The organism is Lederbergia ruris, assembly GCF_018332955.1.
GTDB classification, from domain to species: Bacteria; Bacillota; Bacilli; order Bacillales; family Bacillaceae_C; genus Lederbergia; species Lederbergia ruris.
Window position 1 is genome coordinate 1 of sequence record NZ_BORB01000016.1, and the last position, 57,671, is coordinate 57,671.

Annotated in this window: 53 protein-coding genes, 1 rRNA gene and 1 pseudogene (1 of these 55 running past the window's edge); 16 read left to right on the forward strand and 39 right to left on the reverse strand. The window is 38.6% G+C overall.

All coding sequences use genetic code 11. The annotated features are described in order from the left end of the window. Positions 1–68, reverse strand: a 16S ribosomal RNA gene (locus KI363_RS10635); the annotation flags it as partial. 278 nt (positions 69–346) lie between these two features. Continuing rightward, a complete protein-coding gene (locus KI363_RS10640) occupies positions 347–1,213 on the reverse strand; it encodes a nucleotidyltransferase-like protein (RefSeq protein ID WP_158323283.1) in 867 nt (288 codons plus the stop codon). A 219-nt stretch (positions 1,214–1,432) separates the two neighbouring features. Between KI363_RS10640 and KI363_RS10645 the strand changes: the two genes are divergently transcribed. Then, positions 1,433–1,786: a YgzB family protein gene (locus tag KI363_RS10645; RefSeq protein WP_158323282.1), complete on the forward strand. Its 354-nt coding sequence runs from the start codon at positions 1,433–1,435 to the stop codon at positions 1,784–1,786. Positions 1,787–1,928: 142 nt separating this feature from the next. Then, positions 1,929–2,549 carry a YesL family protein gene (locus tag KI363_RS10650; RefSeq protein ID WP_158323281.1) on the forward strand — a complete coding sequence of 207 codons (621 nt, stop codon included), beginning with the start codon at positions 1,929–1,931 and terminating at the stop codon, positions 2,547–2,549. A 64-nt stretch (positions 2,550–2,613) separates the two neighbouring features. On the opposite strand, the gene perR is transcribed toward KI363_RS10650, so the two are convergent. From perR to KI363_RS10670, 4 genes and pseudogenes are all read right to left on the reverse strand, one after another. Beyond that, complete coding sequence (gene perR / locus KI363_RS10655; protein ID WP_158323280.1) at positions 2,614–3,051, reverse strand: peroxide-responsive transcriptional repressor PerR; 438 nt, start codon at positions 3,049–3,051, stop codon at positions 2,614–2,616. A gap of 96 nt (positions 3,052–3,147) precedes the next feature. After that, positions 3,148–3,693, reverse strand: coding sequence for a cob(I)yrinic acid a,c-diamide adenosyltransferase (locus tag KI363_RS10660; protein WP_158323279.1), 546 nt, complete (start codon positions 3,691–3,693; stop codon positions 3,148–3,150). Between the two features lie 196 nt (positions 3,694–3,889). After that, positions 3,890–4,363, reverse strand: a pseudogene (gene bcp, locus KI363_RS10665) (thioredoxin-dependent thiol peroxidase). A gap of 69 nt (positions 4,364–4,432) precedes the next feature. Then, positions 4,433–4,840 (reverse strand): potassium channel family protein, encoded by a 408-nt coding sequence (locus KI363_RS10670; RefSeq protein WP_158323277.1) that lies wholly within the window; start codon positions 4,838–4,840, stop codon positions 4,433–4,435. 200 nt (positions 4,841–5,040) lie between these two features. Here KI363_RS10670 and KI363_RS10675 point away from each other — a divergent pair, with 200 nt between their 5' ends. Further along, positions 5,041–6,336: a glutamate-1-semialdehyde 2,1-aminomutase gene (locus tag KI363_RS10675; protein WP_158323276.1), complete on the forward strand. Its 1,296-nt coding sequence runs from the start codon at positions 5,041–5,043 to the stop codon at positions 6,334–6,336. Between the two features lie 100 nt (positions 6,337–6,436). Beyond that, the gene (locus KI363_RS10680) at positions 6,437–7,510 is read left to right on the forward strand and encodes an FUSC family protein (RefSeq protein WP_306345168.1); all 1,074 of its coding nucleotides are present in this window, start codon (positions 6,437–6,439) and stop codon (positions 7,508–7,510) included. Between the two features lie 70 nt (positions 7,511–7,580). On the opposite strand, the gene KI363_RS10685 is transcribed toward KI363_RS10680, so the two are convergent. The 5 genes from KI363_RS10685 to mutY all read right to left on the reverse strand — a co-directional run bounded on the left by KI363_RS10685 (position 7,581) and on the right by mutY (position 12,297). Then, a complete protein-coding gene (locus tag KI363_RS10685) occupies positions 7,581–9,329 on the reverse strand; it encodes an ABC transporter ATP-binding protein (RefSeq protein ID WP_158323275.1) in 1,749 nt (582 codons plus the stop codon). Positions 9,330–9,348: 19 nt separating this feature from the next. After that, complete coding sequence (gene ntdP, locus KI363_RS10690; protein ID WP_158323274.1) at positions 9,349–9,879, reverse strand: nucleoside tri-diphosphate phosphatase; 531 nt, start codon at positions 9,877–9,879, stop codon at positions 9,349–9,351. Positions 9,880–10,050: 171 nt separating this feature from the next. Continuing rightward, the gene (locus KI363_RS10695) at positions 10,051–10,248 is read right to left on the reverse strand and encodes a gamma-type small acid-soluble spore protein (RefSeq protein ID WP_158323273.1); all 198 of its coding nucleotides are present in this window, start codon (positions 10,246–10,248) and stop codon (positions 10,051–10,053) included. 112 nt (positions 10,249–10,360) lie between these two features. After that, entirely contained in the window at positions 10,361–11,107 is a 747-nt protein-coding gene (fabL, locus tag KI363_RS10700) for an enoyl-[acyl-carrier-protein] reductase FabL (RefSeq protein ID WP_212966302.1), read from the reverse strand. A 74-nt stretch (positions 11,108–11,181) separates the two neighbouring features. Beyond that, positions 11,182–12,297: an A/G-specific adenine glycosylase gene (gene mutY / locus KI363_RS10705; protein WP_158323271.1), complete on the reverse strand. Its 1,116-nt coding sequence runs from the start codon at positions 12,295–12,297 to the stop codon at positions 11,182–11,184. A 154-nt stretch (positions 12,298–12,451) separates the two neighbouring features. Here mutY and KI363_RS10710 point away from each other — a divergent pair, with 154 nt between their 5' ends. The 3 genes from KI363_RS10710 (at position 12,452) to KI363_RS10720 (ending at position 14,064) form a co-directional block, all read left to right on the forward strand. Next, complete coding sequence (locus KI363_RS10710; RefSeq protein WP_158323270.1) at positions 12,452–13,432, forward strand: metal-dependent hydrolase; 981 nt, start codon at positions 12,452–12,454, stop codon at positions 13,430–13,432. A gap of 270 nt (positions 13,433–13,702) precedes the next feature. Beyond that, positions 13,703–13,873 (forward strand): small, acid-soluble spore protein K, encoded by a 171-nt coding sequence (locus tag KI363_RS10715; RefSeq protein WP_158323269.1) that lies wholly within the window; start codon positions 13,703–13,705, stop codon positions 13,871–13,873. A gap of 26 nt (positions 13,874–13,899) precedes the next feature. After that, complete coding sequence (locus KI363_RS10720; RefSeq protein ID WP_212966303.1) at positions 13,900–14,064, forward strand: YpzG family protein; 165 nt, start codon at positions 13,900–13,902, stop codon at positions 14,062–14,064. Positions 14,065–14,109: 45 nt separating this feature from the next. Here the strand turns inward: KI363_RS10720 and KI363_RS10725 are convergent, their stop codons facing one another. Continuing rightward, positions 14,110–14,430, reverse strand: coding sequence for a YfhH family protein (locus KI363_RS10725; protein WP_212966304.1), 321 nt, complete (start codon positions 14,428–14,430; stop codon positions 14,110–14,112). Positions 14,431–14,443: 13 nt separating this feature from the next. Further along, positions 14,444–15,235, reverse strand: a complete 792-nt coding sequence (recX, locus tag KI363_RS10730; protein WP_158323266.1) for a recombination regulator RecX — start codon at positions 15,233–15,235, stop codon at positions 14,444–14,446. Positions 15,236–15,353: 118 nt separating this feature from the next. Between recX and KI363_RS10735 the strand changes: the two genes are divergently transcribed. Beyond that, positions 15,354–15,476 carry a YfhE family protein gene (locus KI363_RS10735; RefSeq protein WP_158323265.1) on the forward strand — a complete coding sequence of 41 codons (123 nt, stop codon included), beginning with the start codon at positions 15,354–15,356 and terminating at the stop codon, positions 15,474–15,476. A gap of 39 nt (positions 15,477–15,515) precedes the next feature. Continuing rightward, positions 15,516–15,701, forward strand: coding sequence for a YfhD family protein (locus KI363_RS10740; RefSeq protein WP_158323264.1), 186 nt, complete (start codon positions 15,516–15,518; stop codon positions 15,699–15,701). A gap of 260 nt (positions 15,702–15,961) precedes the next feature. On the opposite strand, the gene KI363_RS10745 is transcribed toward KI363_RS10740, so the two are convergent. The 3 genes from KI363_RS10745 to KI363_RS10755 form a co-directional block, all read right to left on the reverse strand. Next, a complete protein-coding gene (locus tag KI363_RS10745; RefSeq protein WP_212966305.1) occupies positions 15,962–17,422 on the reverse strand; it encodes an arylsulfatase in 1,461 nt (486 codons plus the stop codon). A gap of 18 nt (positions 17,423–17,440) precedes the next feature. Then, positions 17,441–18,058 carry an NUDIX hydrolase gene (locus KI363_RS10750; protein WP_212966306.1) on the reverse strand — a complete coding sequence of 206 codons (618 nt, stop codon included), beginning with the start codon at positions 18,056–18,058 and terminating at the stop codon, positions 17,441–17,443. Positions 18,059–18,229: 171 nt separating this feature from the next. After that, a complete protein-coding gene (locus KI363_RS10755) occupies positions 18,230–18,592 on the reverse strand; it encodes a DUF488 domain-containing protein (RefSeq protein WP_158323261.1) in 363 nt (120 codons plus the stop codon). Positions 18,593–18,688: 96 nt separating this feature from the next. Between KI363_RS10755 and KI363_RS10760 the strand changes: the two genes are divergently transcribed. Next, the gene (locus KI363_RS10760) at positions 18,689–18,856 is read left to right on the forward strand and encodes a hypothetical protein (RefSeq protein WP_191967524.1); all 168 of its coding nucleotides are present in this window, start codon (positions 18,689–18,691) and stop codon (positions 18,854–18,856) included. A 49-nt stretch (positions 18,857–18,905) separates the two neighbouring features. Here KI363_RS10760 and cydC read toward each other — a convergent pair whose 3' ends face one another. Genes cydC through KI363_RS10780 form a run of 4 tightly spaced genes read right to left on the reverse strand, consistent with a single transcriptional unit; the run spans position 18,906 to position 24,784 of the window. Further along, complete coding sequence (gene cydC, locus KI363_RS10765) at positions 18,906–20,660, reverse strand: thiol reductant ABC exporter subunit CydC (protein ID WP_158323260.1); 1,755 nt, start codon at positions 20,658–20,660, stop codon at positions 18,906–18,908. After that, complete coding sequence (gene cydD / locus KI363_RS10770) at positions 20,657–22,381, reverse strand: thiol reductant ABC exporter subunit CydD (RefSeq protein ID WP_212966307.1); 1,725 nt, start codon at positions 22,379–22,381, stop codon at positions 20,657–20,659. Before cydD ends, cydC begins: the two co-directional genes overlap by 4 nt. Next, positions 22,381–23,394: a cytochrome d ubiquinol oxidase subunit II gene (gene cydB, locus KI363_RS10775; protein ID WP_158323258.1), complete on the reverse strand. Its 1,014-nt coding sequence runs from the start codon at positions 23,392–23,394 to the stop codon at positions 22,381–22,383. The genes cydD and cydB overlap by 1 nt, the downstream gene beginning before the upstream one ends. Continuing rightward, positions 23,381–24,784: a cytochrome ubiquinol oxidase subunit I gene (locus tag KI363_RS10780; protein WP_212966308.1), complete on the reverse strand. Its 1,404-nt coding sequence runs from the start codon at positions 24,782–24,784 to the stop codon at positions 23,381–23,383. The genes cydB and KI363_RS10780 overlap by 14 nt, the downstream gene beginning before the upstream one ends. 453 nt (positions 24,785–25,237) lie before the next feature. On the opposite strand from KI363_RS10780, the gene KI363_RS10785 reads away from it, so the two are divergent. Further along, positions 25,238–26,077: a hypothetical protein gene (locus KI363_RS10785; protein WP_212966309.1), complete on the forward strand. Its 840-nt coding sequence runs from the start codon at positions 25,238–25,240 to the stop codon at positions 26,075–26,077. Between the two features lie 572 nt (positions 26,078–26,649). Then, positions 26,650–27,090, forward strand: coding sequence for a hypothetical protein (locus tag KI363_RS10790; RefSeq protein WP_158323254.1), 441 nt, complete (start codon positions 26,650–26,652; stop codon positions 27,088–27,090). A 61-nt stretch (positions 27,091–27,151) separates the two neighbouring features. Here the strand turns inward: KI363_RS10790 and KI363_RS10795 are convergent, their stop codons facing one another. The 7 genes from KI363_RS10795 to KI363_RS10825 form a co-directional block, all read right to left on the reverse strand. Beyond that, entirely contained in the window at positions 27,152–28,123 is a 972-nt protein-coding gene (locus tag KI363_RS10795; protein WP_212966310.1) for an ABC transporter ATP-binding protein, read from the reverse strand. After that, the gene (locus KI363_RS10800; RefSeq protein WP_158323252.1) at positions 28,120–29,106 is read right to left on the reverse strand and encodes an ABC transporter ATP-binding protein; all 987 of its coding nucleotides are present in this window, start codon (positions 29,104–29,106) and stop codon (positions 28,120–28,122) included. The genes KI363_RS10795 and KI363_RS10800 overlap by 4 nt, the downstream gene beginning before the upstream one ends. A 5-nt stretch (positions 29,107–29,111) precedes the next feature. Beyond that, positions 29,112–30,038 (reverse strand): oligopeptide ABC transporter permease, encoded by a 927-nt coding sequence (gene opp4C / locus KI363_RS10805; RefSeq protein ID WP_158323251.1) that lies wholly within the window; start codon positions 30,036–30,038, stop codon positions 29,112–29,114. 65 nt (positions 30,039–30,103) lie between these two features. Beyond that, positions 30,104–31,060: an ABC transporter permease gene (locus KI363_RS10810; protein ID WP_158323250.1), complete on the reverse strand. Its 957-nt coding sequence runs from the start codon at positions 31,058–31,060 to the stop codon at positions 30,104–30,106. A gap of 134 nt (positions 31,061–31,194) precedes the next feature. Continuing rightward, positions 31,195–32,934, reverse strand: a complete 1,740-nt coding sequence (locus KI363_RS10815; protein ID WP_373306773.1) for an ABC transporter substrate-binding protein — start codon at positions 32,932–32,934, stop codon at positions 31,195–31,197. Positions 32,935–33,025: 91 nt separating this feature from the next. After that, on the reverse strand, positions 33,026–34,219 hold the full coding sequence (locus tag KI363_RS10820) for a M20 metallopeptidase family protein (protein WP_373306774.1): 1,194 nt from the start codon (positions 34,217–34,219) through the stop codon (positions 33,026–33,028). A 302-nt stretch (positions 34,220–34,521) separates the two neighbouring features. Then, positions 34,522–36,072, reverse strand: a complete 1,551-nt coding sequence (locus tag KI363_RS10825) for an NAD(P)H-hydrate dehydratase (protein ID WP_212966311.1) — start codon at positions 36,070–36,072, stop codon at positions 34,522–34,524. A 137-nt stretch (positions 36,073–36,209) separates the two neighbouring features. Here KI363_RS10825 and KI363_RS10830 point away from each other — a divergent pair, with 137 nt between their 5' ends. Continuing rightward, a complete protein-coding gene (locus tag KI363_RS10830; protein WP_158323246.1) occupies positions 36,210–36,431 on the forward strand; it encodes a hypothetical protein in 222 nt (73 codons plus the stop codon). Between the two features lie 162 nt (positions 36,432–36,593). On the opposite strand, the gene KI363_RS10835 is transcribed toward KI363_RS10830, so the two are convergent. The 12 genes from KI363_RS10835 to KI363_RS10890 form a co-directional block, all read right to left on the reverse strand. Beyond that, the gene (locus KI363_RS10835) at positions 36,594–37,805 is read right to left on the reverse strand and encodes an MFS transporter (protein WP_158323245.1); all 1,212 of its coding nucleotides are present in this window, start codon (positions 37,803–37,805) and stop codon (positions 36,594–36,596) included. Positions 37,806–38,160: 355 nt separating this feature from the next. Continuing rightward, entirely contained in the window at positions 38,161–39,456 is a 1,296-nt protein-coding gene (locus tag KI363_RS10840) for a hypothetical protein (RefSeq protein ID WP_212966312.1), read from the reverse strand. A gap of 15 nt (positions 39,457–39,471) precedes the next feature. After that, positions 39,472–40,128: a rhamnogalacturonan acetylesterase gene (locus KI363_RS10845; protein ID WP_212966313.1), complete on the reverse strand. Its 657-nt coding sequence runs from the start codon at positions 40,126–40,128 to the stop codon at positions 39,472–39,474. A 20-nt stretch (positions 40,129–40,148) separates the two neighbouring features. After that, entirely contained in the window at positions 40,149–40,790 is a 642-nt protein-coding gene (locus tag KI363_RS10850; protein WP_212966314.1) for a YesL family protein, read from the reverse strand. Between the two features lie 82 nt (positions 40,791–40,872). Further along, a complete protein-coding gene (locus tag KI363_RS10855) occupies positions 40,873–43,383 on the reverse strand; it encodes a glycosyl hydrolase (RefSeq protein WP_212966315.1) in 2,511 nt (836 codons plus the stop codon). A gap of 82 nt (positions 43,384–43,465) precedes the next feature. Beyond that, complete coding sequence (locus tag KI363_RS10860) at positions 43,466–45,799, reverse strand: AraC family transcriptional regulator (RefSeq protein WP_246516832.1); 2,334 nt, start codon at positions 45,797–45,799, stop codon at positions 43,466–43,468. 97 nt (positions 45,800–45,896) lie between these two features. Beyond that, positions 45,897–46,784: a carbohydrate ABC transporter permease gene (locus KI363_RS10865; RefSeq protein ID WP_246516833.1), complete on the reverse strand. Its 888-nt coding sequence runs from the start codon at positions 46,782–46,784 to the stop codon at positions 45,897–45,899. 12 nt (positions 46,785–46,796) lie between these two features. Further along, positions 46,797–47,690: an ABC transporter permease gene (locus KI363_RS10870; RefSeq protein ID WP_281414105.1), complete on the reverse strand. Its 894-nt coding sequence runs from the start codon at positions 47,688–47,690 to the stop codon at positions 46,797–46,799. Between the two features lie 152 nt (positions 47,691–47,842). Then, positions 47,843–49,369 carry an extracellular solute-binding protein gene (locus KI363_RS10875; protein ID WP_212966341.1) on the reverse strand — a complete coding sequence of 509 codons (1,527 nt, stop codon included), beginning with the start codon at positions 49,367–49,369 and terminating at the stop codon, positions 47,843–47,845. 667 nt (positions 49,370–50,036) lie between these two features. Then, positions 50,037–51,323 carry a coiled-coil domain-containing protein gene (locus KI363_RS10880; protein WP_212966316.1) on the reverse strand — a complete coding sequence of 429 codons (1,287 nt, stop codon included), beginning with the start codon at positions 51,321–51,323 and terminating at the stop codon, positions 50,037–50,039. A gap of 473 nt (positions 51,324–51,796) precedes the next feature. Then, positions 51,797–52,489 carry an OmpA family protein gene (locus KI363_RS10885; protein ID WP_212966317.1) on the reverse strand — a complete coding sequence of 231 codons (693 nt, stop codon included), beginning with the start codon at positions 52,487–52,489 and terminating at the stop codon, positions 51,797–51,799. Then, positions 52,479–54,317 carry a MotA/TolQ/ExbB proton channel family protein gene (locus tag KI363_RS10890; protein ID WP_212966318.1) on the reverse strand — a complete coding sequence of 613 codons (1,839 nt, stop codon included), beginning with the start codon at positions 54,315–54,317 and terminating at the stop codon, positions 52,479–52,481. The genes KI363_RS10885 and KI363_RS10890 overlap by 11 nt, the downstream gene beginning before the upstream one ends. A 422-nt stretch (positions 54,318–54,739) precedes the next feature. Between KI363_RS10890 and KI363_RS10895 the strand changes: the two genes are divergently transcribed. The 3 genes from KI363_RS10895 to KI363_RS10905 form a co-directional block, all read left to right on the forward strand. Further along, complete coding sequence (locus KI363_RS10895; RefSeq protein WP_158324362.1) at positions 54,740–55,636, forward strand: 3-hydroxyacyl-CoA dehydrogenase; 897 nt, start codon at positions 54,740–54,742, stop codon at positions 55,634–55,636. Between the two features lie 260 nt (positions 55,637–55,896). After that, the gene (locus tag KI363_RS10900; protein WP_158324363.1) at positions 55,897–57,141 is read left to right on the forward strand and encodes an aminopeptidase; all 1,245 of its coding nucleotides are present in this window, start codon (positions 55,897–55,899) and stop codon (positions 57,139–57,141) included. A gap of 222 nt (positions 57,142–57,363) precedes the next feature. Further along, positions 57,364–57,671, forward strand: partial view of a GNAT family N-acetyltransferase gene (locus KI363_RS10905; protein ID WP_158324364.1) — the 5' portion only. It continues 199 nt past the right edge of the window; only the first 308 of its 507 coding nucleotides appear in the window; its start codon is at positions 57,364–57,366; the stop codon falls past the right edge of the window.

A 57,671-nucleotide genomic window follows, 5' to 3' on the forward strand; every position in this document is an offset into this window, starting at 1 on the left:
CGCTCGACTTGCATGTATTAGGCACGCCGCCAGCGTTCGTCCTGAGCCAGGATCAAACTCTCATATAATGAAAGAAGTTTGTTTTCCTTCTCAATTGCTGGCAATGGTTCAAAACCATTTATCCATTTATTTATTGACGTTCGTTTCGTTCAGTTTTCAAAGATCAAATTCTTGCCGTCGCGTTGACAGCGACTTTCTAATAATACAACTTTAAACTTAGAAAGTCAAGCACTTTTTTGATTTATTTTTCATTTGCTGTCTGCTGTTTTTTTATTGTCATCAGCGACGTTTACTACTATAACAAGAATTTTATTCTTCGTCAATGATTTTTTACAAAAATATTATTTTATTTCATTTTATATTTTGTATGGAATAGTCCAGGTGTTTTCGATTCTACTTGTAAAGGCTCTATTACTTCCTTATTTACAAGGTATTCAATCATTAGATTTAAATCAGTCCCGTAATAAGTCAAGTCGGGATGAGATTTGATTTCATTCATACTCCAATCAGGCTGCATTTTTAATATTTTCTTTAAATGCTTTGTCCCAGAAGAAGTTCTAGAGTGGATCAGAAACTCACTCGCGATAAAAAGTAGCTCTAATCTTTTTTCGATCGGTTCTTCACTTGTAGTAAGTTCTTCATACAACTTATAAATTTCTGGGTCTAATTGTTTTACCTGATTCCAAACAGTGAGTTCAGGGTGCAAACCTTTTTCAATAATGGCTAAGCGTGCAAGATGATGCAGGGAGTGGATTGTATGATTAAATGCATCCATAAATTGTTCCGTTTCAAAGAAGCCTTTCGCCATCCAATATCTCCTAATTAACTTAGCGAATTCAATCCCTGTTTTTATTTCCCTTTCATATATTGGAAAATCTTTAAGTTCATTTTGAAGATTAAAAAGATAATCGTTTTTATCAAATAGAATCTTGCCAACGTGAATCCATTCCACTATTTTTCTATTGCTTCCTAGTAATAACCATTCTTTTACTTGCTGATCACTAACAATTTGCAAGGCAATTTTAACATCCTCAAATTGATAATGCTTCAAGATTGTTGGTTCTTTCTCTATGTCATAAACGATCACAAGTAAGATAATATCAAAGTTGTTTGTAATGGCAGGGATATGAGGCTTCTTATAAATTTGTAAAACCCCTAGGGAATTTTCCATGCTTGCGCGCTCTTGATATATATGTCTTAAAATATCCTCCATCCTGTTTTACCCCCTAAATAGATTGATTTAAAATATAGGTTTCGACATTTTTCTATGAATTCCTTCTAATTGAAACAAGCATAATCCAAATAAATCTAAGTACCTATAATGATTCTTTCATTTCAAAAGCATTTTTCTATTGTCTGCCATGAATGTTTAAGTAATTAACGGGACGTTCACCCTTGATTATGGTATAGTTTATTTTCAGGAGGGCTTATAATGGCAAAAAAGTATTCTAGTAAAATAAATAAGATCCGTTCTTTTGCGTTAGGTTTAATCTTTGTTGGTTTCATTATTATGTATGTAGGTATTTTCTTTAAAAACCACCCATTGGTGATGACCATTTTTATGTTGCTTGGACTACTCGCTATTGTCGCAAGTACCTTTATCTATTTTTGGATTGGAATGCTTTCAACTAAGGCAGTTCAGGTTGTTTGTCCTAATTGTGGGAAGCCAACAAAAATTTTAGGTAGAGTGGACATGTGTATGTATTGTCGTGAACCATTAACAATAGATCCTAATCTTGAAGGTGTCGAATTCGATGAAAAATACAATCGGAAAAGTAAACAATAAGTAGTGGGGGGTTTACACCCTCTTTTTCTTTATTAATAAGACTTGCTAGATTAAGAACTGCATTTTCCGAAATCTTCGTTCCAGAAATGCTATTTTCATGTTATAATGAAGAAAATCAATTTAATAGATAGTTGGTGAGACATTGAATATTTTAAACAGCAGATTATACAGCATTTTGGAAACGGTATCTTTTTTCTTCCTTTTAAACATCCTTTGGTTTATTATGTGTCTTCCAATCATTACGATTTTCCCAGCAACGGCTGCGATGTTCGGAGTGGTTCGACAATTTGTGATGAAGAAAGATTCAGCCGTCTTTGTTCCTTTTTTTCGTTTCTTCAAAGATAATTTTAAACAAAGCTTCATTTTAGGGATTATTGTTTTTGTTTTTTCCTATGTCTTCTATATTGATTTTATGCTAATCAGTACTTTAGGCAATGTGATGCAAAACCTTTTGCTGGCCTCATTATTTTTAATTGCCCTGATTGGAACGTTAACCTTTATCTATATTTTCCCGATGATCGTGCATTATAAATTAACTCTATGGGCGGCCATTAAAAATTCATTCTTCTTTTCGATAAAATATTTCCCAACTACTCTTTTATCGATTATTTTTATAGGGCTAATGGTCGTTGTCTTATCCTATATGCCGGTCACTTTTCTTATGATCTTTAGCTTTATGGCCTATGTTGTTTTCCTCATATGTTATAGCCGTTTCCATAAAGAAGGTGAACTTGCGAAGAAACACCAGTTGGCGCAGGAATAAGTAACATCAAAAATAGCAACCTATTATTCATTAGGTTGCTATTTTTGATTCATATGCGGATTTATCAATGTGTCTTTTTATCACGACAGTCGGGACAAACACCGTAAATTTCCATTCTATGTGAGCCAACTTCAAAGCCAGTGACATGTGCAGCTAATTGCTCTACATCATCTAGTCCTGGATAATGAAAATCAACAATTTTACCACAATGCTCACAAATAGCGTGGTAATGGTCAGATGTTACAAAATCAAATCTACTTGAGGCATCCCCATACGTAAGCTCCTTCACTAAGCCAGCTTCACGAAAAACACGTAAGTTATTATATACTGTTGCAACGCTCATGTTTGGGAATTTACCTTCAAGCGACTTATAAATTTCATCTGCAGTTGGGTGTGACATCGATTGAACAAGAAACTCCAAAATCGCATGACGCTGAGGAGTGATTCGAACTCCTGTTTCTTTTAATGTGTGGATTGCTTCTTTTAATTGATGTTCTGACACCGTCATGCACCTCTTTTCTAACTTAAAATTGATTATCTATTTATAATTCTTATAATTAAGTTTACTAAAAAATATTCAATACGTCAATGCATCCAATTAATCATGAAGTTTCATTTCTTCGTAACCCAATATATGATTCACATACCGAGCAGCTACAAATAATAAATCGGAAAGTCGGTTTAAATACGGAAGTACGAATTCATTTCGAAGTTCCACTGCAACCGCCAACCTTTCCGCCCTCCGTACAACGGTTCTTGCCGTATGTAAAGTAGCACCAGCGGGATGTCCTCCTGGCAAAATGAAATTTTTAAGGGGTGGTATTTTTTCTTCCCACTGATCAATCAACGTTTCCAATTCCACCACATCTTTTTCCAAGACTTTCCATGCCACTTCTTTTTCTGGTGGTGTAGATAACTCTGCACCTACATGAAAAAGCATCGTTTGGATTTTATGGAAACTTTCTCTAAGGTTATTAACTTCCTCGTTTTCCACATCATGAAGATAGCTTAGAGCCAGTCCAATCATTGAATTGGCCTCATCACATGTTCCATATGCATCAACTCGAATATCGTGCTTAGAAATTCGCGTTCCATACACTAATGATGTTGTTCCTTTGTCACCTGTCTTTGTATATATCTTCATTGTATTCCCCCACTTTACATTCATGAGTAAACTTAAAACAAAAAAGTGGGCTGAAATGAATCAGCCCGAAAAAAATCTATATGCAATGAGGAGGTATGCCCTACTTTACTTTATGCAGGGATACTCATTTAGAATGGACAACAGCCGGCTTTTTCGAAAAATAGGCCATTATTTTCACCACATATCACTTTAATATTTACGATAAGTTTGTTTGAATAAAATCTAACGCTTCTTTCACATGCCCGCTGACTTTAACTTTACGCCATTCTTTGGCAAGTTTGCCCTCTTTGTCAATAATAAATGTTGATCGCTCGATGCCCATAAATTCCTTACCGAACATTTTCTTATGTTTCCACACACCAAATTTCTCAGCTACTACGTGTTCATTATCAACAAGCAGTAAAAATGGTAATCCATGCTTATCAATGAATTTCTCATGCTTCTCAAGTGGATCTGGACTCACGCCCAAGATCACGGCATCTAACTTGGAGAAATCTTAATGATGGTCTCGAAAATCGCAGGCTTCTGTCGTACAGCCAGGGGTCATATCTTTTGGATAAAAATATAAAACAACATGTTTTTTCCCCCGAAAATCTGACAGGTTTACCATTTCCCCGTTACTCGCTTGGAGTTGAAAATCTGGTACCATTTCATTCACTGTTACAGGCATAAACAAGTCCTCCTATATTCAACATTTCATTAAGCGTACAAAAAAACAGACTGGAATTCAAATATTTGGTCATTTAGGAGGTCCATAATCTATAAAAGTTCGTACAACAAATGCGGCGGGAATTGTATAGCCAAGTAAAGCCTCAATCATTACAAATAGTCGTCCAATTCCAATCGGCACGACATCCCCATAGCCGACTGAAAATAGGGTAATTGCACTTAAATATAAAGCCGAAGATAAGCGCTCATTCCAACTACTTGATTCGTGAAGTGACGTATCAATAATGACCGTCCAGCCTTTAATTTCCAATAAAAGAAAGAGCAGGCCAAAACCAATCATAATCACCGCATATGTACAGCCTAAAAAGGCGAAATTTTCAAAGGAAACTTGCTTGTACTTAAAACGATTCGGGATAAACAACAATCTTAAGGCGAAAAGAATACAAATAATCACCGCAAAGAAGATGATATACCACATCGAAATCACCTTTTCCTTTCTGTTCTATATGTTACGATGGAAAAAATCTGAATAGAACATAAGAAATGTCTTGATTCCCTTTCATTGCGCAGATTCTCCAGAAAGTCTACAATAATAGAAGCCTGTGGATTTAATGAATTAAAGCTTTTATTTCAACTAAAATCCCTATTTTTTATACACCGAATAAAGGAGTCTTGAAGATGAATTTTGCACAATCAGAAATTATTCAAAAAGAAGCAATGGACCATATTGTTGGAGGAGTAAACAGTCCGTCTCGTTCTTATAAAGCTGTCGGAGGTGGAGCCCCGGTTGTCATGGAAAAAGGAGATGGAGCGTATTTATATGATGTAGATGGGAATCGCTATATTGACTATTTGGGGGCTTACGGACCTATTATTACAGGCCATGCTCATCCACATATTACAGATGCGATTAAAAAAGCCGCCGAAACTGGCGTATTATACGGAACTCCCACCCCTCATGAAGTGAAATTTGCAAAAATGATAAAAGAGGCTATTCCATCGCTTGATAAAGTTCGATTTGTTAATTCCGGTACGGAAGCTGTGATGACGACGATCCGTGTAGCGAGAGCCTATACTGGTAGGGATAAAATTTTAAAATTTGCTGGTTGTTATCATGGCCATTCCGACCTTGTTTTGGTTGCAGCTGGCTCCGGTCCATCTCAACTAGGTATGCCTGATTCAGCCGGGGTACCACAAAGCATTGCAAAGGAAGTCATTACCGTTCCTTATAATGATATCGAAGCATTCCGGGATGCTATCGAAAAATGGGGTCCTGAAATTGCGGCTGTTTTAACTGAACCCATTGTGGGGAATTTTGGAATCGTTGAACCTTTCCCTGGTTATTTAGAGGAAGTAAAAAAGTTAACACACGAAGCTGGAGCTTTATTAATCTTTGATGAAGTAATCACTGCTTTCCGTTTTATGTATGGTGGTGCTCAGGATTTACTTGGTGTCACCCCAGATTTAACAGCGCTTGGTAAAATTATCGGTGGCGGCCTTCCGATCGGTGCCTACGGCGGAAAGAAGGAGATTATGGAGAAGGTTGCCCCGCTTGGTCCAGCCTATCAAGCAGGTACTATGGCTGGAAATCCGGCTTCCATGTTATCGGGAATTGCCTGTTTAGAAGTTTTACAAGAAGAAGGGGTGTATGAACAACTTGATCAGTTAGGTGCCCTTCTAGAGAAAGGCATTTTAGACGCGGCCAACAAATATAACATTCCCGTTTCCATTAATCGTTTAAAAGGGGCCCTAACGCTTTATTTTACAAAGGAAAAGGTTATAAACTATAATCAAGCGGAGAATACGGATGGAGAACTTTTCGCTCGATTCTTCAAGCAAATTCTTCATCACGGTATTAACCTTGCTCCATCTAAGTATGAAGCTTGGTTTATTACGATCGCTCATACAAAGCAAGACATTGAGGAGACTATAATCGCTGTAGAACGATCATTTGAACAGCTTGCCCATTCATAATTTTAGTGATCGAAAATACTCAGGACGGCTGTTTAACGAGGCATTTAAACGCTACCTAGCATTAGCGCAAATCTATTTTTTATCATCTAAGGAAAGGAAAATGTCTATGAAGCTTGGTGCCCGCATGTTAAAAACGGGAATAGCCATCATTTTGGCTTTATTGATCGCAGAGCTTTTCCATATACCAACACCTGCTTTTGTTGGAATTGCGGCTATTTTTGCCATACAACCAACGATTTATCGGTCTTATTTAACCGTTATTGAACAAATACAGGGAAATATACTTGGAGCCGTCTTAGCTATCGGCTTCGTACTCGCTTTAGGAAATCATATTTTAGTGATTGGCTTGGCTGCTGTTGTGGCCATAGGCCTTATGGTTAAATTCAAACTTGAAAATGCGATCCGTCTTGCTCTTGTGACAATCGTGGCAGTAATGGCAGCCCCCACGGATGATTTTCTCCAAGTGGCCTTATTGCGTTCAGGTTCGATCTTTCTGGGAATTGTATCATCATTTATTGTCAATCTAGTTTTTCTACCACCGAAGTATGAGACAAAACTTTTCGAAAGCATTTCTGCTGTGACCGAGGATATTATTAAATGGACGCGATTATCCACTCGCTTTGCTTCCGAAGAAGGTCTTTTAAAAAAAGACCTAGCCAAATTAAAAGAACGTTCTGCTGCAAATAACCAACTGTATTCCATGTACAAGGAAGAAAGAAAATATTTTCGGAGAAGTGAGTATTCCAAAGCAAGAAAACTTGTCATTTATCGGCAAATGATTTATGTGAATCAAAATAGCTTAGCCATTTTAAAGTTACAGCATAAATATGAAAATGTGTTATATCAATTACCCGAGGATTTACAAGTTCATACGCGTAGAAGACTTGATTTCTTATTAAGTTATCATGAACAGTTGTTAATGAAATTTATGGGCAGAGTCCGCCAAGAAATTGAACTGGATCCCTTTCAAGATGAAAATGTGGAAATCAGCCAGCTATTTGATCGCTTTATAAAAGAAGTAAAAAAAGATGACGAGTATAATGAGTATCAACCTTATCATCTTATTCATTTTTTCTCTGCTTTACTTGAGTATGAAGAACAACTTGAACACTTGGATCGGTTAATCCGTTCTTTCCAACTGTATCATAAGAAAGACGCTGTTTTTACAAAGTAAAAAGATGTGGCCCATTTTTAAGCCACATCTTTTTTATATTTTATTTAGACTGTCTAAATATTCAATAATGTTAAACACCCAATTGTTGTACCTCAAATAATCGATAGTAGTTTCCTTGTTTTTGCATTAATTCCTCATGTGTTCCGATTTCCGTTATTCGGCCATGTTCGATTAGTACAATTCGATCCGCGTGTGTAATCGTGGACAGACGGTGAGCAATTATAAATGTCGTTCGATCCTTGGCTAATACGTCCAGAGCTTCCTGAATCAAGTGTTCACTTTCAAGGTCTAGTGCTGAAGTGGCTTCATCCAATATTAAGAGTGGTGGATTCTTAAGAAAGACTCTTGCAATGGCAATCCTTTGCTTTTGCCCACCCGACAGCTTAACCCCTCTCTCACCAACCGTAGTATCATAGCCTTTCGAGAGATTCATAATAAAATCATGGGCATTCGCGGCTTTGGCGGCTCGATACACTTCTTCATCTGTCGCATCAGGTTTTCCTAGCAATATATTTGCTTTCACAGACTCACTGAATAAAATATTGTCTTGCAGAACCATTCCAATTTTATCTCTTAAACTGCGAACCTTTAACTGGCGGATATCTCGACCATCTAATAACACTCTTCCAGAACTGACATCATAGAATCGCGGAATTAAACTAACAAGTGTTGATTTTCCTCCTCCACTCATGCCAACAAATGCAATCGTTTCTCCAGCTTGTACTTGTAAATTGATATTTTCTAAGACAGGTTTTTCTTTTTCATCATAAGCAAAAGTAACTTGATCGAATTGAATATCACCCCTTACTTGCTTCGGTTCAATCGCATTAGGTGCATCCTCGATGTCATATTTTTCATCCGCTAATTGAAACACCCGATCCATAGAAGCAATGGCTTGGGTAAGGGTTGTGGATGAATTCACCAAGCGTCTTAACGGATTATACAATCTTTCGACATATCCCATAAAAGCCACCAAAGTCCCAATAGACAGATTTCCATTGATCACCTGATATCCCGAATATGTAATGACAATTAATGGGGCTAAATCGGTAATGGTGTTGACAACGGAAAAGGCCTTTGCTGTCCAACTTGTATGAATTAAAGCTTTGTTTAGGAAATGGCGATTGTTTTGATCAAATCGCTTTTGCTCATGGTCTTCGATCGCAAAACTCTTGATGAGCGACATGCCCGCAACTCTTTCATGCAAGTAACTTTGGACTTGTGCAAGGGCTTGGGAACGTTGACGTGTAAGCTTTCGCAAATTTCCAAAGAAGTAACGAACAGATATAATGTAGAATGGAAAAACGGCTAAGGAAACAAGTGTTAAGGGAACATCGAGGGATACCATGATCCCAATCGCAATAAGAACTGTTGCCGCATCAAGCCAAAGATTCATTAGTCCAGTGATTACAAAATCCTTCGTTTGCTCCACATCATTAATGACCCTGGAAATAATTTCTCCTGCTCGCGTATTGGAATAAAATTTAAAACTTAATTTCTGAATATGCGTAAATAACCGATCTCGTATGTCATATAAAACTTTATTAGCTGTCCACTGTGCAAAATATTGTCTGAAGTATTCTACAGGTGGTCTTATGACAATAAAAAGGATGAACATGATGCCCATCGTCCAAAATAAACGAGTGGTTTTTTCCGCTGCAGTCATATCTTCCACACTAATGACGTCATCTATGACATACTTCATTAACATAGGAATGAGAAGGGGAATTGCGAATTTGATTACTCCAATAATAAGTGTCCAAAATATTCTCCAACGATAAGGTTTAACAAATTTTAAATATCTTCTTATAACTCCCAACCAAAAATCCACTCCTAGCCTAGCCTCTGTAACTTAAATAACGGTCATACCAAACATCTATAAAATCAGCTGCGAACGGGCCTTTCCTTTGCCTAATCCAAAAGATAAGCTTTTCCATATTTCTTTTTAAGATATGGTCAATCTCTTCGGGATACCCCATATGTAATCGATTATATTCGTATTCATCCTCATCTAGAAGTGAATACGTCATATCTGGAAATACCTTTATATCCAGATCATAATCAATATATTTTAATGCCTCTACATCCACAACAAACGGAGATCCTAGATTACAGTAATAATAAATGCCATCGTCTCTGATCATACCGATAATGTTGAACCATAAATCTGTATGAAAATAGGTAATAGCTGGTTCACGGGTGATCCATGTTCTTCCATCCGATTCCGTTACTAAAGTATGGTCATTTCCACCAATAAGCAAATGACTATTTGCTTTTAACACTTTCGTTTCTTCCCAGACGCGGTGTAAATGACCATCATGCTTATAACTATGTATTTGTATATTCTCTCCTTCAACTGGAATTTGCATTGATTTCTCCTACTTTCTCTCCCTATCCAATCGTATCCTTGATTAGTTCTAAATACTTTTATTATAACGTTTTTCTTTCTTATTTAAAACCAATCCGTTTTATCATTTCCATTATACAATCGAATAAGGGTCTAACTTTCAACATGAAAGTTAGACCCTTATTGGCTTACATTATTGTTGTCCGAAGTTTCCAGCGTTTTTCGCTTTGTTTTGTTCAGCTTTTTTGTTTCGCTCTTTTACAGATTGTACATCTGTTTCACTACCGAATTCAGTACCGTAATTTCCTTGTGCACCAGCACCAGTGGATTGAGCGTTTTGTTGTCTTACTTTCTCAACGTTAGTTCCTGCTTGAGATTTTTTGTTAGCCAATGGTATCACCTCCACGTTTGTTAATGTAACCAAACGTGAAATTTTAATTCCAAAAAAATAAAAAAGTAATTTTCTAACAATAGTTGCTGGCTAACACTTAGTGGGAGCTAGATTAAACAAGAATGGACCGTCCGCCGTCCACAATAATCGTTTGGCCTCTTATCATCCAGGCGTCATCCGATACAAGGAATAAAACGGTTTTTACAATATCATCGATTTCGACCATTCGTCCCGCAGGTGTATGTTTTTTCGCATCCTCTAATAATTCTTCACGATTTGGGAAATGTTTTAAAGCATCTGTATCAATCGCTCCTCCTGATACAGCGTTCACGACAATGTTTTTAGGAGCTAATTCAACAGCCAAATATCTTGTAAGTGACTCCACGGCAGCTTTCGATACTCCAACATTTGTATAATTCTCTAAATAACGAATGGAGCCTAGGGAGCTCAAACTAACAATTTTGCCCCCTCCTGTTTTCTCCATTAATTTTGCTGCTTCTTGGGCGCAGAAAAGAACTCCTTTTCCATTAATATTCATTGTCCAATTCCAGTGCGTCTCTTCGATTTCCATTACGGGCCGCATAACACCGGAAGCTGCGTTATTAATTAATACATCTAGTCTTCCAAATTCTTGATCAATCGTGGCAAACATGGCTTTAATTTTCTCAACATCGCCTATATTCGCGCGAACAAGGAGAGCTTTTCTGCCTATTTTCTCGATTTCCTCCGCGGTTTCCATAGCCTTATTTTTACTACGTGCATAGTTTACTACAATATCATATCCTAGTTTTGCGAGGGCAATTGCGGTTGCTTTTCCTACACCGCGACTACTTCCGGTGACAAGTGCTACTTTATTCATTTTTCATCTACCTTTCTTTTTCTTATGTATATTTTACCTTGATGCGGTTCTTTGAACAATGAATCATAATTAAATTATTTATTCATGGCGTATATCTCTTTATAAGCTTTCCAAATTTTTTGATGGGGTACTGGGAATGCAAGAGTTTCAAGCTCCTCCTGTGTTACAAGTCGAACTTCATCCTGATGATTCAATGTTTTGCTGATTTCGCCTGCAAAAACATCCATCGACCATGTTAAATGAGAAAAAATATGATCAACATGGGTAAAAGTTCCTGTTTCAAGCTGAATATTTGTTTCATATTCCTTCTCCAAATAACGGGATAATACTTGTCTTTGGGTAGAATATTGCTTACTAGTAGCTACTTCCACTGTAGGAAATTCCCAAAGATTCGCTAGCAGGCCTTCATTAGGTCTTTTGCGAATGAGATAAAGATTATCTGCTGTTTTCAATACAGCCGATAGCAACGAAAGATGTTTCACTGATTTTTTTCGCGTCTTGACTGGTAGCACTTGTTCTTTGCCGTTAGCATATCCTTTACAATGCTCTCTCACCGGACAAAGCAGGCATGCTGGAGATGTTGGCGTACAGATAAGCGCTCCTAATTCCATTAAAGCTTGATTGAAGTACGAAGGGTTGGCAGGATCTATTAAAGTCCGAACGGCTGCTTCAAATACTTTTCTTGTCGAAGGTTTGGCTATATCCTCTTCAATTAATAAGATTCTAGATAATACACGCATGACATTTCCGTCTACTGCTGGCTCAGGCTTTCCATAAGCGATACTTAGAATTGCACCCGCCGTATATGGACCGACGCCTTTTAATTTTGAAATTTCTTCTCGGGTATCTGGCACTTTCCCATCGTAATGTTCCACCACTTCTTTCACGGCTGAATGTAAATTTCGAACACGGGAATAGTATCCAAGACCCTCCCATATTTTTAGAACAGATTCATCATCTGCAGCAGCAAATGCTTCCATATCGGGGAATTCTTCCATAAACCGTTCAAAATAAGGAATGACTGTGTCTACCCTTGTTTGTTGTAACATAATTTCGGATACCCATACTTTATATGGCTGATTATCTTTTCGCCATGGAAGATCACGTTGCTCCCGTACAAACCAATTCAACAAATCTTCACGAAATTGTTGAATATCCATTTTATCATGATCTAACTTAGATTCTCCCATATTTAACGCTCCTACATGTTAATTTATACTCCCTTTAGGGAATTATATAAATGATTGGACATCATGTGCCGTATTGCATAATATAATTTTTTAAAATATGATTAAAAATAAGAAACCGAAAATCATTAACACCCTTTTCTTAGGAGGATTTAGATTGGATACTGCCACTCATATTGCCATGGGTGTTGCGATTGGTGGGCTCGCTACCCTAGATCCTGTTGTTGCTGAAAGCACCGCCAATACTCACAGTGTTTTAGTAGCGGCCATCATTGGATCGCAAATACCTGATATTGATACCTTTTTAAAACTACGTAATAATGCCGTTTATATAAGGAATCACCGTGGGGTAACCCACTCTATTCCTGCTATTTTATTTTGGCCGCTTGTTGTAACGGCCTTGGTTGCCTTAATTTTCCCGGGGGCCAATTTATTTCATTTATGGCTTTGGTCCTTCGTAGCTGTTTTTTTACATGTGTTTGTTGATATTTTCAATGCCTATGGGACTCAGGCGTTAAGGCCTTTCTCAGCAAATTGGGTTGCCTTGGGGGTCATTAACACGTTCGATCCCATTATCTTCGGACTACATGTTTTAGCTATTTTCATTTGGGCATTAGGAGCAGCACCTGGCTATACGTTTTTAACACTATACGTTGTTGTCTTTTTTTACTATATCCTACGGTTCATTATGCAGAAAGTCGTAAAGTCAGCCGTATTAAAAACCATTCCAGATGCTGAACAAATTATTATCGCACCTACGATGCATTTTAATCAATGGCGATTAGCTGTGATTTCAAAAGATTTTTTCTACGTTGGCCGAGCGTTTAAACGTTCGATTACCATCTTTGATAAATTCAACCGGATTCCTGTGCCGGAAACGCCAGAAATTGAAGCTGCAAAACGGGATAAAAATGTTTCAGCTTTCTTATCTTTCTCCCCTGTGTATCGTTGGGAAATTAAAGAATTCGACGATTATAAAGAAGTTCGTTTTATCGATTTACGGTATAGGAGTAATGGACATTACCCGTTTGTAGCCATCGTTCATTTAGATGCTGATCTACAAATCCTTACTTCCTATACTGGATGGATTTATAGTGAAGAAAAACTTAGAAAAAAATTAAATATTATTATGGATTAACCGAAAAGCGCAAGCGCCCGTTTAGCGACGTACAAACTTTTTAGGGGCCTGAGGAGATAAAGGAAACACGATGAACCCGAAGGGTGAATCGATGTTGACTTATCGTAGGAAGGCACCGAAAGTTTGCTAGCTGGACGCTGTAGCTAGACAACCGAAAAGCGCAAGCGCCACGCTATTCTGACACTCATCCTTTGAACGAATGTTTTTCACTTTGTAACCCATACTAAAGATGACGAGTTGAAAAACCCGTCAATAAAGGAGGGTGTCCCATTGCGTAATAAAGCAAAAGATTTCCCGTATAAAAATGACAACAAATTTGAAGGTGAACCACGAGCTAAGGCTGAATATTCTCCAATGCGTGCAGATGGAACGATTAACACCAATCCACAGGGCAGAATGCGGGCATCGGGGAATAGACAAGGAAATTCCAACCAGTCTTAATTATTCACCAACAAGGGGGATTTAAAATGGGTAAAATCGATGGGAATACACATCAAAACCGTAATTTAAGTCCGTTTAATCGCGGATACTATAATCCGAAAAAAATGAGTTCTCAAGTAAATGGGCAAACGGAACTATCCCAGACAGACATTATTAGAGAAAGAGCTGCTGTAACGAAGTACAAAAAATAAAGAGAATTTCCATCAGTAGGGACGCTCCCTACTGATGGAAATTTTTTATGTTGTTTTAAGCAAGGAAATAGGCAATGCCTCCTCCTCACCAGGACCATTTAAGCGATAGCCCCAAGCAAACACACCTTTTAAATAATCAATTTTGAAATAAGTCCCTGGTGCGCCCGTAACGGCATAAATTTCACCCGGCTTAAAATCGCTTGGGTTTAATAAATAGGCCTCAGCCATCACCGCTCTTCGCTCCATAACAGCAAACTCATTGACCATGCCAAGCTGTTCCGCTTTTCTTGCCTTCTCCTTCATTAAAGCAATTTCCTGTTTAAGTTCTTCATTTGTCATTTCACTGTATTTCTTTTCCCTTTCCATTACAAAATCCCCTTCATTCTTTTTCATCTAAAAAGCGATCAATCATGTCTAATTCAAATCCTTTACGAAATAGGGCTTGTTTCATCTTTTGGCGGTATTCAAATCCCTCTAAATGTTGATATTTCCGCTGCGCTTTTTCTCCATGTTTGAGAAGCGAATCCCATTCTTCTTCCGCCTCTTTTTCATATTCGATTTCTTCAATTGCAATGGAAATAATTGTAAAGGAAAAACCTTTTGTCTGTAAATATTGCTCCAGCTTTTGCTTTAATATTTTCTCAGCCAGTTTTTTATTTTTAGCTGCATATTTATTACCTAACTGAATCGCATGCTCGATTTGATCTTCTTTTTTATATAAGGTTAAAGCTTCTTCTATGTATGAATCAGAAATATCTTTTTGTAACAACTCTTGTTTGATATTATATGGACCTTTTTTTCCTGTATTGATTTGTGTCCGAACATATGCCTTTGCGAATTCCAGATCATCGACATAGTGATGCTCATGCAATTTTTGCATCACTTGTTCAATCACTTGTACATTCCAATCTTTTTTAGCCAAATGTTCCTTTATTTCCCCTTCCGACCTCATGCGGAACGATAAATAGTGGATCGCATCATTATAAGCTTTTCTAATTTCGTCCTCATATTGCAGCTGGACAACTTCATAATCGGCTAATTCCTTGCCTTTCACTAATCCATAGCGAATTAATATTGCTTCATCCACACTAAAAGCATATTGCTCATCCAAATAAAGATTGTAGCGATCTGCTCTTTTCTTTTGCGCCGCAATTTTGGTGATGATCGCCATTGCTAATCACCCCTTCTTACTTACTTGCTCTATTTTACCATAATCTCTTACATGTATGTTTATTAAGGTTTTTGAGAAAAATGTTAGATGAGGTCAAGAGCAAAAGGAGTGGGTCCTAATGAGCAAAAATAAGAACGTTCAAACGAAGAGTACATTATCTACAACTCAAGAAGTGCTTTATGCAAAAGAATTTAAACAAGCAGATCGAGCAGGTGGCTACACGCATTCAAGAAGAAAGTAGCACAATTTTTAAAACACTTTTATATGGAGGGTTCTGAAAATGGGTAGAGATGATCGTAGAAAAGCACGTGATAAAAATAAGCAAAAGCTTCCACAAGTACCACAAAACATGAAATCAGATGGTCGTGACGTAGAATTTTCCCAAGAAGTGGCAGATCAAGATGATTTGGAAGCCATGCGAAGAGCGGATGACGCAGACAAAAGGGCTAAGAAGCGGAAAATGTAAAACGAAGAGCAAAATAAGATGAGGCCGGGACCAAAAGTGTTTTAATCATAGTAAAGTCCTGGTTGGTGCATATAACCCCGCTTCGGAAATATACTTCGCTTTCCGCGGGCGGCTGGTGAGCCTCCTCGTGCTAGCGCACTGTGGGGTCTCACCGATGCCTTTCATCCCGCAGGAGTCTACGTATATTTCCTCCGCTAAATCAGTACATTGTTCGTTTATAAAGTTGAACGCTTCAGTTACCTCCCTCAAATTTTTTCATCCTATATTATTTTTCTGCTATTTTGTAGAACAGCTTGTGGTTGTTTCCCCACAATTAATTGTGTACCATCTGAGTAACCTTCTTCTCTTTCTTCCAATTCTTTTATTAATAATTGACGTAAAGTATTTATTTTATGGGCATATGCCTGTTGATCGATTAAATTTTTCGTTTCATAAGGATCTTCTTTCAAATTAAAAAATTGTTCTTCACCTGTTTGGGAATACCAAATGAATTTTTCTTTTCCATTGACAATAAAATGATGGGATTGTTTGCCTTGAGCATGTTCGCCATGAAGGTATTCTCTCCATATAGATGTTTCATTTTTAACTAAAGGAAGAACACTCTTCCCCTCAACACTTTTGGGAATTTGTATGTTTGCTACATCTAACAAGGTTGGCATAATATCGCGCAACTCTACTACATTTTGACAAGTCGTTCCTTTTTTCAATCCTAATTGATTACCTGGATCTGAAAGAATGAAAGGGATTTTCGCGCTTCCTTCATAAGCTAAAGATTTCCTTAATAAATGATGATCTCCCAGCAATTCTCCATGATCTGAAACAAATAAAATGACCGTATTATTATAGACCTGATATTCAATAAGACTTTGGATAAACCGCCCTATTTGATCATCGATATGGGCAATCAAAGCATAATAGGCAGCTCTTGCCCTTTTTAAACGTTGTTTCGGTACATTCCCACCCCCGGCAGTCGGTCGTAACCCTTCCTGAAATTCATCCAAGTCATTGGCCCAATCTCCTATGACAGGTTCATCCATATCCAGACTCATATAATAATCGAAATAAGCCTGTGGTGGATCAAACGGTGGGTGTGGACGAACAAAGGACATTTTTAAAAAGAAGGGTTTACTTGGGTCTCTTCTTCTTAAGAAATCAATCGATTGCGTGACGACCCAATTGGTTGGATGAAATTCCTCTGGTAAATGCCATGGGCGACTCATGGCTGAAGCATTGCAATCCAAACCGATATCAGTCAGGTCGCGGTGCCCACCAAGCCGCTCTCTTAACCAAGGCAAATAATCATCCGTATGATCAAAAGATTCCCGAACCGGTGTATCCTTCATCCGATTATGGTGTAAGTATCCATCATGCAAAATAACATTATGAAATCCACATAAATTCCGGGTTGGATATACATGCATTTTTCCGACAGCTTGAGTATGGTATCCAGCCTGACTCATTTCTTCAGGAAGCAAATGAGGATATTGATAAGGAACCCGTTCTTGGTAGCCGACTCTTCCATGAGATCGTTGTGACATGCCTGTTAAAACAGCGGCTCGGGCGGGTACACATGTAGGAGTGGCAGAATAAGCATTTGTAAAGCGGACACCCTGAAGGGCAAGCTCATCCAGATTAGGTGTTTCCACCACAGGGTGTTCAGCAATACTTAAACAATCAAAACGCATCTGATCAACCATAATCATAAGTATATTTGGTTTCATATCGTTCTCCCTCTTTTGTTAGTCAAAGTATGTTGCTTTATTGGGATTTGCCAAATAGTCAAAAAGCATATGTATTTGTGCTTCGGTATTACGATTTGTTGATAGAGGTGGTAATTGATCTTCCGAGAAAAATCGAACATCATCTGTTTCTACCCCACTAGTTGCACTCCCTCCGACAATGTCACATTGAATAAACAATTTATAATAATGGTAAGGTTGTGGTGGATGTTCATGTTTATGTGTATCGCATACAGCAAGTAATTTTTTTGTGATGATATCATAACCCGCTTCTTCTTTGATCTCCTTGATAATATTTTCAGAGGGAGAAAGACCAATATCACAGAACCCCCCTGGTAACGACCAAGTTCCATCATGATTTTCTTGGACTAAGAGGATTTGATTATTTTGAAAAACGGCTCCTCTTACATCCAATTTAGGTGTTTGATAGCCGGTTTCATTCGCAAATAAATCGTACACTTTTTCCATCTCTGTGTCTGTATGATCGGCCATGATTTCCACACTGATTTTTCTGAGCTCCTCATATCGCTCGATATCATATACATCTTTAGAAAACGCTAACCCCGCTTGGGACAAGGCTTGAATTCTTTTGGCCCATTCTAACCATTTATATTCCATTTCTTCACCTTCTAACTCTCATAATTAAAGCATCACCCTTATAGATCATTTCGATAAATCATGTAAAAAATCCTCTAGATTTGTTTTTTTCATAAAAAAAGGAAAGCTTTTATCAACTTTCCATTTTTTATAGGATAAAGCATAAAATGTAGTAAAATATGTATCCCTATATTAGATATGGCGCATGATTTCCTTTTTCAACACTACAGCCTGATTATGTTTCTCATCTTTTGCCGCATACAGTAAGGTGATGTCATTGCTTTTTGCCTTTTCACATAACTTTTCAAACGCTGATTTCTTTTCCTGATCGTTTTGAAGCTCTTCTATATACTTTTCCTCAAATCCTTCAAAACGCTCAGGGTCATGTCCGAACCATTTTCTTAATTCTGAACTTGGTGCCACTTCTTTCAGCCACTCATCCAAATTTGCATCTTCCTTTTTAATTCCCCGTGGCCAAATCCGATCAACTAGAATGCGGAGGCCATTTGATTGATCAGATGAATCGTAGATCCTTTTCGCTTCAATTTTTGGCATAATCGAGCTTCTCCTATCCTAAAATCTTTCATTCCTCATTATGTTATACCCTTTAACTGGCCATACTAACAACCAATATACAAGGAGGAGTTGCGTATGAAACATAATAAGCAAAAAACGATCATTAATCAGGAAGAAATGACTGCTCAAGCGAACCTAAATAATCTAGAACCAGGTGATTCCGTTAACGAACAACGTAACCTTGAAACTGCTAATAGTGAACTTGCAAAAGATGAAATTCAACAGCAAAATAACAATCTTTAAACACGAGAAAACAGCCGCCCTTTTATACGGCTGTTTTCTGTTTGGGAAATTAAAATTCAACAAAATCCATGTCGTGCCCGGCACCTTGATCCATAGCATATAATTGTCGATAGCGTTTATTTTGTTTCATTAATTGAGCATGTGTTCCTTGCATGGTGATTTCTCCATCATCTAAAAAGATGATTTGGTCCATTTTTTCGAGTCCGGTTAGATGATGGGTAATCATGATCATCGTTTTATCTTTTAATGTTGCAAACATGGTGTCAAGCAATGCTTTCTCCGTGACGGGATCAAGCCCAATCGTTGGTTCATCCAAAATGACAATCGGCGTTTGTTTCAATAAAATACGCGCCAATGCAATTCTTTGGCGTTCACCACCTGAAAAACGTTGCCCTGTCTCTTCCATTTGTGTATCCAACCCCTTTGGTAGTGAGTGTATATACTCATCCAATTTTACTTGTTGGATCACAGCTTCTAACCCCTCTTGTGTCACATCATAATTTCCTAACCGAATATTGTTCGCCACCGTTGTAGCAAATAAATAGGGTTTCTGATTTAAATAGCCGATTCCTTGATAAATTTCGTCTCCATATTTCTCAGGTGAGTGACCAGCAATTTCAATGCATCCCGCTTGCGGAGTGATCACTCCTAACAATAGTTGCGATAAAGTTGATTTTCCCGCACCGCTTTTTCCTAATATCGCAATTTTTTGTCCAAATGGGATCGAGAGATTGATATTTTTTATCGTCTCCTCCGTTTCATTCGGATAACGAAAGTCGACATTTTGCAAAAGAATTTCTGGAGTCTGAGCATCAAAAGTAAGTGAATTCACTTCGGTTTTCCCTTCCGAAAACTGGCGTACATCTTCGATTCTTTGCAATGATTCTCGGTATGTCGGAATGTTTTCCACTGCTTCCGAGACAGGGATCAATCCCTCCATAATCGGAAAAACCACTAAAGTAAAGGCGGCAATATAGGTCGGGGCAATTTGTCCATTGCCTGCAGCGATGCCAGCCCAGATTCCGACCAGCAATAAGATTATTCCTGAGAAACATTGCAGTTGGAATGTACGGGTTTGTTGCCAATGTACGATCGATTTTTCAACTTTATTACCTTGCAACGTCTTTTTTAAAAATCCGGCAATAAAAGAATTCTTTCGTCCGCTAATCATCCAATCGTGCATCCCAAAGAAAGCATCTGTTAAAGACTGATACGTTTGTTTACGTTGCTTTTTCAGACTGATTTGCTTTTTCTTTAAAACAAATAAGGATCGTAAGGGATAGACAATTAAAACAATACTGAGTAGAATCGCCATCACGATCGCAAATTTCCAATCAAATAAAGATAAAGAAACAATCGAAAATGCAAATAAAAAAATCGCTGAAGCAGTTGGAAAAATGGTCCGGATATAGACATCTTGTAAGTGTTCAATATCGTCCGCTAACGTCCCTAATAAATCACCTGTTTGAAACCGTGAGCGAATAAATAGCGCTTGAGGTTCTATCAATTTATATAATTGGACACGCATATCACCTAAAATTTTCAATACAGCATGATGTCCGACTAAACGTTCGACATATCGTGTTACCGCTTTGGACAGACCAAATGTCCGAACAGCGACAATCGGAATATATAAAAGCAAAATCGTCTCAGGCCTTTCAGAAGCACGAGTAATTAAATACCCTGAAGTAAAGGTAAGAAAGGCAGAGGAAAGGACCGTTAGCACGGCTAACAAAATTGTCGTAATCATCACACCTTTATATTGCTTTAAATAAGGCTGAATATAAGTTTGATATAGATTCAACGATCCTCTCCCCCTTTCCTTGCTTCTCGTAAAGTGGAAAAAGCTCCTTCTTTTTGAATTAACTCCTCATAACAACCACTTTCCACAAGCTTTCCATTCTCCATGACGAAAATCCAATCCATGTCTTGCATCCAATGTAGCCGATGGGTAGCAAAAAAGACTAATTTCTCTTCCATCAATGGCAGCATCGCTTGTTTCAACTCATATTCTGTCTCAATATCGAGATGTGCCGTTGGTTCATCTAAAAGCATGATCGGACGATCTTGCAGGAGACCTCTTGCTAACGCAACCCGCTGCTCCTCTCCCCCACTTAAGCTTCGCCCACCTTGACCAATTTTTTCCTCTAAGCCATTCGGGAATCGTGAAACTAGTTCCGTTAAACCTACTTTATCAGCTGCTTCTTTAACTTTTTCCATGGAAGAATCAGGTGCATACAAACGAATATTTTCCGCGATCGTACCGGAAAAAATATGCGGATGTTGAGGGATGTAGGTTAGCTGCTTTTGCCAACCATCTAATGAAAAATGAGGGAGCTTTTGATCATGATAGGCAATCTCACCATTGCTTGGCGCTAAAAAACCAGATAATAAGTCAATGAAAGTGGATTTCCCAGATCCCGAAGCACCGACAATCCCAATTTTTTGCAGACCTTTCACCTCAATATTAAGCTCTTCAAGGCGCGAAATTCCTTCATCTGATTCGATCCCCACATCCTTCATACGCAAAATACTATCCTTCGTCCAAGGGGGAATCACAGCTTCATCACGATCATCTGCCATAGTTTCCATCGCTAAAATTTGCTGGATCTGATCTCCCGCTTCTTTCCCATCCATGGTCGCATGATAATCATTTCCCAATTCGCGGACTGGTAAGAAGTATTCAGGAGCTAAGATGAGGATAAAGAGGGCGGGCATAAGTACGATGTGGCCATTGATTAATCGTAACCCAAGCTCCACAGCCACAATCGCAACGGAAAGGCTTGCGAAAAAATCCAAAGAAAAAGTGGATAAAAATGCCACTCTTAGCGTTCGATTGGTTGCAATCCTGTATTTACGACTAACGGTTTCAATCGACTGTTGATGAGATTTACTTTTTCCTAAATATTTAAGGGTAACAAGCCCTCGTAGTGAATCCACAAAATGGCGTGAAAGCAGTTGATACGTTTCCCATTGAGCATCCATTTGCTTTTGGGCAGCCAGCCCTAATAAAATTAAGAAGAGAATCATGATCGGCATCACAACGGCCAAAATAATCGCCGATTGCAGATCAATGGTTGCTACGTAAATGAATAAAATAATCGGCACACAGACCATGGCAATGGTTCTCGGAATAAACAGGCGCAAATAGGTGCGAAATTGGGGAATTCCTTCCATAACTAATGTCACTAAATTTCCTGTTCCCTCTTTCCCTACCATCCTTGGTCCTAATGCAAACAGTTTTTTCAATAATGCCTTTTGATAATGATTCGCTGTATCTTCCGCAAACTGATACGCCCACTTCTCTTTCACCCACTGAAGAAAATGACGCAAAATAAACGCGACAATAAAAATCCCCAATAAGGGAAGGACTGCATTCCATGCAACCCCTTCATACATTTTTACAATCGCAGTCGCTAAATAGTGCGCCTGCACAATTAAAATGATCGTCTGGATCACCGTTAACACACCAACGATGAATATAAGACGTTTGCTTCCCTTGTAATAAAGAAGATGTTTATCCATTAGTCTTCTATAGACTCCTTATGAGAGACTCTCTTGCGAAAGATATAGTAGCTCCAAATCGTATAACCTAAAACAATCGGAATCATCGTTGCTGCGACAATGGTCATCAATTTTAAAGAGTAATGACCAGATGCAGCATTATAAACCGTTAAATTATTAGCAAGATCGGTTGAGCTAATAAGAACATTTGGAAACAAGGCGATAAAAAAGGACGAAGTGACAAGGATCATAATAACCCCCGTTACAGTAAAACTATATCCTTCTTTCTTATTACGTAGTAGAGGATATAAAGTCACATACAAAATGACTGCCAAACCATAAATTGGATAGAGAATCCAGCCTTTTTCAGCTAAAGCCTGCGTATATACACCTGTCAAAATCACAAATAAGATTACAACAAAACCTGTCATGAAATAAATCTTCAAGCCCATTTGTTTCGATTTTTCCCGTAATGGTCCTGTCGTTTTTAAAGAGGCAAACATTAAACCATGTAAATAGGAAAGTAAAACAAACGCAAGTCCTCCTACAAGCGTATAAAGATTCACGATATCCGTGAAACCCGCATACATATTCATTTCGCCATCAATAGGCAATCCTTTAATTAAACTAGAAAACATAACGCCTAATAAAAACGGAGGGAGAATACTTCCGATAAAGATTGACCAATCCCAGACGCTCACCCAGCGTTTGGACTGTACTTTTTCTCTAAACTCAAAACTAACACCACGTGCAATTAAAGCTAATAATAGCACAACGAACGGGAGGTAATAGCCACTGAATAATGTTGCGTACCAATGCGGGAAGGCGGCGAACATCGCCCCACCCGCAGTGATCAACCATACTTCATTGGCATCCCAAAACGGTCCAATACTTGCAATAAGCATTTGTTTCTCTTGTTCATTTTTTGCCAGAAACTTCGTACTCATACCAATGCCAAAATCAAAACCTTCCAAGAAAACAAAGCCAACAAATAGAACGGCCACAAGGATAAACCATAACTCACTTAGCTGCATGTTGAACACCTCCAAGATCAAACGGATCTGACGCGGATACATCCTCTTTTGGCTTTGCATGAGGCCCTTGCTTGATGACGCGGATAAATAAATACACCATCACAATCGCCAAACATGCATAGATGAGGGAAAAGGAGATAAGGGAAAACAAAATTTGCCCTGCACTCACATTAGGTGAGACGCCATCCATTGTTTTCATTAAACCATTTACGACCCAAGGCTGTCGGCCAATTTCAGACATAATCCAACCAAATGAATTCCCGATGAATGGTAAAAAGATGGCGGGAATCAACCATTTTAGATAACGAATACTGCTGACTAATTTCTTTCTCCACAATAGGAATAGTCCAACAGCACTAAGTAAAATAAGAACTCCGCCTGTTCCTGCCATAATCCGGAAGCTCCAAAATGTCGTTTTCACCGGAGGTATATAAATCCCTTCACCATGCTTTTCAATCATTTTTTCTTGTAAAGTATTCATCCCTTCTACTTTCCCACTAAATTCACTGTACGCCAAATAACTCAACAAATAAGGAATTTCGATCCGATGGGTACTCTCATGATTTTTAGTGTCAATATTAGCAAACAGTGTCCATGCTGCTGGGTCAGCACTGTCTTCCCACAGTCCTTCAGCCGCGGCCATTTTCATTGGTTGAGCATGCATTAAATACGTTGCTTGCGCATGACCAGAAAAAGCGAGTCCTAACCCAGCGACCAATCCAATAATAAGAGAAATAGCAATCGAGCGTTTAAAGATTTCCACATCTTTTTTCTTAATCAAATACCAAGCACTGACGCCAGCGATAAAAAAGGCACCCGTTGCGAAACTTCCAAAGATCGTATGTGGAAAAGCAACCCACAGTTTAGGATTAGTCAATACAGCCACAAAATCAGTCATTTCTGCACGGCCATTTTGAATGGTATAGCCAACGGGATTATGCATAAAGGAATTGGCCGCTAATATCCAAAAAGCTGATAGAATCGTACCAATTGACACAAGCCAGATACAGGCGAGATGTAATTTCTTCGGTAACTTATTCCAACCAAACATCCACAAACCGATAAACGTTGACTCTAAGAAAAAGGCGAGTAAAGCCTCCACGGCAAGCGGTGCTCCAAATACATCTCCGACAAAACGTGAATAACTCGACCAGTTCATCCCAAATTGGAACTCTTGAATAATTCCTGTTACTACTCCTACCGCAAAGTTAATTAGGAAAAAGATACTCCAAAACTTTGTCATTTTTAAATAGACATCCTTTTTCTTGATCACATACATGGTCTGCATAATCGCAATAATAAACACTAGACCAATGGACAATGGGACAAAGATAAAATGAAACAATGTCGTTGAAGCAAATTGAATCCTTGCGAGAATAACCTCTTCCATTTCCGTTTTCCTCCTTAAGTGAAAAAGTGAACAATCTTTGACAAAAAATTTTAATTTTGCATTTGTACACTTTTCAGTTCGTGAAATTATGAACAAACTTTGACAAAAAATTTAGAAACAAACGCTAGTAGCGTACTTATTCTGCGCTATTAGTAAATCAAGACCTACGAAGTATTGGCAGGATCCGACTTTCCCTTTTTAAAAAAGATAGTGAAAACTTGAGCATTCTTTATTACTATCATACTATAAATTTTCAAACTGGTGTAGCTGTTATGTTACAAATTCGGTACCAATATAAGGCTATTTATTGAACACAAGATAGGAGAGCAAATCTCACTAGCTTGAGAGATATTATTGTAGAAAAATTTAGTGGATTTGTCAATCGATCTACGTTTACTTAAACTTTGTTAGAGGTATAAATGGCATATAAACTTTAAAATAAGGATGGTTATTATGACAAAAATGGTACTACAGATCGTCACTCTCTTAGGGCTCATTTTTCTTATGAGCGGGTGTACAAATGAGGGTCAGTCTTCACATGAGAATCCCGCACAAAACAAAACGGAAATCGATCATGCGAAACAAGGTGAGGAAAAAAGCACAAAGCAGGATTCCCAACGTAATGAAGAAGAGAGTTCACCACAAGCTGAGGAACAAGACGACAAAGACCTAACACAAAAGGAAATAATCGAAGGAATAAAAGGACAAATTGATACAGAGCTGACGATTGTTCTGCCTGATCATATCCCTTTGGAAGAAGGAGAACATTTAACGGCCGCGACCACTTCAGAAAATGATCACTATACCGTTACCTTTTTTGCCAGTCAAACACCGATTCCCATCAATAATGAGCAATTAAATGACGATGAAGCCAGCAGACAGATCGCACGGTTAACCGTACAACAATATAATACCCAAGAACAAGCTGATGAGGAAATAGCTTTTGAGGACTTTAGCAAAAACGGGGGAAATGAAGTGGATCTTGGTTACGGCATCACTGGCTATCAAGATGCAGGAGCAGGTAGCCTATGGACGGGCTGGAATGAAGGTCGTTGGGCATTGGCCACCCACACGCAAACAGATCAAGCAGAGTCTGGTGAAATGCTCGCTCGTGAAACAGTCACTTTTCTAGAAGACCATTCACTACCTATCCCCGAAAAACATGGTTTTGTCCACTTAGATGCAACAGGGGATGATCAGCGGATTATCTGGCAAAAAGGAAAAATCGTTTATCAAATAGACCAAATCGCTGACCCTATTGTCGGATTAGAGATTGCGACCTTGTTTAAGTGAAACATTCTCCTTAAAAATCGGTTTAGAAAATATTTACTAAATCATCACCCTCATTCGTTATTCTAAGGCATCGGCTCAAGCAATCTACAGTGTAACTTCATATTGTAAAGTATGGGGGTGATGAATTGTCTAGAAAAAGAAATCATCTCGGTTGCGTTTTTCCTGGATATAGATGGTGTGGACCGGGATGTAGTGGGCCTGGTCCTCCTATCAATGATGTGGATGCTTGCTGTATGAGGCATGATCGTTGTCTTCGTAGAGGTATCCATCCTTGTATTTGTGATGAACAATTCATGCATTGCCTCCGTCCGAAAATGATCCGCAGAACCCGGGATGGCCGCCATGCGAAACTCATGTATAGAGTGATGCAATTGAAAACAACTTTTCAATGTCAAAGATTTGGAAGGGATTGGTAAAAACCTTTTAATCAGTGCCTTCTGAATCTCCTTTTTTTATGTCAAGGAACATTTGTTTACTTGGTCGGTTGATAGTAAAGCGAAAGGAAAACTAGCATTATCCTGGTAAATATAGGATAATAATAGTCATGATCACAGTTTTTGAGGAGGGATCTCATGGAAAATCATCATATCTCACTCCCAATCGCATACATGATTGAGACACTTAGAAGTCAAGGGATATCAAATTCGGACATATTACATCAAATTAAGCAAAGAGATATTACCCCTTGGGTCCATATGAATGAACATTTTGACTTTACTGAACTTTTGAAAATAGCAGACGAAGATCAAGAAGCTTTTACTTCCATCATTGAAGATGGGTACCAAATTAAATTTATCACGATCAGAGGCCTGCAAACATTGCTAGAACTTAAATTCCAATTAATCGAAGGCCGCGACTATCAGCGCACAGATAAAGGGATTAAAGATTTACATATCAAAGAGGACGCCTGGCTCCAGCTCAAGCAATTATTATCTAAAAATTGCATGGTCCATGAAGAACCTCTCGAGGATAAAAACTCCTATAAAAAAGTAAAAATTGAATTAGCTTCATGAACAAGAGGGGCCTGACCCCATTGTGATAAAGTATTAACACAATGGAGATCAGGCCCCTCTTTTATACGAGATGACATGCAACATAATGATTGTCTTCCATTTCACGAAATTCTGGTACCTGCACACGACAAATATCCTTTGCTAGGGGACAACGCGTATGAAATTTGCATCCTTTCGGGGGATTGGCAGGGTTGGGGATATCCCCTTTCAAAATGATTCGCTCGCGTTTCAACGTTGGATCAGGAATGGGGACAGCTGAGAGTAAAGCCTTTGTATAAGGATGAAGCGGGTTCCCATAAAGTTGATCTCGACTGGCTAGTTCCATCATTGAACCAAGGTACAGAACACCTATTTTTGAACATAGATGCTCGACAACACTTAAATCATGAGAAATAAATAAGAAGGTAATATCTTTCTCTTTTTGCAATTCCTGAAATAGATTAATGATTTGCGCCTGAATGGAAACATCTAGAGCTGAAACAGGTTCATCGGCGACAATAAAATCTGGCTCTAAAATAATCGCTCTTGCGATCCCAATTCGCTGCCGCTGCCCCCCGCTGAATTCATGGGGAAATCGATCATAATGATAAGGAGCAAGCCCACAAATATCTAAGACCTCTAACACTTTTCCTTTTACTTCTGTCTTGCTACATAAACCATGATCCAACAAAGCTTCCCCAATTGCATCGCCAATTCGAATTCTAGGGTTCAAGGAACTAAACGGGTCCTGAAAGATAAATTGTAATTTTGGCCGTAAATTCCGCATATCTTCCTTCGATAACTGATGAAGACTTTGTCCGTTGTATTTTACATCTCCCGACGTGATCGAATGGAGCCGTAAAATACTTCGACCAATTGTACTTTTCCCACTCCCCGATTCCCCAACAAGTCCAAATGTTTCACCCTTCTCAATTGTAAAGCTCACTCCGTCGACTGCCTTCACCACATCTTTATTTCGTTTAAAAATCGAAGTAGAGTCACCGAAATACTTTTTCAGATGATCGACTTCAACTAAAGGTGTCGTCTCTTTCATACGCTCACCTCTTCTTCATATAACCAACAAGCCACTTGATGATTACTCTTAATGGACTTCATATCAGGATTTTTCTCGACGCAAATACTCATACAGTGCTCACAACGGTCACTAAAATAACAAGATGGTTGCAAATCAATTAAGTTTGGCACCTGACCGGGAATTGTATACAACGTCTCTTTACGTTGATTCAAAACAGGCTTAGCTGCCAGTAGTCCCTTTGTATAAGGATGTTTAGGATTTTTAAACAACTCAACAACAGGCGCATGTTCGATAACTTTTCCCGCATACATCACAATCACATAATCGGCGACTTCTGCGACAACCCCTAGGTCATGAGTAATCAACAGCATCGACATCTGACGTTCATCTTTTAAGTCTCGCAACAATTCTAATATTTGCGCTTGAATGGTTACATCAAGAGCGGTAGTCGGTTCATCGGCAATTAATAAACGTGGATTACAGCATAAAGCGATCGCAATCATGATTCTTTGTAACATTCCTCCACTTAATTGATGGGGATAAGAAGAAAAAATCTCTTCACTTCTTCCAATTCCCACTAATTCAATCAATTCGATTGCTTTTTGCTTCGCTTGCTTTTTTGAGATGACCGTATGTTCCATCAAAGGTTCGATTATTTGCTCACCAATCGTTAAGACGGGATTAAGGGAGGTCATTGGCTCTTGAAAGATCATAGCAAAATCATTTCCCCGCATCCTTCGTAAATCGCCCTTCTTCATTTTCAGCAAATCTTTTCCTTCGAATATAATTTCGCCTTCACATTTTGCTCCTGATGAATGATCGATTAAGCCCATGATCGACATCGCTGTTGCACTTTTTCCGCAGCCAGATTCTCCGACTAAACATACCGTTTGCCCTTCTTTTATCTCAAAACTTACATCATTCACTGCGTTTACGTTCCCAGCTTCTGTTTGAAATTGGGTAAGTAAGTGATTTACCTGCAGGATAGACCCTTCTGACATGTCCATTACCTCCTCTTCATGTTTGGATCGATTGCATCGCGCAAGCCATCACCGAGTAAATTAATACTAATCACGGTTAAAAAGATTGCCACACCAGGTGGAATCCATAGCCAAGGACGTTTTTGAAAATCAATCAGAGAATTCGCTGCATTGATCATATTGCCCCAAGATGCTGTAGGCGGCACAACCCCTAGCCCAAAGAAACTAAGGACAGATTCACTTAAAATCGCACTCCCGACACTCAATGTCCCGGCGACAATCAATAAGGGAACCGTATTAGGCAATAAATGATTTAGCAGTTTCCTGCGATCTCTTAATCCTAAAGCATCTGTTGCTTGGATAAATTCTCGTTCTCGTAAACTGAGAATTTGACTTCTTACAAGTCTAGCTAATCCTGGCCACCCTACTAAACTCAGCATCAACATAACTATATATAGGCGCTGTTCAGCTGGCACTTTCCACTCTGACATTACTGCCGCCATAATAAATAATAGTGGTAAACCAGGTAATGTCATCAGTATATCTGCGGTTCTCATCACGATTTGATCGATGATTCCTTTATAATAGCCCGCTAATACACCTAATAAAGCACCGATTGTCAGCGACATGACCATCGCCCCTAAACCTACTGTCAAAGATATTCTTCCCGCTAACATCAATCTGGTTAAGACATCCCGCCCTAACTTATCTGTCCCTAACCAATGAGCAGAACTGGGAGGTTGATTGATATTTGCAGGGTCTACCCCGGAAATACCATAAGGTGAAAATAATGGCCCTAAAAAGGAAAACAAAAAAATAAAAATGAGAAACCCTAATCCTGAGAGGGCGATTTTCTTTTTTAACAAACGACGAAACACTTGTCTCCATAGAGAAGATTTTTGCTGTTTTGCACGTATATTCGCGTTCACCGTTGTGACGGAAGGACTTTCCATATGTTTCAACTCCTTATCATTCACAGGAAAAGGAATTCACTTTATCCACTTTTTTCCAAGAAAGATTATTTTAAACGAACTCGCGGATCTGCAACTCCATATAACAAATCTGCCAATAAATTACTCATAACTGTCAAAAGGGCGATAAACATCGTAAAGCCCATTAATAAAGGATAATCTCGAACCGTGAAAGCCTGCATATAAATGGCCCCGATCCCTGGCCAATTAAAGATTTGCTCGGTAATAATCGCGCCACTGAACAATGCGGGTAATTCAAAGGCAAATAACGTAATAGCCGGCAAGAGAGCATTTCTTAATGCATGTTTATAGACAACCGTTTTTTCTTTTAGCCCTTTTGCCCTTGCAGTTCGGACAAAATCTTGGCGAATGACTTCAAGCATATTGGTTCGGAAATAACGAGCTAAGCCACCAATCCCTAACATTGTTAAAACTAACACCGGTAAAATCATATGTTGGCCAACATCTTTTATATATGCCCAGCCAGTATGATTACTCCCAGTGGTGATCATTCCTCCAGCTGGAAACCAGCCAAGGTCGACCGCAAGGAATTTAATTAAGATTAAGCCGAGGAAAAAGGATGGTGTGGCCATACCCGCAAACACTAACACAGTTGCCAATGAATCAAATAAAGAATATTGACGAGTCGCGGAAACGACACCGACGACTAGAGCAATCGCCCATGTTAAAATCAACGAAGCTAAAGCAACAAAAAAGGAACTCCATAGATAATTTCCTAGTACTTCGACAACTGGGCGTTGGAATTGTAACGAGTAACCAAGATCCCCTTGAAGAAGATTTCCCATCCAGATAAAATAACGTTTCAAAACTGGTTGATCAAAGCCATAAAGAGCATATAACTCAGCCTTCCGTTCAGCCGTCAAATTCGGGTCCGCATCAATAAAATTACCTGGAACTAATGAATACAAAAAAAATATTAGCAATGAAGCCCCAATTAAGGTTGGAATTAAATACAAAACTCTTTTTAAAACATACCCTTTCAAGCTTCCTCTCCCTCCTCTATCTATAGGTTTAATCAACTTTTCTTATGTAACAGGGCGCATCCGAGTTTTAGATTCGGATACGCCTGAATGAAAACTACGATTCTCTTTTAACCATTGTTTAAGAGAAGGTTAGACTATTTTTGTTGCACATCGACTACTTCTAGATTTTTCAAGCTAGGAGCAATTCCACGATATCCATTCGGTTCAAAGCCCTTTACCCGCGCATTTGTGCCACTTAACACTTTTGTGTAAGACATTAAAATCACCGGAGGATCCTCGTCTAATGCTTTGTATAGTTCATGAAAAGCTTTGGCTCGCTCATCCTGATCATTCGTTGCAATCGTCGCATCGATCAAACTATCAATCTTCTCATTTCCATACCCTTTTATAATCGAATCAGTTGTTTTTGTATGGAAACTATCAATCCCATTATAAGGATCTGTTAACATCGTCGTAGAGAAAGAGGCAAGATCATGATCTCCCTTTTCTACTCGAGAAAGCAAAGCATTAAAATCCATTTGTTCTACTTGTAGATCAATCCCAATCTCTTTATAATTTTCCTTTGCAATTGGAATGAATGTGTCTCCTAAGCCACCAGCAGAAGTGAAGTAATAGACGACCAGTTTTTTACCATCTTTTTCGCGAATCCCATTTTCTCCCTCTGTCCATCCGGCCTCTTCTAACAATTTTTTTGCCTTTTCAGGATCATAGTTTGTACTGCCAACTTCATCTGTATAGGCCCAAGATGTCGGTGAAACTGGAACATTCGCTACTTGAGCATAACCTTGGTAATAGGTATCAATAATCGTTTGTCGGTCGAGCCCGTATATAAAGGCTTGACGCACTTTCGGATCTTTGAAAATCTCTTTCTCATGATTAAACGTAATATATCCATAGGCTGAGGAAGTGTAGACATTAATATTAGCGAACCCTAAAGCTTGCAAAAATTCAAAATTATCTTGGTTTGCCGCTAGAGCACTATAATCCAATTCCCCCGTTTGGAAAAATTGTTGCGAATCTCCTTCAGTTGTTTTATAGATAAATTGATCCACTTTAGGCTTTCCATCATAAAAATATTCATTTGCCTCATAACGAATTTCTTGTCCAGGTAAATAGTCGACAAAACGGAATGGTCCCGCTCCGACCGGTTTTAGATGCAGGGCATTTAAATAATCCAGATCGCCTTTTTTGTAATCTTTTCCATAATACTCTTTCTGGAGTATTTGGCCACCAAGCAAACGTAAAGAGCGAGCATTCACTTCTTCTGTCGTAATTTTGATGGTTTGTTCATCCATCACTTCAATTCCCGAAATACTGTCAGCATCTCCATTCTTATAATCCAACCCACCAACGACCTTCGCTTCTGTGATGTCTGTCCCACCACCATAGCTCGGATCATGCAATAACGTTAGAGTGAATTCCACATCCTCGGATGTAAGAGGCGTTCCATCATCAAATTTTAAATCATCCCGTAAATGAAATGTATACGTTAATCCATCATCCGAAACATCCCAGCTCTCCGCAAGGCCTGGAATCGGTTCACCTGCTTCGTTAATATCCACTAGTGGAGGAAACATAACCGATTGAACATTCCCATCATATCCACTTGAATTAAAATATGGCGTGAATACTCCCCCGGGCTCCTGCAATCCTACAACTACCATATTCCCTCGATTCACAGCTAATGCAGGAGAAGCTGATGGGTCTTCCGCTGGAATTTGCGTATCTTCTACAACCGTTGTTGTATTCGCATCCTTTTCTGGATCCGGTGAATTTTTTGCATCACCTGTTGTTGTCTCTCCTGAGCTACAGGCAGCTACTGTCAAGCTAAACAATAATATTGTGAAAAAAATTGTCCATTTTGATAGTTTCATCTTTTTCATTCCTTTATCTCTATTCGTAATTTTTTAAGACGAAAAAAACTTCTGAAAATCATATCTCCACTTTGTTTACTTAGGTTTATCGTTAAAATAAATAGTGAGCGATAATTTTTACAAAAGACCTTTCAATATTAAGTAAAGCTCGCTCATCAAAATCAAATTTAGGGTGATGATGGGAATAATGCGTCTGTTCGTTGTCATTCCGACTCCCCACTCTAAAATAGGTACCTGGTCTTTCTTGTAAGAAGTAGGAAAAATCCTCTGCCCCCATGGAAGGTTCTAAAGCAATGACTGCTTCTTCTGAAAATTCTTCCTTAAAAAGGGTTCTCGCAAGCTCTGTTTCTTGCTTATGGTTATAAAGAGCCGGATAGCCTAGAAGATAATCAATGGAAAAGTCTGCTTGAAACGCAGATGTGATGCCTTTAACAATTGAATGAATATCCTCTTTCACTTGCATTCTTATTTTCTCATCAAATGTACGGACTGTGCCTTCGATTCTAGCATTTTCCGCAATCACATTAAACGCATTTCCAGCTTGGAAAACCCCAATCGTCACAACGGCGGATTGTAATGGATTCACTTTTCGGCTGACGATTTTTTGTAAGGCATTGACAACTTCACTGCCAATCACAATGGAATCTATCGTTTCATGAGGCCTTGCTCCATGACCGCCTTTTCCCTTAATCGTAATTTCAAATTTATCTACTGCTGCTGAAGTAAATCCTTCTCCAACTGCCACTTGCCCCAGTGGAAGGTCAGATGCTAAATGGGCACCGAATACATAATCTACACCATCTAATACATGATCCTCAATCATAAATTTCGCCCCACCAGGTGGCAGTTCCTCTGCAGGTTGGAAAATAAAAACAATATTTCCTTTTATATTTTTACGAAATTGACTTAAAACTTGTGCTGTCCCTAACAATGCGGCGGTATGACCATCATGACCGCATGCATGCATGACTCCAGGATTTTTGGATTTATACGGTACATCTTTTTCATCTTGAATGGGGAGTGCATCAAAATCAGCTCTTAAAGCAATCGTTGGTCCTGCTTCTTCTCCCTTAAGAATACCAATGAGTCCATTACCTCCAATATTTGTTTTGACCTCTAAATCAAAAGAGAGTAACTTTTCTTCAATAAACTTAGCTGTTTCTGTCTCCTGAAAAGATAATTCAGGATGCTGATGCATGTACCTTCTCCAATTGATGACCTCTTGATGATTTTTCTCTAACTCTCTGTGAATCAATGCTAAATCAGTTTGATTTGTCTGTGGCAATATGAGATCCCCTTTCTATAAAACCCATTAAACTCATTGGATTTAATAACTTTGATTCATTGTATGCGATTTTCTGAAATTTTTCAACCATTTTTTGTTAAAATATTTTTAAACATACAACCTTAGGCCTGTAGGACGCAAGTCACAAAGGCGTGGCGATTGAGGTGCCCCCTTTAGCCGTTTATACTTTGTTCATCCATTTGATCCTTGAAATTTGGGAAAAGAAAAATACCTAGTGTGAACATCATTCATTTCTGTGAATAAATGGTCATAACACTAGGCATTTCCTTAGCTCATTTTTTCTACATCACTTCATTTAATTGTCTGCGAATCCCTTCGATTAAGTCCAGTGGCGTGACCCCATACCGTGACAAACTCTCCGCTTGTTGTTCTCCTGCCTTGGCATGCAAATAGGTGGCAGTGATAATGGCCTCTTCAACTGATGCTCCTTGAGCCAAAAATGATGCAATCATGCCTGTCAATACATCACCGCTTCCACCTTTACTTAAAGCATCATGGCCATGCGGATTGATAAATGTTCTTCCATCAGGGGTAGCAATAATCGACCGATGCCCCTTTAAAACTAAATAAATTCGATGTTCTTTCGCAAAGTTTTCGGCTATTTCTAAACGATTTTTTTCCACATCTTGTATAGAAGATTTCAGCATAGTTGCCATTTCACCGGGATGTGGTGTGAGGATAATATCTCCCTCGTAAGTATGAAGCAAGTCCAACTGATTCCGCATCAAATATAAAGCATCTGCATCGATTACAACAGATTGTCCTGTTAGGATCGAAAAGAGGGATTCCATCCACATTTCCCCATGAAGAAAACGGCCTATTCCAGGACCTAGGGCGATTGTATTGAATTGGGCTACTCTTGTTGATAACAGATCAATCGCTTGATCAGCTAAATGGCCCGCTTTTTCACTTAATGGAAGATATAAGTATTCTGGGTTCTGCCCAGCTATCAATGGATAAATATTTTCCGGTACAGCCAATGTAACAAGCCCAGCTCCAGTGCAAAAGGCTGCCTTCGCTGCAAAAAGCGGAGCTCCAACATAAGAACGTGAACCACCGAGTACAAGAACATGACCAAATGTCCCCTTATGACCTCCCCCAGGCCGTTTCGGAAGCGAAGCTTGAATAAGTGATTCAGTCAAAAGCCTGGGCATGTTTAATCCTAAATTAGCGACAATGGATGGAGGGACTGAAATATCTACCGTCTTCCACTTTCCTATATATTGCGGCCCATCTTGTAAGAAAAAACCTTTTTTCGGAAAGACAAAGCTAATTGTTTCTGTTGCTTGGATGGCTCCCCCCTCCACACTTCCGTCATCACTTGAAACACCCGATGGGATATCAACGGAAATGATTGTTTTTTTATTGGCAGATTGATTCACTATCTCGATAATCTTTGCCAATGGTTCTCTAACCGGACCTCTTACACCTGTTCCGAGTATGGCATCTACGATAATATCAACTTGAGATATTTTATCTCGAAGCTTGTCTAAGTCTTCTTTGTAAACATTAAAAATAGGAAAACCACGATTCTTATATACATTCCAATGTACTTTGGCATCCCCCTTCATTCGGGTGGGATCGACTAATAAACAGACGATCGGTTTAAGTCCCAAATCAAAGAGTCGGCGAGCAATGACAAGACCATCCCCACCATTATTCCCTCCACCAACAAGGATCATGATCCGCGGATTAGGATGAGGAGTACTGGCTACTATTTCTTCGACAATTCTTGCTCCAGCATTTTCCATTAAAACGGTCCCAGGTAAACCGATATGCTCCATTGTATATCGATCCATAGCTTGCATTTCCTTCTGTCCAGCTACAAACATATTCTCATCTCCCTTAATCATGCTGATTTAGATTCCATTTTCAATCATATAGAAGAAAAAAGCAAAAAAGCACCAATATGTCATGTATATTTTTCCTACTATATCTTAACCTATATTTAGGAAAGGAGCTGACTGTGATGCCTGATGAGAAGCGCAATATTGATGCAAATTCTGATCCACATTTTGATGGTGAATATGAGGGGATTTTAAATGATCCTACAGGAACAGGAAGCCGGCAAATGGGGATACGGGGTGGTAAAAAGCAAACAGATAATCCCTTTCAAGTAACAGACCTTAAGAATAATGAGTTGAGAGATTTTGAGAAACTGACAAGGGGAAAACCAGCGGAGGAAGAATAAAGATTTCACGACTTCTCCCCTATTTTGCATCAAAAAAGGAGTATCCAGTTTGTCGAAACGACCTAAGGATACTCCTCTAAAGCAAAAGCGCCCGTTTTACGGACGAACGGCAAAGCGCAATGACAATCCACCGTTCTGCCCCCACATCCTGTGAGCCTCATTTTATGCCGCAGACAATTCGGTAGACTGCGAGGTTCCTTGCTTAAGACTAAGCATGACAATAAACGAGATAATATACAAGGCGGCCAAATACACCATTGCGGTCATCATATTATAGTTTTGCAAGAGATAGCCAACAAGAATAGGTGAGAAACCGCCTAAAGCCCTACCGAAATTAAAAATCGTGTTTGTTGCTGTGCTGCGAATATGGACAGGATAATAGTGGCTAATCAAGGCACCATATCCCGCAAACATTCCATTTGAGAAAAAGCCAACAATCGCACCGCCGATTAATACCCCAGCACTCCCCGTTGCAAAAGAGTATAAAAAGACAGCACTTGCGGACGCAAGTAGAAAAATTCCAAAGGATCGTTTGGCTCCTAGCCGATCCATAAATTGTCCAAAAGTCAACATCCCGACGATCATCCCAACAGCCGTGCTAATCGTCCATAATGCTGAACTTGATACAGATAACCCTTGTGATTTTTGCAGCATGGATGGTAACCAAATCATCAATCCATTATATCCCGCTATTTGAACAGTCGCCATAATCGCAAGGGCAATTGTAGTAATCGTTGTTCTTGGTGTACGAAACAACTCACTTAATTTGCCTTCTTTTTGCTTAAGACTGGTCTTTTTCTCCTTTTGCGCAGCTAGCCATTCTGGCGATTCATTTAGGTTTTTCCGCACAATAAAGGCAAAAACTACCGGGATTACACCTACGATGAATAATGCTCGCCATCCTAAATGAGGAAGAATAATGGCACTAAGGAGCGCCGCCAAAATAACCCCAATTTGTGCTCCCGTACTGACGTAAGAAGAGACTCTTCCTTGTTTATGCTTTGGCCAAGCCTCTGCTACAAGAGCCATACCTATGCCATATTCCCCACCTGCACCAATTCCAGCTAGGAAACGAAATAAATAAATTTGTTCAATATTCGTAGCAAGTCCGGTTAAGGCTGTTCCAATCGCAAACAAAAAAACAGTATACGTAAAGATTCGGACACGACCAAACTTGTCTGCCAAAATTCCGAAGATGATTCCGCCAATCAGCATTCCTATATTGGTAATCGATGAAATAAATCCGCCCGTTGCTAAATCAATATGAAACTCTGCGACGATCATGGACATGGCAAATGAAATAAACATAATATCCATGCCTTCTAAAGTCAAACCTGCCATAGAAGCGACTACTGTTTTCCTTTGATAGTTCATGTTGTTTTCCACCCTTCAGTGTTTATTTTCTGTTGTAAAAACATTCTTGCTGGTTTGAAGGAATGGATTTTGAATGATCACTCATACAAACATCTCCATTCTCTTTTCAAGCCTCACAGGACATTGTTTAAAAGAGATTAAGCTTGTCTCAAATAAGCAAAATAAATACCCTTCCGTCGCAGAGGACAAAAGGGCATAGATAAACATAGACATAGAAAACACATCTATATACTCGTCCTTCTCGGCCTCTCGGGACCGGTTTAAAGGCTATATATTTGTTACATATAATAGCATGTTTAACACTCTTTATCAACGGAAATTATTTCCCGAACCATCACAAATTCATCACATTGTCCTATTTTTGCTCTACATACTCTCCTCCCGGGTACAGGGTCACAGAATAAAGTCGTTTTTCCTGAAATGCTTTCCCTTTTAGCTTTGATTGTTGCATAGGTTTACTCGCATACATATAAGCAGTTTGATCGTTATAGATGATCACGTTTTCATATCCACTCTCAAAGAGGTCGGCATGAACGACATACCCATCCTCTGGAAATTGCACAACAGGGTTCATATCCCCATCGTATAAAGTAGGATTTACTCCTCCACCCCTTCTATAAGCTAAAATATAATCTAGGTGGTGATCATCCCAATTCCTCATTGTTTCGATAATCGTAAGCCATCCTTTTGTTTTTCGATCCTCTTTCCAAATTTCTTTCCCATTCGCATCTAACAAAAATAAACCATCTTTCCCATTTTCATTTCCGCGCACAATGCGATCCAATCCAGCTATTTGTAATCCAGGAAGATCATCGCGGAATTTCCCTAAACTGACATGCTGAGATTCAATCGAGCCTTCATATCGCCATAATTCTTTCCCATAATGGTCATACATCACAGTCACACTGCCGCCAATGACAATTTGATACCCATTTGATATCGTGGGATTTACTTTCCCAACCCATATGCAATCCGCATGATCTTCTAGATTGGCACAAGACCAAAGTTTTTCGCCATCAGCGTTTAAAAAGTCATAACCAGCCATCACTTCATCCCGGCCATCTCCATCAAAATCAAAAACCCAAGGAAAATGGCCGACATTGCCCGTATATGTCCACAACAATTGAAAATCTTTATTCATTGCCCACAATTGTTGATAACGATCTTTCAAAATAATGTCTTGCGGAAACTCTCCTCCGGTTAAATTTGCAACAATAATACAATCATGGGCATATTCGTCTGGTAAATCGTATACTTTTTTTATCTTTCCAGTTGCGCCTTCTAAAATATGAAACTTCTTATCGATGACACATAAAACTTCATTTTGTCCATCCCCATCAATATCGTAAATCTGCACGGGGTAATCAGAACCAGGACCCCCAGGATCTGGATCAGGCTCACCTTTTTTCCATAAAATCCGCCCCTCCAAATCAAAGGCGGTCATCGATTGGACTTGATGAGGGATATAGCGATCATCAATTCCCCCATCTGGTTGGACCATCAACAGATCCATCCTACCGTTGCCTGTTAAATCTCCCACATACATTTTCGTATTTTTCCCAGCAGCAGGGATATCTATCTTTCCAAGCAAAATAGGCTGAAGAACGAAGTTGTTATTTTTTAGTTGTTGAGTCTCCTGATCTAAGCTCATATAAAAGCCCCCTTTTTATTTCACGAAATGGGAAAGTTCAATGTTTAAAGCTTTTATTCCTTCACTCACCAATCTCGCCATTTCATTTGCTCCCTTTTCAGTGAAATGGATGCAATCCGCCCCATTAACCGAAATCATAAAAAATCGGTGAACTTCTTCGTAACCGATGGTAGTGAAATATTGAATACTCGTTTTCATTAAATCGATTAATAAAACATCCTCCTCATCAGCCACTTCCTTCATGGCATTGCAATAATCACCGAAATCAGCGAGAAATTCCCCCCGTACATAATGGAGCCTTCCCACGGGTGTAATTAAGATTGGAATGGCCATTCGCTCACGGGCTACTTTTATATACTGTCGTAAATATTCCTTATAATCCTCATAAGGTTCCGTATAGCGCTCAGGGCGTGATTTCGTAGAATCATTATGGCCCATCTGGATGAATAGATAGTCACCCTCCTTTATCTCTTGACCTATTTTTTCTAATCTTCCTTCTGTTATAAAGGTTTTAGAACTCCTACCACCTATCGCATGGTTAAAAAATTGCACATCATCCGTAAAATAATCGGCAATACATTGTCCCCAACCAGCCTGGGGGGCCCTACTAGAATCATAGGTTTGCACCGTTGAATCTCCTGCCAAATAAACATTGATTTTCTTATTTTCCATTCCTAACACTCCTCATTTCTTTACGCCTGTTTTTCCTGTAACTTAGCTTGTTTATACTCCAGTCGTATAAAAGTTCGATAGGTGATCCACATTAAAATGAAGCTCGTTAAACTAGCTCCCATCAAGAAAATAAAGACAGGTAACACAAAAAATAAATAATACAAAGTCAAACAAGCCGCAATCGCATAAAGCGTTCGAAATGGCTGATAAAGTGCCATTAAGATTGCATTCTTAAAATAAACAAATAGTTTATTCTCATACTGGACATACACAGGGAAAATATAAATCAACATCACCGCATAAATGGCTGTCGCTAATAAAAGGATGTAATGGCTAAAGGCCGATAGCCATTCCCCCTTTAATTCTAGAAAATTCAGATTCACGTACAGCATATAAGCGATCAAAAGGAGAATGATTCCTAAGGCATTCGCCTTTATAAATTCCTTTTTATAGGTCTCCCAAAATGTTTGCAAGACTGGAAGATCGTCTCTTCCCTTCGCCCAATGACGGAAGATGGTATACATAGCCACTGTACTCGGGCCAAAGCCAAAAATAATCAGACCAAGTAATGTAAAAAAGATCCAAAGGGCATTCACATAAAGTAAAAGGAGCACAGTCTCGCCAAATCGATAGAAGTTATTAAAAAGTTTATTTTCAAACAAAAGCTATTACTCCTTTCTTGCAAATATAGGTGATCTTAATGGCTGAAAACGCTACTTTTCTACTGATTCCGTATTGCTTCTCTTAACGATTCGCTTTACGGAGGTGATGCTTATCGTCCCGATCCTGATTAGAAGGTTTTATTTCGATTTCCACTTCAATCGGCCCGATCAAACCTGATCTTAATGAAACTTGATCCATTTGATTCGCCATACTATTAGTCACTTCCACTTTAATAAAATTGCGCCCTTTCTTTAAAAAAGCTGGGTCTATCTTAAATTCATAGGGAGCCCACATTCCCACTCCTATTTCCTTTTCGTTAACGACAACCTTCGCGATTTCATATACCTCACCTAAATCGATCTTTATTTGTTTGATCGCATCGATCTCATCTAGTTCGAAGCAACTTTCATATATAATGGTTCCCGAAAAAAATTTCATTCCTTCCCAATGATTCCATGGCTGTAGGAGACCATCCTTTAGAGCAACTGGTACATTCTTGACTTGCCATGCGTCATTTAGCAATAATTTTTTTCTCTGTGGCTCAAATGAGTCCTCTATTTCAATAACCGACTCTTGACTAGGGTCAACACAATAGACAATCGATGATCTACGTGAAAGACTGATCGGCAACATGCCATCTTCATACATAGGACATTCTTCTATCATGGCGTTCCATGGATCCCATTTTTCAACTTTTCCTTCTTCCTTCAAACAGATTTGTCCTTGATAATCGTCTTCCCCTTCATTCACAAGCAAATAAAAAATAAGATGATCTTTCCGTACTTTACTGAGCCGGATCGATGGATCACATGGAATTAAGTGGAACTCGTTGCGATTCGATGCCGGAATTACCTGCAAAATTTCTTCTGGTTTGCTAATATAAGTGGCATGCAGATTGGATTGAATCGTTTCTTCCTCATTCCATATAATGACTTTTCCACCACCATCGATAAATGCCTCTAACGCCTGCATAACGGAATTTTCTAAACGGTGACTTGCTTCGATCACAACCACTTCATATTTTTGATTGGCAATCCGAATAACCCCATCTGCGATCTTGCAGGAGGAATGAAGTAGGGATTCTTCTAAATAATTAAATTCGATTTGATTCTCGTACAACGGTTTAACGATTTTCCACGGAAGAAAATCCTCTTCACATAGAACCGCAATCGCTGTTTCATTTGTACTATCGGTCATGAGCCAGCTTAAACGCTTCATATATTGGGCGAATGTTTTATAATAAGGCCACCAACTATTATTCGGTCCTACATCAGGTGGCCGTTCATGACTTCGTCTCTTCCCATCAATCGAATAATAGAAAGCATGGGGGCACAGTAGATTCACTCCTCGTACAAGCAACCAATCCATATACCATTTCATATCACCTGGACTTAAAGCCCAATCGCTCTCTTTACTACATACACCTAGAAATTCATTGAGGTTCCGCCGCCTTTCCCGGTGCCTCGCTGCATCTGCCGAACATTTTCCTGCAGTGGAATGATGTCCTTTTATCGCTTTTCCATCCTCTGGGCCCACCCAACGCCATACCACATCTTGGCCTGGTATTTGAAAATGTTCTAACAGACCAATATCATCACTGGCGGCCGGGTGACCGGTTAAAGCAATGTTGTGATCACGACACCACCTGCTAATCGGGTAGTAGTATGATTCTGTCATTTTTGCATTCACGGTTTTCCGATAATTTTTTCTAACAAGTGCCGTTCTTTCCCCAGCCTCAAACCAGAGCAAAGGCAAGTCGGTTTCGGCATTTCCGTTTCTTTTATAAAAATCTAGAAAGTGATACGTCCATGGCTTTAATCCACGTAATGAACCTCTGCCTAATATATCGGGTTCATCGGTGAACATCGCGATAATCGTATGACCAAAGTATCGCTTTAATTTTTCATAATACGTATCATGTGTCACTTGAATAAATTTCTTAACTGCATCTGGATTCAATAAATCGGTCGAGGCTGGCGCGTTTGCTTCTCCATCATCTTCTCCAAAATGAATACCACGAATGGTTCCGCGAGAAAATGTTTCAACAAAAACTAAAATCGACCAATCTCCGTCATCTGGGCAGATAAATTGAACTTTCCTATCCTTTACTTCAAGTAACTGAGTTTCATGATCATAAATTGCGGACTCCGATTGCTTTTTAATGGCTTGCACAGAAACAACGTTTTCATTTTTCTCTATAGCTAAAACAACTTCACTGATTCTAGCATCACAAGGATACTCACTCATTTTCAAACCACGACTGGCATATTTGGGGTTCGCTTTTACAACCTTTCCATTGGCCGATCCTGAAGGATACATTGCTTCATCATACAAAATAACAAACATGCCTAATTGATCCGCTTCTTGCACAGCGACTTCTACAAAATCCATAAATTCATCCGATAAATACTCAATTTCTTTTGGGATTCCGATTCTTGGGTGTAAAACAAATCCATTTACTCCTTTTTCATGAAAATCATGAATTTGTCGGCAAATCTCTTCTTTAGAGAGATGATCATTCCAGAACCAGAAAGGGATGGGCGTAAATTCCTCAGGTGGATGAAGAAACTGCTCTTGGATGGAAGTGTTCATAGTTCACAACTCCTTATGATTTTAGCTCTTTTTGCTAAGTGCAAATATTCTCTATCCTACGCATATGCGTAAAATCATAGAACTATTTCGCTGCCTTCATTTTTCGAAATTGACTGGGTGTAACCCCTACTTGCTTTTTAAAAATCCGATTAAAATAACTATTGCGATAGCCAACACATTCAGATATATCATTAATTTTCATATTTGTATTAATTAATAATTCCTTCGCTTTATTCATTCGAAGCTCCGTGACATAATCGATAAAATTTATATTTAATATCTTTTTGAATGATCTGCTCAATGTATAAGGAGTAGTCCCGACAACATCAGCACAGCTCTCTAACGAAATGTCCTCTCTATAATTTTCATGAATATAATCAACAACCTTCTCAATGTAACGTTTCATTTCTATATCCAACTGTCCCTCCAATAATTGGATATAGGGGGCTATGACCTCATCGATAATCCATTTGACCATCCATTCCGGCTCCCTAATCTCTGAAAGCTCATCAAACATGTTTCTTCCTTCAAATAATTCATTGGGATGGATACCAGAGTGAAGTATTTCATGTTGAATGGTACTAAATAATTGCAGCATCCCTGGTTGAATATTAATTTCCTGGATTCCATTTTCTTTCAATTCATTGAGGAATTTTCGAATCAACCGTTCCGTTTCTTCTATTTCTCCTCGTCTAACAGCTTGGATTACTTCTCGCTCCGTTTCGAAAGGATAGACGACCTTAAAGCGCTTTCCGTTTTTATTAAAATCTTGTAAATTTATCAATTGATTACTATTTTCAAAGCTCCGATACTGTCTACCCATCGTTACATTCTCAAATAAAGAGGGAATTTTTTTCACTTGGTCGATCGTTTCACTGATTGTAATCGTCACATTTAATTTCAGTATATCGTTGATCATAGAAGTAACACCTTTTGAAAAATCCATAAGTTGCTTATTTAATTTTGTATGTAAAGGGGCAACAATAAAAACTCCAACAGACCGATTATGATAATTGACAATCGTACTTTGTTCGAAATAATCTTTCACATATTCCTCAATGATATTTACAGCTGTAAATGTGATTAAGCTATCATCTTTCTCTAATTCTTTTATTTCAGATTGATAAATACCCGTTAACTGCACATCAAGTAATAAGTACTGTTGCTCATGAAGGTCCCATCCGTAATTTTCCATTCGGGTACGTAACTCTTGCTCTGAGTAATCGTATAAATAGCCATTTCTAAGTTGGAGCAGAAAGCTTTGTTTCAATTGTGGGATTTGGGCAGAAAGACGCTGTTGTAATTTTTCACTTTCAGTCGTGACCTTTATCCAGTTTTCCTTGATGATGTCAAATTCGTCCTGGCTACGGTCTATACCGGCGGCCTGTTCGTCCACCGTGAATACTCTCATGAGCCGCTGCAATGGATTATAAATTCGAATCGATGCAAACCAAGTCATAATAATAGCTAAAATCAAGCCAGAAAAGCTAATAACTAAAATAAGTTTAGAAATAAAAACGATTGGAGAGGTAATTGACGAAATCGGGGCGGCAGAAATGTACAGCCACTCTCCACCAATTCTTTTCATCGTACCAAATGATACCGAGTATTTTTCCTTCTCCCATTCTAAAGAAAATGAACCTTTTTTGCTCCCTTGTTTAAGAGCCGTATTCTTTATATTGTGAACAAAATCAGACGACTCATTCGTGTTGGAGGATGCTAAAATCTCATGGTCTTCATCCAATAAAATCGTGACGCCTTCATTATAAGGTGTTAATGTTTCTAATAATTGGAGCAGCTTATGTTGATCAATCGTTAATATAATCGTTCCAAACGCCGGACTGCTAACCCCCGGTATATGATGGGACAGTGTTAACTGTTGTCTACTATTTTCAACACTCGGTTTATGTAGGCGATTCCATTGGATAGATTGTTTCGTCTCTACGATTGAATGATAATATCGCTTTTCTTTCTGGTCTTGAATGACATTGTAATTCGGATTAAATAATAGAGGCTGATCAAGATCTAAATAAAGTTCTACTTTATCGATTAACGGGTTGCTTCCTTGCAAAATTAATAACTTCTTACTAATGTCTCTTGTTTCAAGAAAGTCTTTAACAAAGTTGATGTCCATTAACGAATAATCAAAGCGGGGATCAAATGCCCAATGAGACATCAGAATTTCCAGATCTTCTAATTGATCAGCAATATTATTGGCTCGATCCACGATCTGATCCTCATGGGCTTTTGTCAGTTCCTTTTCCAGTTGATTAATCCCAAACCAGTACAAACAAAAACCTGAAATGATCCCCGGAAAGGAAGCAATGAATAAGATTAAGATGAAATTCCCACGAAAATATCGACTTCGCCAACTTATCCCCTTTTTACTGTTCAACAGCTTTATTTTTCTTAGCAAACATTTCACCAACCTTGTTTATGATCCTATCCTTATTGTAAAACAAGAGTTGACAAAATTCACTAAAACATTTAAATTATCCCAATTTGACTTTACCTTATCCTTTCACAGATCCAAGCATAACCCCTTTAGCAAAATGCTTTTGTAAAAATGGATAGAATAAAAGAATCGGGACAGTCGCGATCACAATCACCGCTAATTTGATCGATTCTTCAGGCGGTTCATATAATGTTGCCTCACTTATATCACCAATCCCTACATTCGCTACCATGACTAATTGTTGTAACAATAGTTGAATCGGCCACTTTGTTGTATCCGTGATATATAAGAGGGCTTGGAAAAAGTCATTCCAATAAAATACCGCATAAAACAATGTAAATGTAGCAATGACAGGTTTGGATAATGGTAACATCACTCGCCAAAATGTCTGGATCTCAGAACAACCATCCATTTTAGAGGCATCTTCCAATTCTTGTGGAAGTTCTTGAAAAAATGTTTTGACAATAATGACATAAAAGGGATTAATGGCCAACGGTAAAATTAACGCCCATAAGGAATCTAGTAAGCCCAATCCCTTCACAAGCAAATACGTCGGAATCATTCCACCACTAAATAACATAGAGAACAAAATTAAGTTTAAAACAACATTTCTTCCCATCATCTCTTTTCTTGATAACGGATAGGCAAATGTCAAAGTTAAAATCAAACTGATCAATGTTCCAACGACTGTGACGAATACAGAAACACCTAGACTTCTAACAACCGAATCGGTTGAGAAAATGTATTGATAAGCTGCAGTTGTAAAATTCTCCGGTATGATAAAGAATGGTCTAGTTGCTAACTCGGATTCTGTCGCAAAGGATCCACCAATAATATAAAGAAAAGGGACAACCGTTGCGAGTCCGAGTATCCCAAGAAGGATAAAATTAAAAACATCAAAGATCCTTCCAGCCGTTGTATTATGCATCTTATGCAAGCGAATCAACCTCCTATTCTTTTAAAATAAACCACCTTGTCCCAATTTCTTGGCGAGACGATCGGCTCCAACGATCAGCACAATTCCAACTACAGATTTAAAAAGTCCCACTGCCGTACTATAGCTGAATGCACCTTCTGTTATCCCGACAAAATAGACATATGTATCGAAAACGTCTGCAACCCCGCGGTTTAATGAGTTAGACATCAAATAGATTTGTTGAAATCCAGTATCTAAGAAATTGCCTAATCGTAAGATCAGCAAAATCACAATCGTGCTTCTTAATGCTGGCAAGGTGACATGCCACAATCGACGAAATCGACCAGCACCATCCACAATGGCTGCCTCATATTGCTCTTGGTCGACACTGGCGAGCGCTGCCAAAAAGATTACGGTGCCCCAACCAACTTCTTTCCAGATAATTTGCACCATAATCATGGGGCGAAACCAACTTGGACTGGAAAGAAAATCAATTTTATGTCCTAATACATTCTCTAAAATTGAATTTACGACACCACCACTTGTTGTCAAAAACACATAACTAATACTTGCGATAATTACCCATGACATAAAATGCGGAACATAGACTAACGTTTGGACAGCTCGCTTATAAAAGTTAATTCTTATTTCATTTAATAATAGCGATAAAATGATGGGTGCCGGAAAATAAAATACTAGGTCATATAAGGCCAATATAAATGTATTCCGTAATAAACGTGTAAAATCAGGATTCATAAAGAAATCTTTAAAATGTTCAAATCCTACCCATGTACTCCCTGTAAACCCTAGAAATGGGGAATAGTCTTGGAAGGCAATTAACACCCCCCACATTGGAAAGTACTTAAAGACGACAAAATAAATCACACCTGGCAACAACATAATATACAGCCATTTAAACTTTTTTAGTTTTGCCATTACATTCTTTTTCTTAGGCGTTATAAGCGGTTCGATTCCTGAACTTTGTTCGAGATTTACGTTGTGCATTTGCTCCCCCCTCAGGCTATGATTGCTGTTTTATTGTTGTAGATAAAAGCAGGAGGTGATCCCACCACCTGCTCCTTCACCCTTTATTTATTTACTTCTTTATAGAGCTTGTTAATTTCTTCTAAATAATCGTTTCCACCAGACTTTTTCCATAGTTCAACCGCTTCATCCAGTCCAGATTCATCAATTTGCCCAACAATATACTTAATACGAGCATCTTGAATAATATTATCTAATTGCGTTCCTTTTTTAGAATATACTTCTGAAATAAAGGCTTCTGCTGGGTTAGGTACAACGATTTCTTCATTGGCTAACTTTACTTCTTCCTCTAACTCTCTAAGCGGTGTTGTCTTAGGTGTTAAACTCTTAGCTTCAGGAAGGTACATTAACATTTGATTCAGACCATCTAATTCTGAGAGCAATCCAGGATCATCTTTTGTCAGGTTCTCCATTTCTCCATCAACGATCTCGTAATGCTTTCCCTCAATTCCGTTTTCAGCAAGAATTTGTGCTTCTTCATCATTCAACTTATCTAAAAACGTTAAAACTTTTTTGAGTTCTTCCTCTGTTTTTACTTTCGTTTTAGAAACAGCAAGCATTCCTGAATAACCAGATGTTGGTAAATTGTGTAATCCTGTAGGACCTTCCACAGCACCAATAACGGTAATTGGATCCTCATTATTAGGATCAGCATCGATGATCTTTTCCTGAATCCGATGTCCTTCATCAACTACATTGACTTGGACCCCGGCCTTGCCAGAAACAACAGGATCAGACCATTGAGCTGGATCCATAACAGCAAAATCCTCGTTCACAAGTCCCTCATCATATAATTTCTTAAAAAAGTTAAGGGCCTCCAAATAATTTTCATGTAAAAAGGCTGGTTCTAGTTCACCTTTATCATTTTCTCCCCACTTATTTGGAACACCAAACCATGTTTGCATCACGTCCCATGGACCTTCATATTTAGATACAACCATCCCGTACGTATCATCTTTTCCATTTCCATCAGGGTCTTCTTCTTTAAAAGCCTTCAACATATTGTAAAAATCTTCAATGGTTTTAGGTTCCTCTAACTCCAAGTTTTCCAGCCAATCTTTACGAATGATCACACCATTGCGGCCAAGATCACGACTCCGGTAAATACCGTATATATCGCCATTGACTGAACTATTGTTTAAGATAATTTCGTTTGCCTGACTTAAGTTAGGGTAATCTTTTAAATAAGGGCCGAGTTCCCAAAATGCCCCATCTCTTACCGCGCTGACAAAACTAGGTGATTTACTAGGAACATACATAATATGCGGTAGATCTCCTGAGGATAAGGTGATATTAAATTTATCGTCTAAATTACTGTTCGGAACCCAGATCATCTTAATGTCTGTATCCGTATAATCTTGTAATGCTTCAATAACAGGACTAGTTGGTTTTGGCGGCTCTGTTGTAAACGTAGGAACGAAGACCTCCAATTGCATTCGCTCGGAATCGGTCGTCCCTTGATCACCTTGCTTTCCAGATTGACTTGTTTCTTTTCCACCACTGCAGCCTGCAGCAAATAGTAAAGTGAAAATCAAACCCCCAACGAGATAATTCTTTAAAGATTTTGTCATCTTTCTCAATAAAGACCCCTCCATCATAATTAAAGTTTGGATATTGTCAGCTTCTTAAAAATATCCTTTCATGTACTGATCTTAATATGAATGATCAATTTTCGATTCAATTCTCCTCCTCTTTTCATTTTCGTTTTCTAATTCATTTTTATGTGTCCTGCTTACTGACAATTTAAAGCGTTTACATTTTTCCTGCAATATTCATTTTTTGTACTTTTTTAGTAAACGCTCAAAAACACTGTCATTATAAGATTTTTCCCCTGTACTTTAACACTTTTTGTAGAAATAACACTTTTTTGCAAAGCGGATTTTTGTAGAAATAAGGTTTTTTCTGCTTAGCCTAACAACCTACACAATTCATAAAGTGAAACTCAATCAGTGGGGGTTTAGGCCTGCAGGACGCAGGGCACACAGACGAAGAGATGCGGTTGTGGCGATCTTAATCAGCATCCCTCTGTCCCCTACTGATTGTTAAAGGATCAAAGGCTAAGTTCGCAACATCCTGTTGGTAGCTGTTGAACCCCCACTTACAATTCTGGGTTTTTCGCGAATTCTTGAAGTGAGGGCTTACAGCCAATTAATGCGGGATAAACAATTAAGAAATAGTAAAGCAGGTTCTGGAGCGAATAAATATTTGCTCTAGAACCTGCTTTATAAAGATATTCTATTATTCAACTACACGTCGTACAACACCACTAAAATGACTTTTCCAATAGCTGTTGCTCATTGAATCAATCGATACACCATGTGATGAATTGTCATTAAGAAATGTGCCGTTGCCTAAATAGATCCCGACATGTCCATTTGTTTTGTACGTATCAAAGAACACGAGATCGCCTCTTTTCATTTCTGAGGCACTTACGGCTCTCCCCTGATTCACGAGCTCACTTGTTGACCAACCAAGATTCACTCCGGCTGAAGCGTAGGCCCAATGAACAAACGATGAACAATCAAATAATCGATTTTTAATATCAGCACTTGTACGGCCACCGCCCCATTTATAAGGAGAGTTTCCAACGATCGATGATCCTGTACTTATCGCTGTTTCAATCGCACCTGATCCCTGCTTAGAGACGGGAGTCGCCGGTGTAGTATCAGCCTTCTCTTCCTTCACAGCCGTTGTTGAAGCTGCTGATGTTGTTGAAGTTGTTGAAGTTGTTTTACCTTCGCTACTCTTTTCCGAAGACGATTCTTTCTTTTCAGTTGTTTCTTTCGCAATTTGCTTTTGCGCTTCCGCTTTCTGTTGCTTTTCTTTCTCCTTGTCTAACCAAATCGATTTTTGATTTTCCAAATCGACTAAATCGGCATTGGCACTATTTTGTTGTTGTTTTGCAGCAGCCAACATGCTCTTTTTATCATTGATTTGATATGTAAGTTCTTCCTTCAATCCTTCAATTTCTTTAAGCTCTGTTTGAATCTTAGCCAGCTTATCATTTAGCTGTGCTTGAGAATCTTCTAATGTTTTGATATCTTCCTTCTGTTGGTCTAATATACTTTTATCAGCGTCGACGATCTTGGCTAAAGTAACAGTTCGATCGACAAAATCACCAAAACTTTCAGCACCTAGCAAAACATCGATATAGGTTGTCACCCCATTACCACTTTGTTGAATGGAACGAGCTCGTTTTTCAAGCATTTTGTAGCGTGCTTCAATTTTTTTCTTCACATCCGCAATTTTTTCCTCTAATGCTTTTACCTCGTCTTTGGTCTTCGCAACATCTTTCTCACGGTCTTTAATTTTTGCATTCGTTTCTTCTACTTTAGCATCCAGCTTTTCAACGAGTTCTTTCATTTCCTCTTCCCGTTGTTGTAGAGTCGAGATTTCTTCTTTTTTCTTCTCAATCTTTTGATCTAATTCTTCATTTGCATACACGGCGGAACTAGAAAAAGTCGAAAATAGCACACTTGCCCCAATGACAGACGTTAAACAGATAGATAGTAGTTTCTTTTTCATTTTTCTCTCCCTAAACTCTTAATGATTTTCTTTAATAGAATGAAAAGGTTATGTAATGAGGTATTCTCTCTTTTTTAAAAGACTAACTCAATAGAATGTTACTTTTAGTATAAAAGTTCTGGTACATAATGTTTGGTCTCATTATAACATCATCATTCGACATTTAGGCTTTTTTTCCATTACATTTATATTTCAATTCTATTACATTTTTGTCGAATAAGTTTAATGATATAAAGTTAGTAAACACAAAAAACGCTTGAGAAAAACGTTCTCAGGCGTTTTTTGTAGGATAAAAGTATAAAATTTGGCTAATGCCGGATCTAGCTCCAGCGCCCAGCGACTAGCAAACTTTCGGTGCCTTCCTACGATAAGTCAACATCAGCTCGCCTTTCAGGCTCACTGTGTTTCCTTTATCTCGTCAGGCCCCTAAAAAGTTTGTACGTCGCTAAACGGGCGCTTGCGCTTTTCTTATGTTATTTTCCCAAGAGCTCCCTTGTTTTATTTAATATTTCTTCATCTTTCAGCCGAAATTTAAATTCTACTCGGCGTGATTCATCTGCACTATATTCTCCCTGTTCATTCGTTCGAAAATCCGTATAGGATTTACTGTTAACGGTTAATTTATTTTCTAACTGACTCTGAATTTCTTTATAAGGAAAATCATCACTTAAAATATAATCTGCCACACTATATGCTCTGTCTTGTGCTAGTCTTAAGTTATATAAATAGGGGCCATCACGATCCGTATGTCCCTCAATAATAATCTCAGCAACATAATCTTCATAACCGCTCTTAAGTAACACGTCTAAATACTTTGGAACAAATTCATCTAAGAACTCTAGTGATGCTGGTCTTAATTCCGACTGATCGTAAGAAAAGAGAATTTCTGTATTAAAAATCATTGCTCCCGTTTTTTCATCGACCTCAATTCCGGCCGAGGAATCTTGGAATTCTGCTTTCAACTCATTCACCAATTGGGAGCGAACCCCCATGATTTGATCAATCGTCTGTTTCATTTCTTTGATCTGCAGTGATTTTATCACCATCATGATGATAAAAATTAACATGAAGCACAATAAAATGGTCGTCAATAAATCTGTAAACGAGGGCCAAAAATGGGAATCTTCCTGCTCATTTTTAAAGAGACGCATGTATTTAGTAGTCATTACGGCTCAACCCTAACCCACTATTAACATGGACCGCTTCCTGACCATAACGATTGATAGAATTCATCTGCCGATTAAATGTTTGAATTTCCTGCCCTAGCTCCTGTAGTAATTGTTGGATCGACCGAAAACTATTCTGTTGAATGTCTTCCGATCCCCTACGTATTTCTGTCAATTCCTTTCTCATCGTATTAGTAGTCAATTCAATAGAATCACCAATATTTCGAGCAACCTGTTCCAGTTTCCCCCCAAGTGTTCCCTCTAAATTAGATACATAATTTGAAAGAGTTTCTTTTAAAAGATCTACTCCCACATCTAACTGATGCTCGCGCTGTTGAAATGACTGGTTCATTTTCGATAAGACAGCATTCATCTCGGTGATCACCTGATTATTTTTGCTTCCCATTTGCTCATATGTCCGCGATGCTTTCAGCAAATTCTGTTCAAATGTAGCGGATTGTGTGGAATGATCTTTTAAATGCTCACTAAATGTTCGATTAAAATCCTCAAGCTCACGAAAACGGTCTGACAGTAGATGTTTATATTCATTTTGTGTTTGGTTGATTACCTCTAGAGCATTGGGCAATTGAACAATGGAACTTCCAAGTTGATCAAATTCCTGTGATAGTTTGCCTAAATGATTCGTAATCCCAGCAAGTTTTCCAGTTACATCCGTTCCAAAAATTTGTTTAAATTCCTGATTATGTGCATTCATTTTTCTCACTAATTCATCGCTTTTTTGCATCGTTTTATCGATTGAATTTCGAATCTTCGACTGTTCATCTAAAAGGGTACCTGTGAAATCTTTAAGCTCACCAACGGATTCTCCGTATTGGGCAAGTGTATGAATCTGTACATTTGCAGTTTTCTTCATTTTTTCATATGTTTGTTCAAAAGCTGTTGCCATCCGCTCATTTCGTCGATCCGCTTTTTTAAAATAGGCAAATAAAGCTGTAAAATTTTTATTAAGTTCGGTTGTCCCCTCACGAAAGCCTTCCGTAATCATTTTCATTTGCTGAAACAGTTCTTGAAAATCTTGCAAATTGCTTGAAAGTCCTTCATTAAAGGCTGCTAAATCCCTTGCAGATTGTTGTAAGCCTGTTGTATATTCCTGAAAACCTGTGAAGGCTTTTTCCATATTTTGAAGAGATTGTTGATTGGTTTTCTGCAGATTTATAATCGATTGATTGATTGTTTCTGAGACTTGAATAAGGCGTCCCATACCATTTTGCTCATAGCCCTCCAATTGACTTTCAACCATTAACATAATATCGGTTAACATATATTCTGTATTTAGTAGTTTAACTAGTAAAGTCATTAGAAGGGAAAAACTCATGCCAACAATACTTGTATAAAATGCCACATCAATGCCTGATAATACACCTGTTACATTTTCGACGAGTTGATCTTCGGCTGTTTGAATGCTACCTAAAGAGATTGTTAACCCAATAAAAGTCCCCAACACACCAAGTAAGATAAAAACCGATACCGTCATTTGCACGATTTTAATCAGACCGACAACAGGGATATTCCATAAACGCCAGCTTGAAAAACGCTCTTGCACGAATGTTTCTACTTTGATTGGATCTACCTCTTGTCTTTTTTCAAACTGTTCCTTAAAAGTTCGGAGTGGCTCCATATCCAATCGATTCGTTTCTTTTACATGATTTCGTATCTTTCGAAGCTTCATATACAAAAACAAGTGGATCCCTAAAGTCAAAATAAATATAATAAATAAAGCCATGAATATAAGTTCGATGATAGGATTAGCTAACATCGCCTCCGCCTTTTCCACGGTCGTAAACAACTCCAAAATGGCTTGAATCATTCTATTCCACACCCTCTCAAAGCAAAATGAAGGGGAAAAATCGATCAAAATGCCAGACATTTTCACCCTTGTCCTTTATTGCTATTCAGAGTTTGGATGATTCATGTGTGAAAATTTATGTTCATTCTTTATCTATCACGATTCTCCCTTCCACAGTTATTTTCATTTCCTCCGAACGATGGACATGTATGCAGTAAAACCATCATAGCAAGAGAGTCCAAAAAATATGCAAAGGAATCAAACAATGCTATACTTATATAGTAAATAAGAATCATTTTTGAATTTCGTTTTAAACCAAACTAGTGCTATATCCCCCCTTCCCTTCGCAGATGGATGAGTGTCTATAGGAAAGAACACACTTAATACAGAGTTTTGAAGGATTCAGTTCGGGGAACAAGGGAAAGAAAAAAGGAGAATGCATAATGGATTTTAAAAACATTACGGTAGCTGGAAGTGGAGTTTTGGGAAGTCAGATCGCCTTCCAAACAGCTTTTAAAGGATTCAATGTATCTGTATATGATATTAATGATGAAGTAATTGGACAAGCTAAGGAAAGAATAGCTAAATTAAAACAACGTTATCTAGAGGATCTCAAAGCAACCCAAGATGAGGTGGATCAAGCTTATAATCGCATTTCTTTTTACTCTGATCTAGCAAATTCTGTAACAGATGCTGACCTAGTGATTGAGGCTATCCCAGAAGTTGTTCAAATAAAAGTAGATTTTTATGAGAAATTAGGAAAAGTTGCTCCTGCAGAGACAATTTTTGCAACGAATTCCTCTACATTACTTCCCAGTCAATTTGCTGAATCAACTGGGCGACCAGAAAGATTTTTAGCGTTGCACTTCGCCAATGAAATTTGGAAAAACAATACAGCTGAGATCATGAAACATCCCGGAACCAATACAGAGGTGTTCGATAAAGTGATTGACTTTGCTAAAGCCATTGGGATGGTTGCCTTACCATTACATAAAGAACAACCTGGCTATATTTTGAACTCTTTACTTGTTCCTCTATTGGATGCAGCCCAAATGCTATTAGTGAAAGAAGTGGCAGATCCTGAAACCATTGATAAAACGTGGATGGTAGGTACGGGAGCCCCACTTGGCCCTTTTGCTATTTTGGATGTTGTTGGAATTAAAACAGCCTATAATATTACGCAAGCAAAGGCTGAAAAAACGGGTGATCCTGCATTCAAAAAACTGGCTGAATTACTAAAAACAGAGTATATCGATAAAGGAAAACTTGGAAGAGAAACTGGAGAAGGATTTTATACCTACCCTAATCCAAACTTCTTAAACCCAGATTTCCTAAAATAAAAAAACTCTTTCAATTCCCGATGGGGAAGGAAATGAAACTCCGATAATCCCGTATTAATTTTAAAACGATACGGGATTATTTGTTTTCTTATTTGCAAACAAGGTAGTATATTTAGTGAAAAAAGTAGAGTATAATGTCGTATGGTTGTTAATATACATAATAGGGTTATCTTTTATTTGATCCCATCCGTATGATTCCCTTATCTTCATCGACCTTGTAATCGTTTAAAGAAAACCAATCAAACATTGGAGGTTATAAAATGACTTTACCGAATTTTGAGGAAAATTTGCAGAAGTATGCAAGGCTTTTAGTGGCAAAAGGAATTAATGTCCAACCTGGTGATTGGGTGAAAATGACCATTACAGTTGATCAGGCACCATTAGCCCGCCTGATTACAAAAGAAGCTTATCAATTAGGAGCTGAAAAGGTGATTATCAAATGGTCTGATGATGAAATCAGCAAATTACATTACTTGCATCAACCCAAAGAGGTCCTAACCGATATTCCCGATTACGAAATTCAAGAATCTGAAGACCATGTTTTAAACCACCGTGTGAGCCGGCTATCTATTGTATCAAGTGATCCAGGATTACTAAATGAGGTAGATCCAATGAAAGTCGCTGCTTATCAAAATGTAGCTGGTAAAGCGTTTAAGGCTCAGCGCATCGCTACGCAAAATGATGATTTAAAATGGACAGTAGCAGCTGCTGCTGGAGCTGGATGGGCAGCCCACGTCTTCCCTGATCTCTCCACTTCTGAAGAACAAGTGGATGCCCTCTGGGATCAAATTTTCAAAACTTGCCGTGTCTATGAAGAGGACCCTGTTGCTGCTTGGGATAAGCATAAAAAGACATTGAATGAAAAGGCCGCAATCTTAAATGAAATTCAATTTGATGCCCTCCATTATAAAGCACCTGGAACGGATTTAACCTTAGGTTTACCGAAAAATCATATTTGGGCAAGTGCTGAAAGCTATAATCCAAAGGGTGAAGATTTTATTGCCAACATGCCGACAGAGGAAGTATTTACAGCTCCTGATACCCATCGCATGGAAGGAGTCGTGCGCAGTACGAAACCTTTAAGCTATGCTGGTACTCTGATCGAAGGCATAGAAGTCCATTTTAAAGACGGGAAAATCGTCGAGATTTCTGCTGAAAAGGGAGACGAAGCAATTAAGAAATTGGTCCAAGATAATGAAGGGGCAACAGGCTTAGGCGAAGTGGCCTTAGTTCCAGATCCATCGCCTATTTCCCAGTCTAACATTATATTTTTCAACACATTATTTGATGAAAATGCCTCTAATCACTTAGCAATCGGTTCCGCTTATCCTACGACCATTCAAGGTGGAACAAAAATGAGTCAGGAAGAACTATTGGAACACGGTATGAATACATCTACCGTTCATGTTGATTTTATGATCGGCTCTAACAAAATGGATATTGATGGCATTAAACAAGATGGTACAGTCGTTCCGATTTTCCGAAATGGTGACTGGGCAATTTAAAGAACAATAGCGTTAAACGGCTGTTCAGAGGAGAAACGACTAAGTTCGTCGCCTCCTCTAAACGCCGATAAACGTGTATCTGCGTGCTTGTCTCCCCTACTGCCCAAGTCACAGGCACTGGAGCTGGACGTTACACACGCTTTTAGAATTCACCCATAAGCTTAGACCTGAAATTTCCTATGCAAAACAGAAAGATCATAATTTTTAATATGGAGAAATAATATGGAGTTTAGAAAAACAACAGAAGAAGATATTGATCAAATTATGGATATTATCAAACAGGCTCAACAATATTTTAAAGAGAGCCATATAGATCAGTGGCAAGATAATTATCCCAATGTCCAAACAATTAAAAATGATATGCAACATGGATATAGCTATGTATTAGTAAAAGATCGCCAAATTGTCGCCACCGCTGCAATTTCTTTCGATGGCGAAAAAACCTATAATCAGATTTATGACGGTAAGTGGCTAAGCGATGAACAATATGCTGTTATCCATCGACTCGCTGTAGCCCCTCAACACAAGGG

Coding starts and splice junctions, on each gene's coding strand:
- KI363_RS10855 (WP_212966315.1), bottom strand. CDS start 43,383: ATGAACACTTCCATCCAAGAGCAGTTTCTTCATCCACCTGAGGAATTT.
- KI363_RS10830 (WP_158323246.1), top strand. CDS start 36,210: ATGCCTGATGAGAAGCGCAATATTGATGCAAATTCTGATCCACATTTT.
- KI363_RS10740 (WP_158323264.1), top strand. CDS start 15,516: ATGGGTAGAGATGATCGTAGAAAAGCACGTGATAAAAATAAGCAAAAG.
- KI363_RS10750 (WP_212966306.1), bottom strand. CDS start 18,058: ATGGAATATAAATGGTTAGAATGGGCCAAAAGAATTCAAGCCTTGTCC.
- KI363_RS10895 (WP_158324362.1), top strand. CDS start 54,740: ATGGATTTTAAAAACATTACGGTAGCTGGAAGTGGAGTTTTGGGAAGT.
- KI363_RS10885 (WP_212966317.1), bottom strand. CDS start 52,489: ATGACTACTAAATACATGCGTCTCTTTAAAAATGAGCAGGAAGATTCC.
- ntdP (WP_158323274.1), bottom strand. CDS start 9,879: ATGCAAATTCCAGTTGAAGGAGAGAATATACAAATACATAGTTATAAG.
- KI363_RS10660 (WP_158323279.1), bottom strand. CDS start 3,693: ATGAAGATATATACAAAGACAGGTGACAAAGGAACAACATCATTAGTG.
- KI363_RS10870 (WP_281414105.1), bottom strand. CDS start 47,690: ATGGCAAAACTAAAAAAGTTTAAATGGCTGTATATTATGTTGTTGCCA.
- KI363_RS10790 (WP_158323254.1), top strand. CDS start 26,650: ATGGAAAATCATCATATCTCACTCCCAATCGCATACATGATTGAGACA.
- KI363_RS10735 (WP_158323265.1), top strand. CDS start 15,354: ATGAGCAAAAATAAGAACGTTCAAACGAAGAGTACATTATCTACAACT.
- KI363_RS10675 (WP_158323276.1), top strand. CDS start 5,041: ATGAATTTTGCACAATCAGAAATTATTCAAAAAGAAGCAATGGACCAT.
- KI363_RS10680 (WP_306345168.1), top strand. CDS start 6,437: ATGTCTATGAAGCTTGGTGCCCGCATGTTAAAAACGGGAATAGCCATC.
- KI363_RS10745 (WP_212966305.1), bottom strand. CDS start 17,422: ATGAAACCAAATATACTTATGATTATGGTTGATCAGATGCGTTTTGAT.
- KI363_RS10760 (WP_191967524.1), top strand. CDS start 18,689: ATGAAACATAATAAGCAAAAAACGATCATTAATCAGGAAGAAATGACT.
- KI363_RS10845 (WP_212966313.1), bottom strand. CDS start 40,128: ATGGAAAATAAGAAAATCAATGTTTATTTGGCAGGAGATTCAACGGTG.
- KI363_RS10890 (WP_212966318.1), bottom strand. CDS start 54,317: ATGATTCAAGCCATTTTGGAGTTGTTTACGACCGTGGAAAAGGCGGAG.
- KI363_RS10670 (WP_158323277.1), bottom strand. CDS start 4,840: ATGTGGTATATCATCTTCTTTGCGGTGATTATTTGTATTCTTTTCGCC.
- KI363_RS10645 (WP_158323282.1), top strand. CDS start 1,433: ATGGCAAAAAAGTATTCTAGTAAAATAAATAAGATCCGTTCTTTTGCG.
- fabL (WP_212966302.1), bottom strand. CDS start 11,107: ATGAATAAAGTAGCACTTGTCACCGGAAGTAGTCGCGGTGTAGGAAAA.
- KI363_RS10780 (WP_212966308.1), bottom strand. CDS start 24,784: ATGGAAGAGGTTATTCTCGCAAGGATTCAATTTGCTTCAACGACATTG.
- KI363_RS10825 (WP_212966311.1), bottom strand. CDS start 36,072: ATGTTTGTAGCTGGACAGAAGGAAATGCAAGCTATGGATCGATATACA.
- KI363_RS10815 (WP_373306773.1), bottom strand. CDS start 32,934: ATGAAACTATCAAAATGGACAATTTTTTTCACAATATTATTGTTTAGC.
- KI363_RS10795 (WP_212966310.1), bottom strand. CDS start 28,123: ATGAAAGAGACGACACCTTTAGTTGAAGTCGATCATCTGAAAAAGTAT.
- recX (WP_158323266.1), bottom strand. CDS start 15,235: ATGGCGATCATCACCAAAATTGCGGCGCAAAAGAAAAGAGCAGATCGC.
- opp4C (WP_158323251.1), bottom strand. CDS start 30,038: ATGGAAAGTCCTTCCGTCACAACGGTGAACGCGAATATACGTGCAAAA.
- KI363_RS10880 (WP_212966316.1), bottom strand. CDS start 51,323: ATGAAAAAGAAACTACTATCTATCTGTTTAACGTCTGTCATTGGGGCA.
- KI363_RS10720 (WP_212966303.1), top strand. CDS start 13,900: ATGGGTAAAATCGATGGGAATACACATCAAAACCGTAATTTAAGTCCG.
- KI363_RS10800 (WP_158323252.1), bottom strand. CDS start 29,106: ATGTCAGAAGGGTCTATCCTGCAGGTAAATCACTTACTTACCCAATTT.
- KI363_RS10840 (WP_212966312.1), bottom strand. CDS start 39,456: ATGAGCTTAGATCAGGAGACTCAACAACTAAAAAATAACAACTTCGTT.
- KI363_RS10900 (WP_158324363.1), top strand. CDS start 55,897: ATGACTTTACCGAATTTTGAGGAAAATTTGCAGAAGTATGCAAGGCTT.
- KI363_RS10755 (WP_158323261.1), bottom strand. CDS start 18,592: ATGCCAAAAATTGAAGCGAAAAGGATCTACGATTCATCTGATCAATCA.
- KI363_RS10835 (WP_158323245.1), bottom strand. CDS start 37,805: ATGAACTATCAAAGGAAAACAGTAGTCGCTTCTATGGCAGGTTTGACT.
- KI363_RS10640 (WP_158323283.1), bottom strand. CDS start 1,213: ATGGAGGATATTTTAAGACATATATATCAAGAGCGCGCAAGCATGGAA.
- KI363_RS10725 (WP_212966304.1), bottom strand. CDS start 14,430: ATGGAAAGGGAAAAGAAATACAGTGAAATGACAAATGAAGAACTTAAA.
- cydB (WP_158323258.1), bottom strand. CDS start 23,394: ATGCAGCTAAGTGAGTTATGGTTTATCCTTGTGGCCGTTCTATTTGTT.
- cydD (WP_212966307.1), bottom strand. CDS start 22,381: ATGGATAAACATCTTCTTTATTACAAGGGAAGCAAACGTCTTATATTC.
- mutY (WP_158323271.1), bottom strand. CDS start 12,297: ATGGGAGAATCTAAGTTAGATCATGATAAAATGGATATTCAACAATTT.
- KI363_RS10785 (WP_212966309.1), top strand. CDS start 25,238: ATGACAAAAATGGTACTACAGATCGTCACTCTCTTAGGGCTCATTTTT.
- KI363_RS10875 (WP_212966341.1), bottom strand. CDS start 49,369: ATGACAAAATCTTTAAAGAATTATCTCGTTGGGGGTTTGATTTTCACT.